The sequence below is a fragment of the Mucilaginibacter terrae genome, assembly GCF_031951985.1.
Classification (GTDB): Bacteria; Bacteroidota; Bacteroidia; order Sphingobacteriales; family Sphingobacteriaceae; genus Mucilaginibacter; species Mucilaginibacter terrae_A.
The window spans coordinates 5303530-5361200 of record NZ_JAVLVU010000001.1; the positions used below are offsets into that span (position 1 = coordinate 5303530).

Genomic DNA, 57671 nt, shown 5'->3' on the forward strand with positions numbered 1-57671 from the left:
AGTACCTCTTGAGTATGAATTTGTAGAAATGGGAAAATCTTATTTCGATGCAGGACACTCAACCGGTATGACCGAGGCCGCGAAAGCAACCATCGAAAATTTGGGCATCTTGTTTAAAGGCCCAATGGAAACCCCAAAAGGCAAGGGTGTAAAAAGTATAAACGTTACGGCCCGCAAAGTGTGGAATACTTATGCCAACCAGCGCGATTTTCGTACCCTTAACGGCGTACAAACCGTGTTTTCAAAAGCGGGTATCCAAATCAACATGACCATCATACGCGAAAACATTGAGGATACTTACGGTGGCATTGAGCACATGATCACAAATGATGTGGCTGTTGGTCGTCGTATCATCACCCGTCCGGGTTCGGCCCAGGTTATACGTTACGCGTTTGAAATGGCGCGCCGTAAAGGGTTGAAAAAACTGGCTTGCGGTCACAAGGCTAACATCATGAAATTGACCGATGGCTTGTTCCTCGAAACGTTTTACGAAATAGCTAAAGAATACCCGGAAATACAATCATCAGACATTATTGTGGATGATTTGTGTATGAAATTGGTGAGCCACCCCGAAATTTTTCAGGCCATCGTTTTAACCAACCTGCAGGGCGACATCGTGTCTGACCTTTGTGCCGGTTTGGTAGGTGGTTTAGGCTTTGCCCCATCGGCCAACATTGGCGATAACATCTCGATTTTTGAAGCCGTACACGGCACCGCACCCGATATTCAGGGCAAAAATATAGCTAACCCAACTGCATTATTGCTTTCGGGTATATCAATGCTGCGTTACCTGGGCTTAACCGGCCATGCCGCAACCATCGAGAATGCATTGCTTTATACTTTAGAAAAAGGCATCCACACGGGCGATTTTGGCGATCGTGCAACCAAATCGGCCAATACTACCGAATTTGCTGATTGCATTATAGCAAACCTTGGCAAGCACCCATCATCGGGCGGTGCACATGGGCAGCCTAACTTTGAGTGCAAAACCAACGCCGATTTTACACCGGAAAAAAACAAGATCACCGTTACCGATCCTAACATTACCGAAGAAATTTTAGGTGTTGATGTTTTTGTTGAATTTACCGGTCAGCCAGGTGAATTAGCCGAAATTGCCAAAAGCAAACTAAACGATAAATTTGAGCTTATCATGATCTCAAACCGTGGTACCCAAGTTTGGCCTACCGGTTCGGTTTATACCGAGTTGGTAAACCAGTTCCGTATACGTTACGAAAAACCGGAGGGTGTTGAGTTAACCCAGCGTGATATCTTTGACCTCGCAGCCGAAGTATCTGACGTGGTTAAAGTAGGCTCAGTTGAGTTCTTAATGAAGTTTGGCGATAAAATTGGTTACTCACTGGCTCAGGGTCAATAATCAAATAATTTTGCTGCAAGCATAAAAAAGCGGTTCAGGTAAAACTGAACCGCTTTTTTTTTGACTGAAATTTAATGCAATGTTATTTGGACTGGTATATTAAGCCATTAGGGGCAAGGTATGGGAAAATAACCGTTTCGCTAAAAGCCTCGCTTTTAATGTCCATGATACCTGGAAAGCCCTTCATTAAAGGCGACACTAATACATGAAAGCTTTTGGCATCTTTATTTACCGTGGTTTTTAAGTTCTCAAAACTTACGTAATTTTCTGCTTTTTGTACCAGTTGTTTGTAAGTGCCTTGATGATCGGCATAAAACTTTTCGAATTTGCTGTCTCTATAAAAATCTTCTAACAGCCCTGCATAACGCTTAAACTGAATTTTGCTGTTATCAATGCGATAGTTTTCTTTGAGTGCAAAACGGCCATTAACAAGCTTGAAAGCAAAGAGTCCATTCCTATATTTTTCAATTAATTTACGCGATGAACCTAAACCGGCGTTAAGTTGTAACACCGCTTTATGGTCTTTATATTTATTAAAGTAAGCGGTAAAGTCTTTGTAATAAGGTGTGCTCGTATCTATTAAACTGCTATCACGTTTGGCTGCATCAGTTAATGCAAGTAGCGCAAGCCCCAATTCATATGATTCGGGTGCCACGGCTTCTATTTTCCCGGTGTTGACAGTAATATATTTTTCGGTATAGCGTGGGGTTACATCGTAACTTTTACAGCTATTTAAAGTGAGTGTTGCAGCAAATAGTGCAATTGCACAAGTAAGATGAGTTTGGTGTTTCATTTATGTAAGCGTTTGTAGATAAAGTACTTAAATAAACACTGTAGTTGTTAATGTGTTTGCTCCGTTATTTTAATAATTACAGGTTTTATTTAAGAAATGCAATTCACTACGCTTAATTCACTTCAAAATAAAAAACCCCGGTTATTGTTAAAATAACCGGGGTTTTTTATTATTATTTTACTTTTATTAGTCGTTAATAGAGTTAGCAGCTACTTTAATATCTGATGCCGAAGCTAAAGCTTTATCGGTTGATTCGGCAAAGATCAAGCATTCGCTGAAACCGCGACCACTGATAGCCAGTGTGCTCGATTCGCCTTTCATTAAAGGGGACATGATAACCTGGTAGCTTTGAAATGGCTTAGTATAATTCTTGTTTTTACCCACGGTGCTCCAAGCCGATGTCATGCTCAGGCTTTGGCTTTGGGCGGCTTCCATTTTGCTGTAAAAACTTTTGTGGGCGGCGTAAAACTCACGGAATTTTGAATCTTCCATAAAGTCGTTAAGGGCGGCAGTATAGCGTCTGAAATCAACGCGGTTTAAATCGATACGGTAATCGGTTTTTACCACAATGCGGTTTTGCTTGTTAATCATGAAAGCAAATAATCCGTTACGGAAATGGGTAAATGTTTCCGGGCTTTCTTTTAAATCTTCATTAAGTGTTTCAACAGCCTTGTGGTTTTTAAATGCGGCAAAGTGCTTCACCACTTCATCGTAATAGGGGCTGTTTGTATTTACGTAATTTTTACCTGCATCAGTTAAAGCAAGTACAATGTACCCCAATTCAGTTACTTCCGGAATTTGGGCTCTAATTTGATTTTTGTTGGCTTTAATGTGTTTTGAGCTATAATGAGCTGTTACATCATTATAACTTTTGCAGCCGGTAGCTAATGTTACTGCACCCAGCATCACAGTTCCAATCAAAGGGGCTTTGTAAAATAGTTTCATATGTGTAGTATATTTATATGCCTGTAAACGGAATTGAAAAACAAATAGTTACGTTTTTTTTAATTAATTTATATAAAGATATATAACAGATTTGTTACTTATTAAAAAACAAGTAAAATAAATATTTATTAAATTAATGGTTAAATAACTTCAAAAGGAAATTAAGCTTTCTTGCTCGATTTTCTTTTGAAGTTCAATAATTGCCCCGATAAGTGCCTCAGGACGAGGAGGACAGCCTTGCACATACACATCAACCGGTATCACTCGGTCAACACCTTTTACCACATGATAGCCATGTTGCCAGTATGGGCCACCACAATTTGAGCATGATCCCATCGAGATAACATAACGCGGCTCGGGCATTTGTTCGTACAGGCGTTTAATGCGTTCGGCCATTTTAAAAGTAACAGTGCCGGCAATAATAATCACATCTGCCTGGCGGGCCGAAGGGCGCGGGAATACGCCCAGGCGGTCAACATCATAGGTTGATGCATACATGCCCATCATTTCAATAGCACAACAGGCAATGCCAAAACTTAAAGGCCATACAGATGATAGCCGTGCCCAGTTCATCAAATCGTTTAACTTGGTTACAACTACGCCGCCTTCTTCATTCATTCCCTGGGTCATTAGCCTGCTTTTTAAAAGTGGGTTTAAACATGGGCTTACGGGCCGTATTTGGAGTGACAGTGGCGTTAGCGGTAGCAGTTGTTGAAGGGACTGCTACAATTGAGGGCTCATGTTCAAGTTTAAATTCTTTGTGTTTAAACGCTGCCTGTTGCAGGTTTAGTGTATCGTAAACCGATTTTGGTATATTAACATTGCTAACCGGTACTTCGGGGTTAGGTTTTATCCATTCCAAATCACCTTTGCGCCATACGTAAACAAGTCCTAATATCAATATACCGGCAAATACAAACATTTCAATGAGTGTAAATATGCCCCAGCGTTTGTCAATAGCAATTAGATCGGCATTGGCATAAACCGTAGCCCACGGAAATATGAATACCATTTCTACATCAAACAGCAAAAATATAATAGCTATTACGTAAAAGCGGGTGTTAAACGGTATCCAGGCACTGCCTATGGGTTCTTCGCCGCATTCGTACGAAGTTAGTTTTTCGGCGTTAGGGTTATGTGGACGAAGTAACTTGTTCAAAAACAAGGTCATGCTCACCAAAACAAACCCAACAATAAGGAAGATAAATATCTTTCCAAATTCCGATATTTGCGAAACCTCGTTCATGTGTGCAAATCTAACAAAACAATCAAATTTTGATGCTATAATTATTGGCGGTGGTGCCTGTGGGCTCATGTGTGCCGTGCAAGCCGGATTTTTAGGCAAGCGTACCCTCATGCTGGAGCGTAATGATAGGGTGGGTGCTAAAATACTCATTAGCGGGGGCGGGCGTTGTAACTACACCAACCTGCATACCACGGCGCAACAGTTCATCTCGGCCAATCCGCATTTTAGCAAATCGGCCTTGTCACAGTGGACGGTAGACGATACCATCAACTTTTTTGAAACCTATGGCATCACGGGGCAGGAAAAAACGCTTGGTCAGTTGTTCCCTACCACCAACAAAGCCAAAGACATTGTGGAGGTATTTACCAACCTGTGTGCCGATTTAGATCAAACCATATGGTTGGAGACCGAAGTGAAAGCCGTTGAGCAAGCCCAAGGCGGTTTTGTAATAACCTACGAGCGGTATGGCAAAACCCAGCAAATAACTTCACCCAACGTGGTAATGGCCTCTGGCGGGTTGCCTGTACAAAAATTGGGGGCCAGTGATTTTGGCTTGCGTATAGCGCGCCAGTTTGGGTTAAACGTGGTTAAAACCGTACCCGCGCTGGTGCCTTTAACTATTACTGGTAAAGATCAGTCGTGGTATGAGCAGCTATCGGGTAATAGTATTTTTTGTCGTGTTTGGAACGAGAGGATCAGCTTTGAAGAGAACATCCTGTTTACCCATTGGGGACTTAGCGGACCGGCCATTTTGCAAATTTCATCATACTGGCAGGCAGGAGAGGTGTTTTATATGGATATGCTGCCCCAGCAAAACATTACCGACCTGATAACAGCCGAGCGCGCTACCAATCCTAAAAAATTATTGCTCAACTTACTTGCAGGTCTTTACACCCGTAAATTTGCCGAAGCTTTAAGCAGCATGCTGCCTGTTCAAAAAAATCTTGCCTCGTTAAGTAAAGCTGATCTGGAATTGATGGAGCAGTTAATTCATGAGTTTAAAGTGAAACCAGCGGGCGACAAAGGTTATGATAAAGCCGAGGTAATGCGCGGCGGCGTTGACACGGACGAATTATCATCTAAAACCCTGGAAGCTAAAAAAGTACCCGGCTTATATTTTGGCGGTGAGTGTGTTGATGTTACCGGTTGGTTAGGCGGTTATAACTTTCAGTGGGCCTGGGCTTCGGGCTTTGTAATTGCGCAACAATTCTAATCTTTTTTTAATCTCAGAGTTATTATTTCTTATAATGAAATTATATATTTGTAACCCCTTTGTTACAAATGAACTTGAGATTATCTAAGCCTTCCGCATATAAAATAGTAAGTGGCCTATATTTTTTGGTAGCTACATTTAGCTGGTTTTTTAAATATTTTAACAACCGTTACAACAACTATTCTATCTTTAAGTACGTATTTTATCATACCGTACAGCAAAAAAACCTCTACAACTATTACCCTGCCGAGTACGGCGATTGTAACCATTATGGCGTACTTTTTAGCGTAATAATTGCACCGTTTGCACTACTGCCCGATGGTTGGGGCTTTTTCTTTTTCAGCTTACTAAATGCTGCACTCATTGTTTGGGCTATTCGCCTGTTTCCTTTAGCCAATAAGCATAAAATGTTTATTATGCTGTTTAGTGTAATGGAGTTTGCCAATGCCGCGCATTACATACAGTTTAACGCGGTAATTACGGCTATCATAATTTTTAGCTTTTTGCTGGTTGAAGATGAAAAAGAAGAGTGGGCAACTTTATTTATAGTTTTAGGTACGCTTATTAAACTATACCCAATTGTTGGTTTAACCTTCTTTTTGTTCTCTAAACATAAGCTCAAATTTGTGCTGTGGGGAATATTCTGGCTTGCAGTCTTCTTTGCGGCTCCTATGCTTATTACCAGTAAGCAATTCGTTATTCAATCCTACTTCGATTGGTATGAATCTCTCCATGCTAAGAATCTCGAAAACTTAGGCTTAGAAAGCTCCCAAGATATATCAGTTATGGGAACTGTTCGCCATTTAACCCGTAATATTAACATCCCTAACTGGCCGTTTTTGTTGTTTGGTGTATTGGCTTTTGGTATCCCGTTATTACGTTTTGGGCAATATCAATTTATACGTTTCAGGTATCAGGTTCTGGCTTCGGCATTATTACTTATTGTACTATTCAGTACAGGTTCTGAGCATCCAACTTATATTATTGCCGTAGTGGGTGCTACCTTGTGGATTTTTATGCAAGAGAAACCTTTTACCCGTACCAATATTGTATTGTTGGTATTGTTGGTGTTAATTACCGGTTTAGGCCCAACTGATGCATTCCCCAAATACATCAGGCATGAGTTTATTAATAAGTATGTAATGAAAGCATGGCCATGTATTGCAGTATGGCTGATGATCACTTATGAGCTGATATTTAAAGATTTCTCAAACAGCGGCGCATTACATAAGGCAGATGCTCATGAAGCAATTAAAGAATCAGCACCATCAATAGCCTGAAATTACTGCTTAGCCCGTGCTTCGCGTAAAGCACGGTAATACTTTAGCAAACCGTCCATCTTGCTGATATTGAATTTGCCTTGTTGTATGGCATCAACAGCTTGTGGCTCGTCGGCCATAATATCGGTCATTACGTCAATAAAATTCATGGGGGTAACCTGACTCATACCGGCTACGTTTTCGCCAAAGTAATAAGTAGCACCGCGGTTGTAAGCGCCACCGCCGCCACCGCCACCTCCTCCGCCAAGGCTAATGCCTACACCGCCTCCGCCAAAGCCACCGGTGCCAATACCGCCTCCAATACTTGGTGATACCCTAAAGCCACCACCTCCGCTTCCGCTGCTGCCACCGTGGTAAACGTATAGTTTTAAAGGCTCATCTAACTCAACCTTTACAAAATCAATTTCGGCCTTGGGCCATGTTTCATATGATGGTGGGTGGGCAACTATAAAGCTGTCTTTACCCATCACATAATATTTAAGGTCGCGTGCGCTGAGTTTTATTTCGTTGGCCTTTGGGTTTTCTTTATAAATAATAAACCCCTCATTTTTAACAGGGCCTTTGCCGCTTTGGCCTTGTTGTATTAAGCCGGGTACTTTGTTGCCTTTTACATCGTAAAAATAGCCGGGCTGCCACTTTTGGGCAAAGGCGGTACAGGTAATTAAAGTTAATGCTGATAGAAGCAGGTATTTCATAATGAGTAAACGTATTAACTGTTTTTTATTGCGATGGGTTAATACATGTCGTCGGCCTTGCCGTCTTTAGTTTTTGGCCAAAATAATATTGTTTTAGGTATTACGCCGGTTTGATAGTATTCAACAAGGTCATCTATGCGGCCAAACCTGAATTTTTTATCTTTAATTTTTGCAACTACATCTGGTTTGTCGGCCATAAGCTGGCTCAAAACATCTATGTAGTTTTTACGTGTAATTTTCGTAATATTATCAGGGTCCGGGCCATAGTAATAATTTTTTAACACACCTCCGCTTACCATACCATTGGATGTAATTGCAGAATAAGCTATAGTAGATAGATACAACTTAGTTGGAGTATTAAGAACTACAGAAAGGAATGAAAAATCTTTTAAATCGATATGTTTAGAAACAACAAAGCTGTCTTTATCCATTACAAATCCTGAGATTTGTTTGGATAATAATTTTACTTTCTGGGCATCTTCCTTTTCTTTAAAGAAAATCCTGTCACCCTCAGTGCTGAATAATGATTTTTGAGGGGCAGACCATGAAATTAGTCCAGTGACTTTTTTACCTGTTAAATCATAGTAATATCCATCAATCCAGGTTTTGCCAAATAATGATTGTGCATGGCTTGTGAGTGTAACACCCAAAATACAAAGGGCAAGTAAAATTGTACGCATAAGATTTAGATATTTGAAAGCTAATATAACTGAAATAATAACATGATGACCGTTGATCTGCGCAGCGATACTGTAACCAAGCCAACCCCCGCCATGCTTGAAGCCATGTGGAACGCCAAAATAGGCGATGATGTGTTTGGCGAAGACGAAAGCATAAACGAACTGGAAGCCAAGGCCGCTGCAATGTTTGGCATGGAGGCCGGTTTGTTTTGCCCATCCGGCACCATGACCAATCAAATAGCCATTAAAAGCTTTACCCAGCCTTTAGATGAATTGATTGCCGACCAAACCGCTCACGTTTACCGTTATGAGGGTGGAGGCATTGCCTTTAACTCGGCGGTATCTACTCGTTTGCTCAACGGCGAGCGCGGTATATTAACGACCGAAATGATAGAGCCTGAGATTAATGCCGAAAACATACATTACCCCAATACCAGTTTGGTGGTTTTAGAAAACACCGTGAACAAAGGCGGCGGCAAATGCTATACCCTTGAGCAAATTGCCCCCATTGCTGCGCTATGTAAACAACGCGGACTAAAACTTCACCTGGACGGTGCCCGCATATTCAATGCCCTTGTACACACCGGCGATAATGCTGCCGATTATGGCAAGTATTTCGACGGTATTTCAGTTTGTTTATCAAAGGGATTAGGTACCCCGGTAGGCTCGGTTTTACTGGCTGATGCGGGTACCATTAAATACGCACGCCGCTTGCGCAAGGTTTTAGGCGGAGGTATGCGCCAGGCAGGTTTTTTGGCGGCCGCCGGTATTTATGCTTTAGATCATCATGTGGAGCGTTTAAAAATTGACCATAGCCATGCACACATTTTAGCCGATGAACTGCGGAAATGCCCGTGGGTAAGCAACATAGTTGATGTGGAAACTAATATCGTATTGTTTGATACTCCGGAACCTGCCGATGTTATAGTGAACAGGCTGGCCGAAAAGGGTGTGAAGTGTAATAGTACTGATGCAAACCGTGTGCGTTTTGTAACTCATCTGGACGTGCACGCTAAACAAATTGAGTATACGGTAAAGGTATTGAGTGGATTGTTATAATCAATTTGTCATTGCGAGGAACGAAGCAATCTCTGTGTAGGCAGGCGAGTATGCATAGTTCAGAGATTGCTTCGCTCCTCGCAATGACGCGCTTACATAGAAATGGTAATAGGAGCAGTTATAGCTAAAACTTATACATTATTAAAATGTTATAAGAAAAAAGCTCATGAACCGCCTCCTTAAAAAACTCGAAAAAATTGGCCGCGATCCTAAAATTACCGCTAAAGCCGCAGGGTTAAGATATGTATCTGATACATCTCCTGGTTACTCGCGTAAGCCATCGGGTAAGGGTTTCAGTTATATTGATGCTAATGGCAAGCCGGTTAAAGATAAAGAGCTGATACAGCGTTTCAATAAATTGGTTATACCGCCGGCCTACACCAGCGTATGGATATCGCCGCATGAAAACAGTCACCTGCAGTTTACCGGTACAGATGCTGCGGGGCGCAAGCAATACCGCTATCACGCCGATTGGAACAAGATACGCAATCAATCCAAATATCACCGTTTGCAGGCATTTGCTGCACACTTGCCAGCTATACGCAAACGCGTTGATGAAGACCTGCAACGCCGTAACCTCGATCATGATAAGGTGTTGGCACTGGTGGTGCGTTTAATGGAATTGACCAGCATCCGTATAGGTAATGAATCGTACAAAAAACTGTATGGCTCGTACGGTTTAACCACCATGATGAACAAGCATGTAAAGATCGACGGGACTAAAATAAACTTCGAGTTTAAAGGTAAAAAAGGGGTTTATCATAAAATTGCTTTGCAAAGCAGGAAACTCTCTAAACTGGTAAAGCAATGCCGCGATTTACCGGGCAAAGAACTGTTTCAGTACTTTGATGATGATGGAAAACGCTGCACCATTGACTCGGGCGATGTGAACGATTATCTTAAACAAATTACCGGCGAAGATTTTACGGCCAAAGATTTTCGAACCTGGGCGGGCAGTGTAAGTGCCTTATACGCATTTAAAGAGGCAGGCGAGTTTGAAAACCAAACCCAGTGCAAAAAGAATATTATTAGCGTGTTAGATAACGTAGCCTTAACGCTGGGCAATACCCGTACGGTTTGTAAAAAGTATTATGTGCATCCTACTGTAATTAAAAGCTACGAAGAGGGTACGCTTTTTAAGTACATCGAAGATTTGGATGAGGATAAAGATATAACCGCTTCCGAGCTGAATACTGCCGAGAAAGCGCTGCTCAATATCCTCGAACACGAAAAGCTGGCGGAGGCCAGCTGATCGTGCTTTTTGAAAACTAAATTAACTCAATCAATCAGTTTTTCTTAGGGGTATTTTTAACTGCCTTTTTGGTGGTAATCACAATTACGCCATTAGCGGCCTGCTGGCCATATAAAGCAACAGCCGATGCATCTTTAAGTACGGTTATGCTTTCTATCGTATTTGGGTTTATGTCATTAATAGGGGATAATAACTGCGATTTTCCATCAACCACCCATAAAGGTTCTTTGCCCGCTAATTGAGTGCCTATTATTTTTAAACCAGTGCTTTTTGTACCATAACCAATAACAGTAACTTCTTTAACACCTTTTTCCCTGGCGGTGGCAACCTCATCATGTATTTTAGCCTGAATTGCCCGGTCCAAACTGTCTCGTTCTTTTACAAGTTTGCTTACAGCAGGAGAGCTTTTATGGGCCGAGCCAGCCAAGGCAAGTATAGTACTTTCATTACCATACACCGGAACTTTCGTGTCTGATCCTGCAGGGGTATAATAACCTGTTGGTTTTAGGTTTGTATCTGGCCTGCCTCGTATAATTACTTCGTTTACAAACGCCTTGTTTTTATTAGTAGTACCAAGGTCGATAAGTTTTTGATTTAACTGTCTCTTAGCCTCACTGTCGGTATTTTTTAAACTAACAATTATAAGTCCTTTTCTTCCCGCCTCTCCGTATAGTTTTACCCCTGTTGAATCTTTAAAAATGTCTACACTTTCTATCTCATTAGGATTTATGCGGCTAAGGGGATTAATTCCTTTTAAGGGTACCCCATCAACTACGTACAGTACCGAGTCATTTAATGCGGATTTAACTGATATTTTTATTTTAGGTGTATCAATTAAATTTAGTGTGTTTGAACTGCTGATATCTGCTTTTTGCAGATTTATTTGCTCAGCAGGTTTTTTAGCCTGTACCGCATAGCTTTCATTAGACTCAGCTTTTGTTGAGGCCAAATTATCAGATACCAAATCTTTAATGGCCGCACCGGTAGCTGTTTGTACTTGATTTATCGTTTTTTTGATGAGGGCTGCCTTACTTGTTCCAAAAACCAATAACAGGGCAATCATAATAGGAGCAACAAACCCATAACGGGCAAGGCCAAACCTCGAAGATCTTTTTGAATTCATCATCATAATACGTTTTTTAATGGTTGATATATTAAAGTGGTTCACCATGGCATTGGGCGATGTGTTTAGGCTGGCATATAGTAAACTGTACTGGTAACTTTTGGCATCAATGCCTTGCTGAAGTATTTTGCGGTCGGTTATAAACTCCAGGTTTTCGGCTACGGCCTTTTTCATGAGCCACACACCCGGGTTAAACCAGTAAAACACGAGGGTTATCTCGGCCAGTAAAATATCCAATGTATGCCATTGTTTAACATGTATTTGCTCGTGGGCAATAATAGAGCGTAGTTCGCCCTCGGCATGGTGCTTGGGGTTTATATAAATACTTTGCCAAAATGAAAACGGGTTGGCATCTTCTTTAATAATACGCACCGGTTGATTATAGATTTGTGCAGGTTCAGATCGTTTATATATTCTTAACAGCGACCAAAACTGTGCTGCCAGCCTGCAAGCCATCACCACAACACCTATCCAAAATACCATTACTATCCATTGCCAGTAGTTGGTTTGGGCAGTGGGTTGGGTAATGTGCACAACACGGTCGCTAAAATCAATTACTACTGTTTGCAGGGGCTTTAATGGTGCTGATAGCTTTTCGTGGCGTTGCAGCAGGGTGTCAATATTCACCACCGGATACAGGGTCGAAAATATAATGGCCGTTACCAGGTACACGCGGTTTAGCGTATAAAAAGTAAGTTTGCGCAGTACGCCGTAATAGCCAAGGCAAAATAACAGCAGGGCGGCATTTACTTTAAGCAGGTATATGATTAAAACCGGCATAATAGTTAGTTTTTAGGTTTTTCAATTAGATTAATGATTTCCTGGAGTTCTTCGGCACTTATTTTTTTGTCTTTAGCAAAAAAGGTAACCAGTTCTTTATACGAGTTTTGAAAGTAATCGCTCACAAACCCTTTCATAAAGCGCTTTTTGTAATCTTCTTCCTTAATAATGGGAGAGTACTTAAAGCTGTTGCCCATTTTAATGCTTTGCACAAATGCTTTACGCTCCAGGTTCTTAACCGTAGATGCAAGGGTGGTGTAAGGCGGTTTGGGCTCGGGTATAGCCTCTAAAAAGTCTTTTATAAAACCTTCGCCGGTTTGCCATATGGCTTGCATTGCGTCTTCTTCTTGTTGTGATAATTTCTCCATCTTTCTACGATAACTTCGTAAATCTACGAATGTTTCGTAATAATCCAAAATTATTTGAAAATAATTTTTTAATGCATTAACTGTTGGAGTATGGTGAATTGCACGGTATTATTTGTGAATTGGAGATGTTTTAAGCAATTAAATTGTATAAGTAGTTGAAGTTTTACGGATTGTTGCGCCAAATTTTGCACATTAATATTTAGTAGAAATATACTTTTTAATAAATCAGAATAAAATTTGGATATTTTTTAAAATATTTTCAGCTTTTTTTATAAAAACATCAAAATTATATATCTTTACTACGTAATTAATTAATAAAAACTACTGTTAAATTTTGAAAAGCATATCCAGGCGCGATTTTTTAGGTCGCGGAGCTATGTTAACCGGTGCTGCTTACCCTGCCATGATGGCTTTGGGAATGTTAAAACCGGCTCCCGCGCATGCTTTTAGTTTAGAAGGTAGTGGCAACGGGAAGAAAGTAATTATACTGGGTGCTGGTTTAGCTGGAATGACCTGCGCCTATGAGTTAAGCAAACTGGGTTACCAGTGCACGATTTTAGAAGCCCGCGAACGTACAGGCGGGCGCTGCTGGAGCATCCGCAATGGAAGCAAGCACACAGAGAGCGATAACCCAACCGTAACAGCGGGTTTTGATGATGGATTGTATTTTAATGCAGGCCCATCGCGTATACCGCATCACCACCAGCTTACTATGCACTATTGCCGCGAGCTGGGCGTGCCGTTACAGGTTTATAATAACGTAAATGAGAGTACGTATTTTTTTGCAGAGGGTAAAGGCCCGCTATCAAACAAAAAGATACGCAACCGCGAGGTACATAACGATATACGCGGCTACATGACCGAAATGCTGGCCAAAAGCATGGATTATGGCAAGCTGGATACCGGGCTTACCAAAGAAGACGCGGAAAAGGTAATTGAATACTTAATGGCCGAAGGCGGCCTCGATGTAGATAAACTTTATAAAGCTTCGGCCCGGCGCGGTTACCTGGAATCACCGGGCGCAGGTAATCGCCCGGGCAAGATAGCTGACCCGAACAAATTGGCCGACCTTATCCATTCGGGCCTTATGGACCCCGACTTTTACAACGTTGCCGAATACACCTACGAGCTTCAAATGACCATGTTTCAGGCCGTAGGCGGTATGGATAACATTGCCAAAGCCTTAGAAAAAAAGGTAGCCGCGATGCTTAAAACAGGTGCCGAGGTTACCAATATTACAAACACTACCGATGGTGTTAAGATATTATATAAGGATGCCAAAGGCGAACAGGCCATAACCGGCGATATGTGTATATGCACGTTACCGTTACCGGTGCTGAGCAACATTAGTAATAATTTTGCGGGCGATGTAAGTCGGGCTATCGATTTTATAAGCTATAACCAAACCGGTAAAATAGGTTTACAGTTTAGGCGTAGGTTTTGGGAAGAAGATGAGAATATTTACGGTGGTATAACCCATACCAATAATGATCTCACACAAATTTTCTATCCGTCGAATGATTATTTGGGTAAAAAGGGAATACTGATAGGGTACTATAATTTTAACGAAAAAGCCGAAAAAGTAGGAGCACTGGACTATGCCGAGCGCGAAAAGCTGGCCCTGGAAAAAGGCCGTCTCATTCATCCGCAGTATGATAAGGAGTTTGAGAAGTCGTTTTCGGTAAGCTGGCATAAAACCAAGTACAATATGGGCGGCTGGGCGGTTTATTCTAACGCCACCCGTAAAGATCATTATCCGGCGCTAATAAAACCCGACCGTAATGTATACTTTGCCGGCGAGCATTTAACTTACCTCAACGCTTGGATGGCCGGCGCGTTCGAATCGGCACGGAGTGTGGTAGCCGCTTTGCATGGCCGGGTAACCGAGGCAAGGGTTGCATACCCCGATACTAATATTAAAGGATAAAAACGAGCATCACTAAACAATATTACCATGGCAAATTCAATCAACCGCAGAAACTGGATCAGGTCAAGTGCTTTAATGGCAGGCAGTGCCGCGTTTTTTTCTGGCGCGTTAAATAAGCTATCGGCTATGCCGGTAAAGGCTAAACAGGTGCTGTTTGGTAAAGAACACCTGACCGATGCGGATGTAATATTGCAAGGTCCGCCGGTAATGAAGGCCCGTCTTTCGGCTAATGAGAATCCTTTTGGGCCATCGCCTGCGGCAAAAAAAGCCATGACCGAGGCTATGGAAAGCTGCTACCAGTATCCGTTCATGAAAAGCCGTGAGTTGATAAATAAAATTGCTCAGTACGAAGGCATCCAGCAAAGCAACCTCCTGATGGATGCCGGCTCAAGTCCGCTATTGCATGCTGCTGCCATGTTTTACGGTAAAAATGGTGCCGAAATAATTACCGGCGACCCATCGTACAATGATTTAGCCGGTACTGCTGCAAACCTGGGCAGTAAAGTAATTAAAGTTCCCTTAACGGCCGATTACAAGCTCGACCTCGACGCCATGGAAGCCAAGGTTACCGCCAGCACCGGTTTGGTTTACATTTGCAACCCCAACAACCCAACCGCCACCATTGTTGATACGGCCAAGCTGAAAGGCTTTTGCGAACGCGTAAGCAAAAAAGCGGTGGTGTTTATTGACGAAGCTTATATTGATTACCTGCCCGACCCGCAGGCTGCCAGCATGATGAGTTTGGTTAAAGCAGGCCAGAATGTAATTGTTGCTCGTACATTTTCTAAACTATACGGCTTTGCCGGTTTGCGTTGCGGTTATGTAGTTGCCCAGCCCGATACCATTAAAAACCTGTCTGGCTATGCCACCGGCATGATGAGTTTGGCTGCTACCACCGTTGCTGCCGCTGCTGCCGCCTACCAGGAAAAAGAGTTTTTAACCGATGCCCTGAAAAAAACAATGGCCTCTAAGCAGTTCCTGTATGATCTGTTGAAGAAAGAAGGTTACACTTATATCCCATCATCAGCCAATTTTGTGATGTTTCCTATTAATATGGATGGACAACGTTTTTCGCAGGAAATGAACAACCGCGGCGTAAGCATACGTACCTGGAAGTTTAGCGGTAAAGACTGGTGCCGTGTAAGCATTGGCCGCATGGATGAAATGCAAGCCTTTGCCGATGCCTTTAAACAAATTTCGTAAACTATTTGAAACTATATATTAACTACTGACTCACTCACCCAAGCGTTGTTGCCCCTCAAAAGGCAATAACGCTTTTTTGATTGAAAACCACTTTATTAATTATGCGTAAAACCACTTTAACTTTCCTGTTGGCTTCATCGTTTTACTTAGCGCAGGCACAAACCAAAGTTAACCCTCGTCCGCTTACCATGGCCGAGTATGATAAGGCTAAAACCTTCACCGTGGCCGATCTGGATAAAGATACTTATGTTAAGTTTGAGAACATCTATATTCTTGATCGTTACGAAGCCCGCAAACCATACTTTATTACCGGCGATGATGGCCTCAAAAAACGCATCGATCTGTACAAACTCATAGCCAAAGAAGGTATGCAGGAAATAGGCCTCATGGTATTTTATACCAACGAAAAAGGCAAAGTTTACAAAACCCTTGTGCCCGATTTTACGGCCGATGGTAAAGTATGGGAAAAATACTTTCAGGATATTGACAACATTAACAAAGAAGAGAAAAACTTCATCCTCAAACTGTCGTACATTCTATCAAAAGAATTAGCCTTTAACCAGTACAAGCTTATTAACGGTGGTAAAGATTTAAAGGAAGAAGGAGCCACCTACGGCAATGATATTTGTTTCCCTGGTACAGAGAAAGTACAAATGGCCAACGGAACAACCAAACTGCTTCAGGACGTAAAACGTGGCGATGCCGTAATAACTATCGACCCAACCACCCATAAACCGGCCACTGTTACCGTAACCGAGCTTACCGTACACGAAGCAAAAAATTATGCCATTACTAACCTCACGCTGGTATCGGCCCAAACCAAAAAAACTTTGCTGGGCACCGAGGTGCAGTTAACCGGAAAATTGCTGCAAGCCACCCCAAATCACCCTATGCTTACCAAGCAAGGCAACGTTAAAATAGGAGAGGTGCAAGAAGGCGAAGAGGTGCTTTGCTTAAACGAGAAAACCGGCAAATACGAAGCCTACACCGTCTTGCACAAAACCGAAAAAGCAGGCGGCGTACAAAAAGTATACAACATGGTAGCCACCGGGCGGCAGCACGTTTTTAATGAACGGTGTGATGGTGATGCAAAAATAAGTGAGTGGTTGATTAGTGAGTAGTTGATTGGTTGGATAGTTATGTTGTTTTGACTAAACACTAACAATAGTGAGTTGTTAACTTGCTAAATTCGCAACCAATTAACTAATCAACTACTCACTAATCAACCAATCAACTACCCATGCCCTTCAGAACCACAGTAATAACCGGCGCAACATCAGGAATTGGTAAGGAGACAGCTTTGGCACTGGCCAAACTTGATCATGCTGTATATTTACTGGTGCGCGATGTGGCAAAGGGTGAGGAGCTTAAAAAGGAAATTATTGCCCAAACCAATAACCGCAGCATATTTGTGATGCATTGTGATTTGGCAGATATGCAAACCGTGGTTGATGCCGCCAATGAGTTGAAGGGAAAGCTATTTGCTATTAATGTTTTGATAAACAACGCAGGCGGCATAAATGCAGCCCGGCAGGAAAGTATGGACGGTAATGAGTTAACCTTTGCCATGAACCATCTCGGGCATTTTGTATTAACCATGAGCCTGATGCCGCTGTTGCAAAAAGGACAGGCGCGGGTAATTAATCTAAGCTCCGAAGCTCATAAAATTGCCCGGCCCGAGCTGCTTAATGATGTGCAGTTTGCTAAGGGATTTTCAAGTTCAAAGGCCTACGCGCTTGCCAAGCTTTGCAATATCTATTTTACCAAATCATTGGCCGAGCACTACGGGCAAAGCGGTATTACCTCGTATGCCGTACATCCCGGTGTGGTTAAAACCCAATTTTGGTCGAGTGTTGGTGGGCTAAACAAATTCCTGTCGTGGTTAATAAGTCCGTTTATGATTACAGCAGAACAGGGGGCACAAACTTCAATTTACTTGGCCGGTGCAACCAAGCTTAACCCAAAACTAAGCGGACAATACTTTAAAAAAGGTAAACCTACAAAGCCTACTTTGGCAGCTCAAAACACATCAGCTCGTAACAAGTTATGGCAAATCAGTGAGCGTTTAACCGAAAGGTTTCTGCAGGCAAATCAAATTTAATTGTTTTGAGCTTCAAGTAAATCGCGCAATTCTTCAATCAGGGCAATTTGTGCGGGGTTAATTTTAATACGCGCTTCTTCAACGGTAAACCAGTTGGCCCGGTCTATTTCAGGCACATCTATCCATTTGCCCGATTTGTAAGGATATTCCATTTTAAAAGTGTTGCTCACAATTTTCTCATGGTCAGCATTGCCCTCAACGGCCCAGGCATGTACCATTTTACCGCCTTTTTGCTTAATGGGTTTTAGCGGAACAAAAATACTTCCGTTTACAGGCAGGCCGGTTTCTTCTTCAAACTCGCGTTTGGCGGCGGTTAGCGGTTCTTCATCTTCCGCGTATTCTCCTTTGGGGATGCTCCACACACCATCATCTTTACGTACATAATATGGTCCGCCCGGATGCACCAGGAATACCTGTAATTCATTTTTGTTTAGGCGGTAGAGTAATAGTCCGGCGCTTTGCTTGGGCATGTTAAATGTAAATGATGTGTTAAGATTTGTTAAACGAATGTTTTATCGATCTATAAATGCTAAATTAGTTTAACCAATCTGCATCTCATGAAAACCGGCTTGTTTATTTTATTACTGTTTGTTTCAACTTCGGGGTTTGCGCAACGCATAACCGGCGTAGTTATAGACCGTTTAACCCGCCTGCCCGTTTATAATGCCAAGATTGAAACGCCTAAGGCAATAGCTTATGCCAATATGGAGGGCGTGTTTAGCTTATCGCCCGTTAAAAATGGTGATAGCTGTACAGTGAGTTACCAGGGTTATAAACTGAGCCGTATGGCCATCAGCTTTAAATCAATAAAAGATACTTTGCGTATATACCTCGATAAACCTTCGATATTGTTGAGTAATGTAAACGTATCAGGCAAGCGCGATTTTAAAACCGATTCGGTACGTAACCGGCAAATGTTTGCTAATATTTACAATTACAGGGGAGGAGGCTTAAAGGAAGCAATGATTGAAAAGGCATCTTTAGAGTATAAACCCAATAACTATATTGACGGTCCTAACAATACCCTCAATTTGGCCGGAATTAATGTTTTACAGGTGCTTAACTTGTTTAGTAAAGATAAATCTTCGAAACTGCAAAAGACCCTGATTGCCGATGAAGGAGAAAGCTATGTTGACCGCTATTTTACCCGCCGTAAAATTGCTGCATTAACTTCAATGAAAGGCGATTCGCTGCAAAACTTTATGGTGCGATACCGGCCCACAGTGTACCAGGTTAAAACCATGACCGATTATGAACTGGCCTTGTACATTAAAGCCAGCTATGCCGAGTACAAAAAACAGACTAAGTAAAGTAATCCTCAAACAACAAACGCTCCCGAAAAAGGAGCGTTTGTTGTTTAATACAATTGTTAATAAAGTTATGACGGAAATACCAGCAACGGCACATTTAAATCGTGCAATTCTGCCGTGTTATCTTTAGCGGTAAGCATGCTAAAATGATATTTATTATAGGTCATTACCAATAGATCAGTTTGCATGACATGCACTAACACGTCGGCTGCTTTTTTTACATTACGTTCTTTAATTTGATTGAACGAGAGGCTGATGTTATTAGGGTTAGGACCAACCACCTTACGATAGAGCTCTTTGGCGTATTCGGCTTCGGGCTCGGGTATACTGGCAACTGATATGTGCGCTATTGAAAGATTAGCTTGTACATTATGCGCCAGCTCCTTCAAAAAACCATTAATATTATTACGGCAGTAACGCAGATCGGCAATGTAGGCAAACTGTTTAAACAGGTTTAGCGGTGCATTACGGGGTATAAGCATTAGTGGGTAACAGCTTTTGGTAACCACCTGTGCCGATATAGTGTCAAGCGGTTCATAAATAGTATTTACCCCTTTAATTACCAATTGCACATCGTTTTTACCAGCCACCTCATGTATGGTGCGGTTATTAATATCCTCTTTACTTAAAAGATTAATTAACGGGTGCTCGGTCATGCTGCTTAAAACTTCCTGCTCGGTAGGTTTTACAAATTGTTGGGCACCATTTTTTTGTAGGTAAACTAACTGGCGGTTGGCATTCATGCTACTGGCATAATTGTCAATATTCCACACCAATAATTTGGCATTTAATGCAGTAGCCAGCATGGTGCCATAGGCTAGTGCATGTTCGGCTTCAGCCGAAAAATCATTAAGCAGTAGGATGTTTTTCATTGGGCCAGGTTTTATTATTTTTATTAAAGGCGATGGAAATAATGCGTGTAATAAGTTAGCTGATAAATGATGTGCATCATTACATGCATGCTATGCTTGCTTTACGTATGTAAGGTAACAACCGTATTTTAAAAAATGTTTACCTTAGTGTAATAAAAATTTAAAGTGTTGTGTGTTTTTACAAACCAATTATAATCTGATAAGTATATGGTTAACAACTATTAATAGGTTAAATAGTGTTTTAATAGTAATTAAGCAATTGTTTAATAAGTTAAATATTAACTATTGTGTTGCAATTTTATGTTTGACAAAGTTGTTTGAATACTTGAAGCATTAAAAGTATTCTGATCGTTTTGTTGGTTGATAAAAATCTAAATTCGCTAATAAATCAATAGGCTTAGTGTAATAAGTACGCATTGGTTCGTTTTTTAAAAAGCTACTATTGTTTAACTATGCCTGGTGCCCCAAAACCCAAATTGCATTGCGTAGAAACGTCAAAAATGGGTTAGCATAAATTTTATTAATCATCAGCGTAGCTAACACACAATCATTTATACTTGCACAAGTAAATGATAAGCAGTAACATATACCCGCAGTTGAACAAAACCCGCCTGGCACCCACGCCCAGCGGATATTTGCATTTGGGTAATGTGCTGTCATTTATTATTACGGCAACTCTCGCACAAAAATGCGGTGCCGGCATATTGTTGCGTATAGATGATATGGATCGCGAGCGGGTGCGCGACGAATACTTGCAGGATATTTTCGATACGCTTAACTTCCTGGAAATACCCTATACCGAAGGCCCCAAAGATGTACAGGATTTTAAAGATAGTTGGTCGCAACTGCACCGGATGGATGCATATAATGCCGCATTGGAGCAACTGAAGGAGCAAGGCGATGTTTTTGCCTGCCGGTGTTCGCGCGCGCAGTTACAACAGTATGCTGATGCCGGTTACCCTGGCACCTGTCTTCCGTTACATATAAGCCTGAACAATAAAAACATTAGCTGGCGATTGAATACGGCTAAAGATCAACTCACTTCAATTAATATTTTCCCTGGTTATATACAGCAAGAGGTTTTACCACCCGACATGCAAAACTTTGTGATACGTAAAAAGGATGGGTATCCCGCTTACCAATTAAGCAGTTTGTGTGATGATATACATTATGGAGTGGATTTAATAGTACGTGGACAGGATCTATGGGCATCAACCATTGCACAGCAGTACCTGGCAGGCAGGTTAGGGGCAGAGGGATTTAACAAAGCGGTCTTCTATCATCATCCTTTAATTAAAGATAGCAGCGGAGGAAAGCTGTCAAAATCAATGGGCTCCACATCGATTAAATTTATGCGGGAGCAGGGTTACAAACCTTCTGCCGTATTTAGCCAAATTGCTGCTCATATAGGCTTAAAAGGCAATTTTAATAACTGGCAGCAATTGGGAGATGCCTGTTTTGAAATTTATTCCACCACCTGATTTACCTGTTAATCATCAATTTGAAAAAAAATATAAAAAAAGTTTATTCTTCAGGCAACCTTCACCTCTTAAGCTACGTGTTGCTTATAAATGATGTATATTAACTGATATTAGGAACAGGCACCCTTACATTATATATGGGCGAAACGGAGTTAAACTCACTGATTAAGCTTTGTCTGAAAGAGGACAGGAAAGGTCAGAAAATGCTTTACAAGGCATTTTATGGTTTTGCCATGGGTATTAGTTTGCGTTATGCGGGCAACCGGTATGAGGCGGCCGAGATAATGAACCAGGCATTCCTGAAGGTATTTACCAACCTGCATAAGTTTGATCATGCCAAACCTTTTAAAGCCTGGCTGGGACGCATTACCATGAATACGGCTATTGATTACTATCGCAGTAATTTAAAAATGGCCTACATGGATGATTTAGAAAAGGCCGAGCATATAACCGATAACGAACTGCCCGACAAGCGCATAAATTACCAGGAACTGTTGGCCATGATTCAGCAATTGCCACAGGCCTACCGAACGGTGTTTAACCTTTATGCTATTGAAGGTTATACGCACGAGGAAATTGGCGAAATGCTGGGGATTAACGAGGGGACATCAAAATCAAATTTATTTAAGGCACGCGAGAAATTAAAGAAAATGATACTTAAAGCAGCAGAGATACCCGAAAACGGCACGAGTGGTACAAGCCAATCTCAAATAGTTGCTATAAGTACCGGTAACCTGCATTTAAGTTTCCTGAATAGCGGTATAAGAAGATGAAAGAGGGCGAGGAGAAAAATATTGACCGTAAATTCAGGGAAGGGCTTACAAATCCCGAAGACAACATTGTTTATAACGATGCGGACTGGGATGCTATGGAGGTACTTTTAAACGAGCAGAAGAAACGCAAAGGAATTATATACAGGTTGCCTTTTATGCTGGGTGCTGCTGCTGCAATACTCTTGCTGGCTTTAGCTTTGTTTTTCTTTTGGCCCGATGATAATAAGCATGGTAATTTAACAGGAGTTAAAAAGAGGCCTCAAACTGATAGCATAACATCTGTTAAAACCATAGATAAACTTCAACAAAAAGAGGAAATAGCAAAAGAGGAGCTGCCTGAAACTACTGTTGATGTTGATAGTGCACATACTAAAGTATCAAGAAACCAGCGGGAGCAATTAAGGGCGGTACAAACAAATAAAATCCGTACAGAAGCGATTGCTGCTACTGCTGGAGTAAAAAAGGTTAAGCGTTCTGCCAGTAATTTGACGTTTTTTGATGACATAAATAGCATTGATGATAGTAAGAATTTAACTGTTGTTTCGCCAAAATCTACAACTGGAAGTATTTCAGAGACAATAGCATCTGCTGAAACAGATAGTAATAAAATTAAAGCTTTATCTCAGCAAATATTAGCGGCTGTTAGCAATACACAAAACATTACCGTGCAAAAGACCGATACACCAGCGCAGGCCTTTGTAGTTCCGCATGTAAAAGAAAAAAAGAAACCATCAGAAGAAATTATCGGTGCAAAACATCCCATAGTGTTAAGTATCATTGCCGCCCCTGATTTTAACGGCGTAGGCAGCGCATTTAGTCGTACACAAATTGGCACCAATGCCGGGTTGCTGTTATCAGTAGGTATTACCCGTAAGCTTTTTATTACCACAGGCGCTGTTTATGCACGTAAGCCTTATATGGTGGGTATGGATAAATATAAAACCAGTTTTACATTTGGCACACAACCCAATGATGTAAGTGCCGATTGCCGGGTGTTGGATATACCGCTAAATATTGATTACCAGTTATACAACAAAGGGCGCAACCTGTTGAGCATTGGCACGGGCTTATCGTCGTACTTTATGCTGCGCGAGAATTATCACTTTAATTATAACCAATACTACGTTGGGCCGAGCGATTATAACATTAGGAACCAAAATAAACATATACTGGGCGTGGTAAATTTAAACGCCACTTATCAACGCCGCATTAATTCACAATTTGGCTTTAACGTGCAGCCTTACATGAAGCTGCCTATTACCAATATAGGATACGGACAAGTAAACTTAAAATCTACAGGGGTGGCCATTGGCGCAAGCTGGTACCTCAATACATCTGCCTCCAAAAAGTAGCACTATGAAATATATAGCAATTATTTTAATTGCGTGGTTAGGAACAAATCACGCAATACAGGGAACCTTTGTGTCAAAAAATGCCAAAGTGAGCATCTATTCCAAAGCTCCGTTAGAAGACATTGAAGCCACCTCGCAAAAAGGTACATCGGTGTTTAATGCCACTACCGGCGAACTGGCCTTTAGCGTGCCTATCCGCTCGTTAGTTTTCGAAAAATCGATGATGCAGGAGCATTTTAACGAGAACTACATGGAGAGCGATAAGTTCCCCAACGCCACATTTAAAGGTAAGATACAGCAACTGCCCGATCTAAGTAAAGATGGCACGTACCCGGTCAACGTGGCCGGTGTACTGGATGTGCATGGAGTAAAGCAAAACCGTACTATCCCTGGTAAAATAACGGTAAGCCAAGGCGCGGTGAGTATGTTGTCAGAATTCCAGGTGGCGTGTAAAGACCATAACATTGAGATACCTACGCTCGTGTTTAAAAAAATTGCCGAAAGCATCCGCGTGCAGGTTTCGGCTGCTTACACGCCTTATCAAAAGTAAATTCATATCACATCTATAAACAATCTCTCAAAATCACACTAAATGAAGAAGATTATTTTTATTGCCCTGTTGCTCACGGCGGGCTACGGCAATGTTAACGCACAAAAAACTAAAAAAGACACCACGGCGTCAGCCACCGATTCGTTGCTGAACTCATTGAGCGGGGATGATAAGGCTGAACCTGTAATTGCCACGTTCAAGGCCACCCGTCTCATTTTGAGTGAAACCTCGGAAACCATAAAAAAGAATAACCTCAATTTTATGGTGATACACCGCTTTGGCGATATAGGCGGTACCGACGGCGGCAGCAAAACCTTATGGGGGCTGGATAACTCGTCGGACATATTAATTGGTTTTGAGTATGGACTTACCAATAACCTCGATGTTGATTTTTACCGCAGCAAGTATGAGCAGTTGCTGGAGCTTGGGTTAAAGTATAACCTGGTTAAGCAAAAAAGCGATGATAGTATGCCTGTTGCCATTACCGTGTTGGCTAGGGCAGGACTAAAGCCTTACAAAGTAGAAACCAATGTATATGATGATTACGCTAACCGTTTAAGCTACTTCTACCAGGCTATTTTTGCGCGTAAGTTTTCATCAGCTTTTTCAATGCAGATCGCGCCATCATTTTTGCGCAATAACCTGCCGTTTCCGTACCTGGCAGGTAACGACAAGAATATCTTTTCACTATCGGCCGCTGGTCGCTTAAAATTCAGCAAGCGTATGGGTATTGTAGTTGATTATGCGCATCCGTTTTCTTCGTTCCGCCGCAATAGTAACAGCCCTAAGTTTTACAACCCGCTGGGCGTAGGTATCGAGATAGAAACCGGCGGCCACGTATTCACCATCAACTTTAGTAATTCGCAGGCTATATCGCCCATTAATTACCTGGCCGATACCGAATCGAATTGGACCAAAGGTCAATACCGCCTGGGCTTCACCATATCGCGTGTGTTCGATTTCAATTCTAAGCACAAAGGCACCAATAAGTATTAATCAAACCTCAAAAACTAAAACAATGGAAAGAAAAGAGTTTTTAGCCAAGTTTGGCATCACCATGGCTGCCGTTTGCGCAGGATGCAGCCTTTATTCATGCGGCAGCGACCCTAAAAATGATCCTTCTCCTAATAATTCAGGAGGCGGAACCACTAATCCACCGTCGGGCAGCGGTTTAATTACAGCCAACCTGGATACCGAGTTACGCAACGTGGGCGATTTTAAAACAGGCGGGGGAGTAATATTGGTAAGGTTGGCAGCCGGTTCAACAGCGGCGGCTTTTACGGCTGTACAAATTGCCTGCACACACCAGGGCACCTCCATTAATTATAATGCTACGCAAACACGCTTTGTTTGCCCTAACCATGGCAGCCAGTTTAGCACAACCGGAGCCGTGCTGTTAGGGCCGGCAACCACAGCTTTAAAGGCTTACAACGTTGCCATTGCAGGAAATACATTAACCGTATCAGCCTGATTGTGATTTTCACCAATTGTGAATAGTTCAGGTGTGCCTGTATCAGGCAAAAAAATAGGTTAATGCAAAAGGCCGGCTATGTGTGAAGCCGGCCTTTAATATTTTTTTACACTTTAGAATTTTCAACAACAATTATTTGATGCTTGCAAACACTTGCGCAGCAGCCGGGGCCTCAGGTAAGTGTTGTAACTCGGTAACGGTTTTACCGATCCACATGGTGTTGGCAATATTGTAACCGGTGCTGTGGTATTGTATAACACCATTTTGGTCGATAACGATGCTGGTAGGGTGGCTCATGATGCCTAAGCTCTCGCTTAGCTTTGCACCTTTTTCCAGGTGAACATAGTTTAAAGGGTTAGTTTGCAGGTATTCTTCCACCACTTTTTTATCATCCATAGGTACCGAGATAAACACTACGTTCGAAGCACCTTTGTAGGCAGCAGCCAGTTCATTCATATCGGCAATGCTTTGGCGGCATTGTACGTTGTTTACATACCAAAAGCTCATTACTACAATTTTACCTTTCATGCGTTTGTTGTCCCAGCTTTCACCTTTAAAATCTTTTTCTTTAAAGTTTTTGTCGAAGTTTTGGCCGGTAGTAAAGAAAGGGCTATCCATTGGTTTAGGCATTTGGGCAATTTTAGCATCGCGCTCGGCTTTGCTAACGGTGGTTAAACGTAAGGCACCTTTACCGTTAGGTAACACAACCACTTTAACAGCGTAGCGGCCGGTATTAACCATGGTAGTCCAGGCAGTATAATCAATACGTTTGCCGGTCGAGTCGGTGATTACCGAACGCTCATCCAAACGGGGTAATTTGTAAACTTTTTGAGGACCTGAGGTATTAACTTGTGCATTAACGGTGAAACTTAAGATAGTTAATAATGCGATTGCCAAAGTGTAAATTAAAGTTTTCATTTTGTTGTTGTTTTATACTAAAGCATAGGCAAAGGCTATTCCTAAGGCCTGAAATTTCGCTAAACAACAATTGAATTTGTTTCAACATTAATAAAAACTGTGTTTTAGATCTGCAATGGCAGTTTTAACTGATGGATTATTTTCATCACGACAAATATTAATCAGAGCGCAAAAAATGTCGTGGTGGGTAAATTTCCCCAAATGGGGAAAATGATTATTGAAACGTGTAACCGGGTTTCCTCAATATAAATCGTTGCACAATGCATAATAGCGCTTTTGACACAGTTCCTCCATTTTAAAATATCCGTATTTTGTTTAACCGTCTAACAAAAGGTTTGAGCAGCACTTCTTAATAATTAACTTGTAAGGTCAATTGTTTACCTATGCTTAATATTGTCACAATATTGTCAGGTTAGTTTTGCAACTATAATATTTACAGATGCAAGCTGATATTTCCCCATGCACCTCAGATTATTCATCATTGTATTGATCCTCATTAATTGCCTTCCCGGCTTTTCGCAATCGCCGCCCCTTGTAAATGGTTTTGCCCACAACGATTACTGGCATGATCGCCCGCTGTTTGATGCCCTCGACAATGGCTTTGTAAACATGGAGGCCGATATTTATCTGCGCAGCAATGGATTGGTGGTATCACACTTGCCACCAATATTTGGCAAAAGCCGCACGCTCGAAAATCTGTATTTAAAACCCCTGCAAAATTGTATAAATGGCGATGGAGCAGGTCGTGACTGCCCGTCGTACCCCATTATGCTCATGATCGATATTAAATCGGGAGCCGAAAAAACGTATAAAGAATTAGAAAAGCTGCTGAAGAAATACCGGTCTATGTTATCTGCAGTTGAAGATGGCCAGTTTGTTCAGCGCGAAATTACCGTTGTAATAACCGGGCATAAACCTTACGAACTGCTCCGCAAGCAAACCAACCGCCTGGCTTTTATTGATGAAGATCTTACCCGCGTACATAAAGACACACTGGCCATAAACCTGTACCAAACCGCAAGTTGTAAATATTCATCGCTGGTTAAATGGAATGGGCGCGGCGATTTTCCAGAGCACGAAAAGCAGCGCTTGTGCCATTATGTAATGCTGGCGCACCGTTTTGGCAAAAAAGTAAGGCTATGGGCATCGCCCGAAGACCCGGTGGTGTGGAACGAGCTGCTGCAATGTGGAGTTGACCTTATTAATACTGATAAACTTGCCGAGCTTAAACAATTCCTTAACACACGTAACATGTTAGTAACCAGCGTGAAATAATAGTTTGTTAAGTAAAGTCCACTACTTATTAATTTCTAAATACTGAGTTAAAGTTTGCTTCACTTCACTTTAATTATATCATAATGCTTAGTTAGCATTAGGTAAAGGTTGCCCATCTACTTTTATAATCATGATAATGACTTATAGTGATGTGGTGCTGATACAATACGAGATCTTTAATTCTACTCCGCGATTTAACTCTGCTCCAAAAGTTGCCTGTAACCAAACTAACGTTAGCAATAAGCAACTTAACCATGCTGTAAGTCTGCAATCAAACCTAAGAGAATCAATTGCACAGGTAGCCTTGGTCAACACCAAAGCAAACCATATTATTTAGCCATCAGGAGGAGTATACATGCAAAAAATACTGTTCATGACGGGTTCAATGAACCAAACCATGCAAATGCATAGCATTGCCTCGCATTTGCCCGAATATGATTGCTGGTTTAGCCAATTATTCACCGATTCGCCGCTGATGAACGGCTTGCTTACCAAAACCAAACTGTTAGATGGAACTATTCTCGCTGGTCAGTTTCGGAATAACTCTGAAAAGTATTTGCGCGAGCACGGTTTACAAATTGATTACGGCGCAAAACTCAATAGTTACGACCTGATCGTCTTTTGCTCAGATATGATCATTCCCGGGCTTGCGCTCCATACCAAAACCATTTGGGTGCAGGAGGGCATGATTGATAAGTTCACTATTAAAAGCCTTTTGGTTAAAAAACTCAAGCTGCCATCTTATTTCTGTGGAGATACTTCACTTAATGGATCGGGTGATGTATGCGATATATACTGTGCTGCATCAGAAGGCTATAAGCAATACATCTCATCAAAAGGTACCGATGGACGTAAAATAGTGGTTACCGGTATTCCTAATTACGATAACCTGGCAACTAATCTTAAAAACGATTTTCCGCATCATAACTACGTTATGGTAGCCACTACCGATATGCGCGAAACCTATCGTTACGAAAACCGTCCGGCTTTTATTAAAAAGGCTGTGGAGATAGCGGCAGGCCGTCAGTTGTTATTCAAGCTTCATCCCAATGAAAACGAGGAACGCGCCCGTGCCGAGATAAAACGCTATGCACCCAAAGGGGCAATGGTATTTAGCAAAGGAAATACTAACCATATGATAGCCAATTGCTGCGAGTTAATTACCCAGTACTCTACAGTAGTGTATACGGGTATTGCATTAGGCAAAAAGGTGCACTCGTGGTTTGATATAGATGAGCTGAAAAGGCTTACCCCGGTACAAAACGAAGGTGCATCGGCATGGAATATAGCGCAGCTATGCCGCGCTTACGTACAGCACAAAGGTAGCAAGCAAAGTTTTAACCCGCATACTGTGCTTACCAATATTAACAAGGCCGTAATGGCCAATGAGGAGGTTTACGCATGACAAAGAAAGCAAGCAGAGTGGTAATCGTAGTGCAGGCACGTATGGCATCAACCCGCCTGCCGGGCAAGGTAATGATGACCATTATGGGTAAAAGCCTGCTGGCGCTGATGATAGAACGCCTGAATATGATACGCCACTGGGCAACCGTAGTGGTGGCCACATCTCAAAACACGGAAGACGACATCATTGAGAATGAGGCCGGTGAGTTAGACATACCCTGCTACCGCGGCAGCGAGCATAACCTGCTCGACCGCCATTACCAGGCTGCCAAGCGTTTTGAGGCCGATGTGGTGCTCAAAATACCATCTGATTGTCCGCTGATTGACCCGCAGGCTATTGACCAGGCATTGGAGTTCTTTTTTGCCAATGCCAATAAATACGATTATGTGAGCAACCTGCACCCGGCCACTTACCCCGATGGTAACGACGTGGAAATTATGACCATGGCTTGCCTGCAAAAAACATGGAAAGAAGCCTCACGCCCGATGGAGCTGGAGCATACCACACCTTACATATGGGAAAACCCGGATTTGTTTCGCATAGCTAATGTGAGCTGGGCAACCGGTTTGGACTATTCCATGTCGCACCGTTTTACTATCGATTACCAGGAAGATTTCGACTTTATTAAAAGCGTGTTTGAGGAGCTATATCCAACCAATGATGATTTTACGTGTGAAGATATAATCGATCTGCTTAACCGCAAGCCCGAGATCTATAACATTAACTCGATGCATGCCGGTGTGAACTGGTACCGTCATCATTTAAATGAGTTAAAAACCATTCAACCGGGGCAAACACGCCTGGCCTCTGCTTAAAACACAACTAAACCCCAACACATCTGCCGTGCAAAACACCATAGAAAAAGAATTACAGGAAATGGCCCTAAAGGTACGTGAGCACATTGTGCGCATGTCTACCGGTGGCGGCTGTTTCACCGGCGCGTCGCTTTCGGCCGTCGATTTAATTGTATACCTGTACAGCGAGTTTTTAAACGTGAACGCGCTTAACCTGTATAGCCCCGAGCGTGATTACCTCTTCCTGTCAAAAGGCCACGATGTGCCGGCCTTGTACGGCACCCTTGCCGAATTAGGGCTGCTGCAAAAAGACCGCCTGAAAAATCACCTCTCATTAGATGATTATATCTACTGGCATCCAAACACCCGTATTCCGGGTATTGAGTTCCATTCCGGCTCGCTGGGGCACCTGCCTTCGATTGCAGTTGGGGTAGCTATGGATATTAAAATTAGTGGCGGCGATAATAAAGTAGTTTGCATACTGGGCGATGGCGAGCTTAACGAGGGCACCTGCTGGGAAGCCATGCTGGTAGCCAATGCTTACAAATTGGATAACCTCATTTTTGTGGTAGACCGTAACCAGTTTCAGGCCAATGCACGCACCGAAGAGCTGATACCTTTAGAGCCACTTGCCGATAAGTTTGAAGCATTTGGAGCTTCGGTTAAACGCATTAACGGGCATGATTTTAACGCTTTAAGCGAAACTTTTAATGCGTATCCGTTTGAGCAGGGCAAGGTGAATGTGATTATTGCCGATACCGTTAGAGGTAAAGGCCTGCCAAGCATACAGGAGCGTGCCGACCGCTGGTTCTGCAATTTTTCGGCGCACGAGGTTGAGCAGTTACTGCTCGAACTGCATGGCAATCACTACACCCAATTAACCTCCGAAACCTTAGTGGTTCGGTAACCTGTACAAATTATGAGCTACGAAGAACTTTTAACCCAAACCGCCCTGGCCGATGAGCAGGTGATAGTAATGACGGCCGAAAACCGTGCCCTGGTACGCAACCTACCCGGTATTTTAGGCAAACGTTTTATTGATACCGGCATTACCGAACAAACCATGATAGGCGCTGCCGCAGGCTTAGCTTTGCGCGGTCGCACTCCCATAGTACATGCATTGGCCGCGTTTTTAACCATGCGTGCCTTTGAGTTTGTACGTACCGATTTGGGTATTGCAGGCTTGCCGGCTAAACTGAGTGGATTTATTCCGGGCTTATTGTCAGATGCTAATGGTCCAACACATCAAGCTATTGAAGATGTATCCATTATGCGTGGCATACCCAATATGACCGTGTTTGCACCAGCTGATGAAGACGATTTGGTGAAGATGTTACCCGATGTTTGGCAATCGCCAGATCCTGCATATATCCGTATTAATACACGTAAAACCACTTACAATCACGCTACGTTTGAAATGGGCAAAGCCGAGGTGATTTGCACCGGAATTGATGTAACTATACTGACCTATGGCCTGCTTTTCGAACAAGCTTTAATAGCTGTCGATATGCTTAAAGCCGAAGGCCTGTCGGTTGGATTGGTGAACATGCGTAGCCTTAAACCGGTTGACGAGGAAGCCATTCTCACCGTTGCTGCCAGCAGCCAGTTATTAGTAACCCTCGAAGACCATTTTGTAACCGGTGGTTTATACACCATTGTTGCCGAGGTATTGCTCAAGCATCAAACCACAGCCAAAGTGCTGCCAATGGCCTTGAACGAAAAATGGTTCAGGCCGGCCTTACTGCCCGATGTTTTGCAGCACGAAGGCTTTACCGGCAAGCAGATCGCCGAAACCATTCTTGGTTACCAAACCGCTCATCAACAACCCGAAATTTTGAAACCTCAATTTGCTGAATAACAGCTTGCTTCAATATGTCAAATAAAGTATCATTTAACAGCAATTACCCCGACATTACCCAGTCGGACAAACTATATCAACGTGCCCTTAACGTTCAAAAGCCGGTTACCCAAACGTTGGCAAAAGGCCCGGGGCAGTTTACAGTAGGCGTAGCGCCAAAGTACCTGGTAAAAGGCAAGGGCTCACACGTGTGGGATGTGGATGGTAACGAATTCATCGACTTTAATGCTGCTATCGGCCCTTTATCTTTAGGATATGCTTACCCGGCGGTTGACGAGGCTATTAAAGCACAACTGAATGATGGTATCACCTTTTCGCTGATGCACCCGCTGGAGGTTGAACTATCTGAATTAATTCAGGAAGTGATACCTAATGCCGAGGCCGTTAAAATTGCTAAAACCGGTGCCGATGTATGTTCGGCAGCTATCCGCGTAGCCCGTGCATTTACTGGTCGCGATAAGGTGTTTTGCTGTGGCTACCACGGGTGGCACGATTGGTACATTGGTATTACCAGCCGTAACGCGGGCATCCCCGAAGCCATTCAGGACATGACCTATACTTTTGAGTATAACGACATAGCCTCTATTAAAGCAGCTTTAGACGAAACCGTTGCCGCTGTAATTTTAGAGCCCTTCATATTTGAGGCACCTGCGCCGGGCTTTTTACAGGAGCTTGCGGAGCTATGTAAAGAAAACGGCACCTTGCTCATTTTCGATGAAATGTGGACCGGTTTCCGCATAGCCGTAGGCGGTGCTCAGGAATATTTCAATGTAAAAGCCGATTTGGCCGTGTTTTCAAAAGCATGTGCCAACGGTATGCCCATAGCCCTGTTAACCGGCCGTGCCGATGTTATGGAGCTGTTCAACTCGCAGGTATTCAGTTATACCACCTTTGGCGGCGAGGCTTTATCGCTGGCGGCTTGCGTGGCTACAATTAACGAGCTTATCGACAAAAACGTTCCGCAATATCTCGACGAAAAAGGTGCTTTGTTAAAAGACGGTTACAATCAACTGGCCATTGAGTTGGGTATGGACCAATACACCCGTTGCATTGGCTTTAACTGCCGTACCATGGTAACCTTTACGCCGGAGGCCGGTAACGCTTTAGAGGTAAAAACCCTCATGCAGCAGGAAATGATTAAACGTGGTGTGCTTTGGGCCGGTTTCCATAATATGTGCTACAGCCACACTAATGAGGATATTACGTATACCCTTAAGGCTTACCGCGATGTGCTGCCGATAGTTAAAGAAGCCATTTTAAGCGGCGACGTAAAAGGCTATTTGAAAGGGGAAGTTTTGGAAGCCGTATTCCGTAAGGTAAGTAATTACAATATCAAACCTAAAACTACTGCTGCGCTGTAAATGACAGATTTGTTTTCATTACATGGAAAAACGGCCATTGTAACCGGCGCGCTGGGGCTAATTGGCCGTAAACATTGCGAGGCTTTAGCCAACGCAGGAGCCAACGTTATTGTTGCTGACCGTGACGAATGCGCCGTTGAGCAATTTGCCAGGCACCTGGGCAACAGCCATTTGGGCATCGTTATCGATGTTACCAGCAAAGAATCGGTTACGGTTGCTTGCGAGGCCATTTTGCATCAGTATGATACCATTGATATACTGGTAAACAATGCCGCCATTAACGATATGTTCGAAAACCCGGCTATGGCCAAAGAGCTGTCGGCGTTTGAGAATTACCCGTTGGATGCCTTTCAAAAATCGTTGGATGTAAACATCACAGGCGTGTTTTTGTGCTCGCAGGTATTTGGTTCGGTAATGGCCGAGCAGGGGAGCGGCAGCATTATCAATGTGGCATCTACCTACGGCATGGTTGGCCCCGATCAAAGCATTTACCGTAACGAGTGCGGCGAGCAAACCTTTTATAAATCGGCCGCTTACCCGGTAACGAAGGGCGCGGTTATAAATTTTACCCGCTTTTTGGCCGCTTACTGGGGCAATAAAGGTGTACGTGTAAATACGCTGTCGCCGGGTGGTGTGGAGAATAATCAAAGCGAAAATTTTATCCAGAAATATGCTGCCAAAACACCGTTGGGCCGCATGGCGCAGGCCAATGATTATCAAGGTGCTTTAGTGTACCTGGCCAGTGATGCCTCTGCTTACATGACGGGAGCCAACCTGGTGGTTGACGGCGGTTGGACAGCTATATAATTCCTAAACAAACAACATGAACGAAATTTTAAAGCAAAAAGCAAACGACATTAAATTGTTGCTTACCGATTGTGACGGCGTATTAACTGATGCCGGGGTTTATTACGGTGATATTGGCGAATTACTGAAAAAGTTCAGCATGCGCGATGGTATGGGTGTGGAACGCTTACGTAAATATGCAGGCATCGAAACCGGAATCATCACCGGCGAACTTTCTGCATCGGTAACTAAACGTGCTGACAAGCTGGGTATTGCCGAATTGCATTTAGGCGCAAAAAACAAGCCTGCTGTATTTAACGAGATCATTAACCGTTTGGGTTTACAGCCGCACGAGGTTGCCTACATTGGTGATGATTATAACGATTTGGAAGTAATGAAACTGGCAGCTATAACTGCTTGCCCGGCTGATGCGCTACCGCAAGTTAAAGCACAGGTTAATATGGTTTGCGAGCTTAAAGGCGGCGAAGGCTGTTTCCGTGAGTTTGCTGAATGGCTTATAGAAGCTAAGAACGAAGCGTCGATGTACCCGGTTGGACAAGGCTATATTATCTTGACCAATGGCCGTAAAATTGGCAAAGGCGAGCCTGCTTATATAATTGCCGAGATAGGTATTAACCACAATGGTTCGTTAGAAACAGCTAAACAACTGATAGACGAGGCCGTAGCTGCTAAAGCCGATGCGGTTAAATTCCAGAAACGTACCCCCGAAATTTGCGTGCCTAAAGACCAATGGGAAATTATGCGCGATACCCCATGGGGCCGCATCTCCTACATCGACTATAAACGTAAAACCGAGTTTGGTATAGCCGAATACGCCGCTATTGATCAGTACTGTAAAAAACTGGGTATCGATTGGTTCGTGTCTCCGTGGGATACCAATGCGGTTGATTTTATGGAGCATTTCGATACCGTGATCTATAAACTGGCTTCGGCTTCGTTAACTGATCTGGCTTTAATTCAGCGTATCCTCGAAACCGGTAAACCGCTGATGTTGTCAACAGGTATGTCTACCGTTAAAGAGATCGAAACTACAATGGCTTACATCCGTAATTTTGATGAGAATTACCCGCTGTGCATCGCCCATTCAACATCAGCATATCCATGCCCGCCCCAAGAGTTGAATTTGAAAATGATCGAAACTTTAGCGGCTAAATATCCGGGTATACCGGTTGGCTATTCGGGTCACGAAACAGGTTTGGCTACCACCGTTGCGGCTGTGGCCATGGGAGCAACCTTTGTGGAGCGCCACTTTACCTTAGACCGCGCCATGTGGGGATCGGATCATGCTGCTTCGGTTGAGCCGGGAGGTTTTCAGCGTTTGGTGAAAGACATTCGCGATGTGGAAACTGGTGCCGGCGACGGTGTTAAGAAAGTATACGATTCGGAAATTGGTCCGATGAAACGCCTGCGCGTAAATATTAGCGATGAGTATAAAGAAAAACCTGTTGCTTAAACCATGCCACAGGATAAGCTGCTTACCATAACCACTACCATACTCGTTTGCTGGGTAATACTTATTATTGCCTGGGAACGTATTGCACCCTACCGCAAAGGTTTACCTTTTTTTAGGGAAGGCTTTTGGGTTGATTTGGTTTGGTATACGCTTATCCAAAGCTACTTTTTAAAGATCATTATTTTTGATTATATCATAGCGCCTGTACAGCGCAATTTTAATTGGGCCGACTGGCAGTTTGTAAAAGACTGGCCGTTAGCTGTACAGGTGCTATTCTTCGTCATCACACACGACCTCTACATCTACCTGTTTCACCGTTTTCAGCACAGCAACAAGGTTTTCTGGCGCATTCATGAGGCGCACCACTCGGGCAAGGAAGTTGATTTTTTGGCCGGATCACGCTCCCACGTGCTCGAAATTATCATCAACCAAACCATTGAGTTTGCGCCCATTATTTTGTTAGGGGCCAATCCTGCCGTAATACCCATCAAGGCACTCATCGATGCCATGTTTGGTATGTTTATTCATGCCAACATCAGGGTGAATTTGGGTAAGCTTAAATACATCATTAACACCCCCGAGCTGCACCTTTGGCACCACGCCAATTACCAGGAAGTGTTTCATGCTAATTTCTCCACCAAGTTTTCCTTTTGGGATTACCTGTTAGGTACCGCTTACGATCCCGGCCATGCGCCCGGCAATAAGCCCGAAAACTGGGGCTTAGGTTATGCTTATCCTAAAGACTATTTTTTGCAGCATGCCTTTTCGGGTAAAACGCTTTGATGAGCAGGGGCTGCTAAAACACAAATGGTTTAGCAAATATTATAACCTGCGGTCCGAGTTAATGAAAAGGATAAGCAAAGCATTTATCAAACAAAAGAGAATGGTAAACCAACCGGTAGATCAACCTCAAGAAGAAACTGTTTACCAATAATGGCCTGGATATATTTAGTTATAGCGGCCTTGTTTGAAACCGCCTGGACGTATGCCGTTAAGTATTTAAAATTCAGTGATTTTAAATACTTAACCTTTACTAATTTTTACAGCGTAGAGGGGCTTGAAATTATGGCTCCGCTGGCGGCATACATTGTATTCGGAATTGCTAATGTATACTTCTTTTCACTTGCGCTAAAGCATGTTTCAACAGCCACCGCATTTGCCGTATGGACGGCCGTTACGCTGGTATTCCTCAAAATTTCCGAAATTGTGTTCCTCCAACAATCCATCTCCTGGACGGAAGCATTTTTTATGCTCATGATCATGGCCGGAATTATTGGGTTGAAGTATAATACAGTTGGGTAGTGAGCAGTGAATAGTCAATAGTGATTATTATGCTTCTTGTACCTAATACATTCACTATTTGCCCTTGACCATTCACTAACTTAAACCTTCGCGTCTTGCAACTGTAGTTTTTTGTCGATAGTTAGCAGGTCGGTTAAATCGGCTTCTAAAATATCGGCAATGCTGAGCAACCGGTTAAGAGTAATGTTGCTGTAACCCAATTCAATTTTGCTATACGCATTTTGCGAAATATCGAGTTTTGCAGCAAGGTAGTCTTGTGTATAATTTCTAAACTCCCGTACTTTTCTAATGTTTGCGGCAACCGCTTTGGTCCGTGCATCGCACAAGGCTTTCATAATAGCTAAAGGCTAAACAATTGGTTATTAAATAAAAACAAGTAAGCGGCTAACTTAATAATTGGTATCCATTATATAGTAGCTATAACGGGCTGTTGTAAATATTGTGTTAAATAAAATATTCCGGGTAGTTTTATACAAAAAAGCCCTCCCGTGTTTACGGAAGGGCTTTTAACAAAATATTCGTGTTATTCACATCTGTAGATGTGGTAATTCCCAGTATTAGATCAGGCTAACGCTGCGGTTAACAAACTCCGTTAACTCAGCACCGGTTAATAAACCTTGCGATAGCAGGGCCAAATCAAATGCCTGTTTAGCCAGTTGTGATTGTGCTGCTTCGTCACCGGTTTCTAAAATACGGTTAATGAGTTTGTGGTTGCCATTTACCACCACTTTGTAGCTATCGGGCATGTTGCCGTAAAAGCCCATGCCGCCACCCATTTGTGCCATTTCTTTCATGCGGCGCATAAACTCGTCCATGGTTACGGTTACGGGTAGCTCTTCAGGGTTTAAGCTCTCCAACTCCACTTTAAAGCCGGGTTTGGTAATGGCTTTTTCAAATACAGCTTTTACCTGGGTAACCTGCTCGTCGGTTAGTACAGTTGCAGGGGCATCGTCTTTCTTAATCAATTTATCGGCAACGTCGGCATCCACACGTTTAAGCGAAGTTTTCTCCAGCTTTTGCTCCAGGTGACCTACAAAGTGATTGTCGATAGGAGAGTTCATCACCAGTACATCATACCCCTTCTTAGTGGCCGATTGTATGAACGAATCTTGTTTTTCAGGCTCGTTAGTGTATATGTATACCAACTGACCATCTTTATCAGTTTGTACGGCTTCTACTTTCTCTTTGTATTCAGTTAACGTGTAGTTTTCTTTAACGGTGTTGGTTAACAAAACAAAGTCTTTAGCTTTTTCGGCAAACTTTTCATCGCTTACGTAGCCATATTTAACAAACAGGCCAATATCACTCCATTTTTCTTCGTAAGCTTTACGGTCGGCTTTAAATATTTCGCTCAGTTTATCAGCCACCTTTTTGGTAATGTAAGTGTTGATCTTCTTCACATTGCTATCGGCCTGCAAAAAGCTGCGCGATACGTTCAACGGAATATCGGGCGAATCGATAACGCCGTGTAGCAACATCAAAAATTCAGGTACAATGTCTTTAACCTCATCGGTAATAAACACCTGGCGCGAAAATAATTTGATCTTATTGCGTTGAAAATCAAAGTCGTTTTTCACCTTAGGGAAGTACAAAACGCCGGTTAAGTTAAACGGATAATCAACATTAAGGTGAATCCAGAATAATGGATCTTCAGAGAACGGGTATAGCTCTTTATAGAATTGCAGGTAATCTTCGTCTTTTAATTCTGAAGGAGATTTGGTCCAGATAGGGGTAGTTTCATTGATAATATTATCACTCACTACCTGCATGTATTTAGGCTTGCCTTCTTCATCTTCACCATCAGGAACCGAATCGGTACGCTCGCCAAATTTAATAGGCACCGGCAGGAATTTGGCATACTTATCCAAAATTCCCTGTAATTTTTGTTTGTCTACAAACTCTTCCGAGTCTTTATTAACGTACAAAATTATATCGGTACCGCGTGTGGTACGGCTGCCTTCGCTAATTTCAAATTCGGTGCTGCCATCGCAGGTCCAACGGGCAGGTTCGGCACCTTCCTGGTAGCTCAGGGTATTAATTTCAACCTTGTCGGCCACCATAAAGGCAGAGTAGAAGCCCAAACCAAAACGACCGATGATCTCGTTGGCATCTTTAGCTTCTTTGAATTTCTCCATAAACTCAGTAGCACCCGAAAATGCTATCTGGTTAATGTATTTCTTAATTTCATCGGCAGTCATACCCAGGCCATTGTCGCTAATGGTGATGGTTTTGGCAGCTTCGTCAAAGGCAACTTCAACCTGCAATTCGCCCAGTTCGCCGTTGTATTGACCTAATGATGATAAGCGTTTAATTTTCTGCGTAGCATCAACGGCGTTTGATACCAGCTCGCGCAAAAAGATCTCGTTATCAGAGTATAAAAATTTCTTAATGATCGGGAAAATGTTTTCGGTGTGAATCGAAATCGTTCCTTTTTCTTGCATATGTTTAATTTTTATGGATTATTTGAATTTGTACCAGGATTATATCAATGCACGTTCCAATTGCCGGCGGCTTGTCAAATTGGCAGCTATGGGTGATAAAGGGCGTATATTAGATTGTCATTTAAACAAAAAATGTCATTTCGAGGTACGAGAAATCTTTTCGGGTTGATAAGCTAATCGCTTTTAAAAGACTGTTCCTAAACTCTAAACGAGATGGGCATAGTTTGATTATTTAACCAACAGCTTTCCTTGTTTATAATCGCGCGGGAACGCATGCGAAAATTGCTTCATTTGCTTGCGCGACATATTATGGGTTATGGAATAGCTTTCTTTTGAGGCAAGGAACCGTGTGAGTATGGGATAATTAAATCGTTTGCCTACGTTTACCAGTTTTCCTTTTTTGTAGTTATATAAATCGAATACCCAATATGCATGGTTTTGATAGGATAGGTAGCTTTGTCCAATGATCTCGAATTTGCCGTCGCCGTTGAAATCTCTTTCCGTGTTGGCAAAAAAGTCCATAAATGAAATGTTTTGGAAACGGTTTTTGCCATGATTAAAGAGAAATATCTTATGTTCTAATGAACCGGCTAAACCGCTACCGTTGTTATAAATAATTATCTTAAAATCGGGAAAACCGTTATTGTCAATGTTGGCAATGTAAAGTTGTGTGTCGTAAAGTGCAATGTCGTTTATATCAACACCTTCTTTGAGTTTTAAAATAGCCTTGTTTTTGAAATAAAGAACAACGTTCGTGCTATCTTCTAAACGGATTTCAAGTAACTCGACACGATAGTTTTGGTATTTAGCTGTCCAAATATTATCATTGTTTTTTCGGCCTGGTATTTTGTTGAATTTGGCAGTTTGATATTTGATAGGCGGATGTTTTTCGAAAGGATACTGCGCAAAGCAACTTAGCGAATAGATGAGCAGGAAGGTGCCGATAATGTATTTCATGATTTTAGGTTAGGTGTAAGCGTACAAGCTTATGTTTGATATCGATTAGGCCAAGTGGATCTTCCTGCATTTCTTAAAAAAACATGTCATTGCGAGGAGCGATAGCGACGTGGCAATCTCCTCGCGTTTAACCTTGCGTAAGGAGATTGCCACTCCGCCTAAGGCGGATCGCAATGACATTTTGGAGAAGTAAATCAAATCCGAAATCGAAACACCCAACCTCCGGAATTAAAATATAGCCGGATACTTGCCCGGATTGCTATCGTGCATAATGTTGTACACTGCTTCTATAATATCATCAACCGATGGCTTGGTAAAGTAATCACCATCAGACCCATAAGGTGGGCGGTGTTCTTTAGCGCACAGCGTTTTGGGTGCCGAATCGAGGAACGAATAGCCGCCCTGATCTTCGAGCACATTTTGTAATATATAAGCCGAACCTCCACCCGGAATATCTTCATCAACCACCAGTAGTTTGTTGGTTTTTTGAAGCGATTTAACGCAATCCTTATCCAGATCGAAAGGGTAGAGGGTTTGCGGGTCGATGATCTCTACACTGATGCCCATGGCTTGCAATTCTACTGCGGCTTCTTCCACAATACGCAAGGTTGAGCCGTAAGAAATTACGGTAACATCGGTGCCCTGGCGTATTAAATCTACCTTACCCAGCGGCACAGTAAACTCGCCAATGTTCGATGGCATTTTTTCTTTCAGACGGTAACCATTCAGGCTTTCAATTACCATTGCCGGTTCATCGCCTTGCAATAGGGTATTATACATGCCGGCAGCCTGGGTCATATTACGCGGAACACAAATGTGTATACCACGCAAAGCATTCAGCAAAGCCCCCATAGGCGACCCTGAATGCCATATGCCCTCTAAACGGTGACCACGGGTACGTACTATCAACGGTGCTTTTTGGCCGCCTTTGGTGCGGTAGCTCAGGCTGGCAATATCATCGCTGAGTACGGTAATAGCCCAGATCCAGTAGTCTAAATACTGAATTTCGGCAATGGGTTTAAGGCCACGCATGGCCAACCCCATGCCTTGCCCAATAATACTCGATTCGCGGATGCCGGTATCGGTAATCCGCAGATCGCCAAATTTTGCTTGTAAACCGGCAAAACCCTGGTTCACGTCGCCAATGGCACCTACGTCTTCGCCAAAGGCTACAATGCGTTCGTCGCGCTCAAAGGCTGCATCAAAGGCTGCATTTAATATTTCGCGGCCATCCAGCATTTTGGCATCAGCAGCATATTTAGCCGCAATAACAGGCACATTAAGCGGCGATAAAGGCGTATCGCTGAATAGTTTGGAGTTATAGCGCTCATTATTAGCTTTAGTTTCTTCAGCCAGCCAATCAAGGAGTGCCTTACGCTCAGGATGATGTTCTTTAGCGGTTAAGCGCAGTGCTTTACGTACCGCGCCAACTATATCCTTACGACCGGGATCAACACAAGCACGCAAGGTTGTGGCCACTTTGCTCAGTTCTTTTACCGATGAATGGCGGGCCAGTTGCTCTATTAAAGCTGCGCCTTCTTCCAGTTCGGCTTTAATTTCTGATGACAGCTCGTTCCAGGCTTCACGCTGGCTATTGCGTACATGCTTTTTGGCGGTTTCTTCCAGCTCTTCTAATTCTGCTTCGGTAATCATTGCCGAGTTAAGCATCCATTTGCGCATTTGCAGCAAACAATCGTGCTCGGCCTCCCAGGCCAAACGCTCTGCCGGTTTGTAACGCTCGTGCGAACCTGATGTGGAGTGGCCTTGCGGCTGCGTAATTTCGGTAACGTGTATTAATACGGGCACATGCTCGGTACGGCACATTTCAATAGCTACGGTGTAGGTTTCGCACAGGGCAACATAATCCCAGCCGCGTACCTTAAATATTTCGTAACCGTTGGTGCCCGCTTCGCGCTGAAAACCGCGCAGGGCTTCAGATATATCTTCTTTAGTGGTTTGTAAACTGGCCGGTACCGAAATAGCATAGGCATCGTCCCAAACCGAAATTGCCATAGGTACCTGCAGTACACCGGCCGCGTTAAAGGTCTCTAAAAATATACCCTCGCTGGTGGCGCCGTTGCCAATGCTGCCAAAGGCAACCTCGTTGCCATTTACCGAAAACTGCTTTAAGCCTTCCAATTCTTTGTTTTGGCGATATAGTTTTGAGGCATAAGCCAGGCCCAACAGGCGGGGCATATGACCGCCGGTGGTTGATATATCGGCCGAGCAGTTCAGGCTATCGGCCTGGTTAACCATGCTGCCATCGGGGTTGGCAAAGCGGGTGGCATAGTGGCAATTCATTTGCCTGCCGCCCGATGCCGGGTCTTTTTCAATATCGGGGTGGGCGTAAAGCTGGGCAAAAAATTCTTTAAGCGTGCTCATGCCGGTGGCAAACATAAAGGTTTGGTCGCGGTAATAACCGGCGCGCCAGTCGCCTTTTTTAAAGGCCTTAGCCATAGCCAGTTGAGCCACTTCCTTGCCATCTCCAAATATTCCAAACTTGGCCTTACCGGTGAGCACTTCGCGGCGACCAAGTATACTGGCCTGCCTGCTCTCGTAACCTATACGATAATCGTTTATAACAATTTTGCTGAAATCGTTAAAACTCAATTCGTGCTCTGTAAAGTTGCCGGTTGCCGGTAGTGTGCTTTCGGGCATATAAAATTTCTTTAGGGCGTAAAAATAACAAATTCTGTATTGAAAATGGCTTACTCTGCATTTATCATATAAACACAAAGTAAGCATGGTTTTTTATTATTAACTTTAAACTATTAAATTATATTTGTGTCATAACTACAACCATTATGAAAAAGCTGATCATACTTTTTGCGGTAATACTGGGTTTCGGTGTTGCTGCGCATGCACAAGATAGCCAAAAGGCTGAGTTTAAATTTAACGAGGAAAAACACGATTTTGGTAAAATACCAAAGGGCACACCTGCTACTACGGTATTTGAATTTACCAACGTAGGCACCGAGCCTTTAATATTAACCGAGGTTAGGCCAACCTGCGGCTGTACCATTGCCGATTATACCAAAACACCGGTACAAAAAGGCCAAAAAGGTACCATTAAAATCACCTACAATGCTGCCGTTGCATCACCGTTTAGCAAAACTATTGTAGTTACTTCTAACGCTAAAACCCCGGTTAAAAACCTGATCATTTTAGGTGAGGTGGTTGAAAGCCCGGCTTCGCATACCAAATAAGATTTTTTGAATTGTATATAGGAAAGGCTGTCTCGTAAGAGATGGCCTTTTTTTTACCCCACCCCGGCCCTCCCCCGGAGGGAAAATAATACCGTCATTGCGAGGTACGAAGCAATCTCTGCGGATGCAAAGCGAATATGCTTGGTAAATAGAATGCTTCGTGTAGTTCAAAGACGCGTTTAGGGTAGTTTGCGTTAAGGATAGTAGCGGATACCGGCCTGTGCGTAATGCCTGCAGGCGTATGAGCGGATAGCCTGACCCAACGGGGAACGCCCATATTACTGCTAACTTTAATATATTTTTTTATTTCTGCTGTCGTGAAAATTATCCATTCTACACCAAATAATGTTTTGTAATTTTGCATCATGCCAAAAATCTCTAACAAGGGCCAGGTTATACCTGCTTCACCAATACGTAAATTAACCCCGTTTGCCGAACAGGCCAAACTGGATGGCAAAAAGGTTTATCATTTAAACATTGGTCAGCCTGATATTGAAACGCCCGAAGGCATGCTGAATGCCGTTAAAAATATCGACTTTAAGGTGTGGGCCTATACCGCATCAGAAGGAACCTTATCATACCGTAAAAAGCTTACCGAATATTATAATAAGCTAAATTACGGCATCGATCCGTCGAACATTATTGTAACCACCGGCGGTTCGGAAGCGATTACCATAGCCATGATGACCTGCCTTAACCCGGGCGACGAGGTAATTATTCCTGAGCCATTTTACGCCAACTACAATAGCTTTGCCGTACAGAGCGATATTGTGGTAAAGCCCATCCTGTCGTACATTGACAATGGTTTTGCCCTGCCAGCCATTAGCGAGTTTGAAAAGCTGATTACTAACCGCACCAAGGCCATCATCATTTGTAACCCTAATAACCCTACCGGCTACCTGTACTCTAAAGAAGAAATGCAGGCGCTGAAAGAACTGGTGTTGAAGTATGATCTGTACCTTTTCTCTGACGAGGCGTACCGCGAGTTTTGCTACGATGGGCGCGAGTTTATTTCGCCTATGCATTTGGAGGGTATTGACGATAACGTAATTATTATGGACACCGTAAGCAAGCGTTACAGTGCATGCGGTGCCCGTTTAGGTTGCCTCATTACCAAAAACAAGGAAGTATTGCAGGCTGCCCTTAAATTTGCACAAGCCCGTTTAAGCCCCGGTTTGGTAGAGCAAATTGCCGGCGAAGCTGCCGTTGATACCCCCGATAGCTACTTTGAAACCGTAAACAAAGAATACACCCACCGCCGCGATATATTGGTAAACGCCCTTAACCAAATGGACGGCGTATTTTGCCCTAACCCTGGCGGCGCGTTTTATGTGGTAGCTAAACTACCTATAGACAATGCCGACAAGTTTTGCCAGTGGATACTCGAAAGCTTTAGCCACAACAATGCAACCGTAATGATGGCCCCTGCAACAGGCTTTTACAGCACCAAAGGCGCAGGCGTAAATGAGGTACGCATGGCCTACGTGCTCAACACCACCGACCTGCAAAACGCTATGACCTGTTTGGAGGAAGCTTTGAAAGTTTATCCCGGCACAGTAGAACAGGAGCAGGTTGCTGCGAGTGTGCAATCGTAATATTTCAGAATATTGATATATAAAAGCCGTTGCTTGCGTGTGCAGGCAACGGCTTTTTTGTGCCCGCTACTACAAATACAGATTTTACCTGTATTTGTATGGCCACAAAACAAATAGTATCTAAAAGTATTTAAGCTAATAATGTTAGTAATTTTAAGGTGATGTGTAAAAGTATTTGTATTGTAAAGTGTTGATTGTTTGTACCTTTAATGTGATGCCGAAAAAAATGGTATTTTAATATTAAATATAAGTGTTGTGGAATTAGAAGTTGAAGTTCGTAAAATTGTTCAAGAACCAAAGATGTCTTTAACCATGATGGGAAGATTGGTTGTAGCAACAGAGAAAGGTAAGCTTGGTATTATCAAGAAAAGTAAATATCCATCTGATTTTGTACCGGGGTATTATGAGTTAGCCAGAAAATGTTTGTGTGAGACATTTTCTGGAAATATTAAAGGCTATTACGATTTATATTTTGATGAATTTAAGCGAAAGGCCAAAGAGTATAAAAAGATAGCCAGTACTTACCCCAAGGAGAAAGTGATGTACAAAAATCACTTTTATTCTGCTGAAGGTTTGGACGGGATTGTCGCAATGTCTGCTTTGTTAACCCCGTTACTTGAAAGATATACTTATTACGATAACCTTGCGCAAAAAAAGGCCGCTATTATACTTAACAATGTTCGAATTGGCGCAATGGCTGATATGCTGTTACATGACGAATATGGGGTAGACCATGTTGGGTTTCTTAAATTCAGTTTTTCAAAAACAAAATTTCATGAAAAGGAGGCAGCTGTAAAGCTTCATGTTCTGAAAAATTATTATGAAGCTAAAAATATAAATGTGAAACCTAAAGATTGCATTTTGATAGATGTACCAGCGCGACGAATTTATACATTGAAAGATGTGCCCAATATGAAAGAAACACTGCAAAAAGACACTTTATTAATTCGGGATAATTGGGATGTTATTTAATTCCGCTCTTCGATGCAGCAAGTCTGCCATATTCGTAGGTTCCACCTGTGTTTGTAAGTTGATAACTTCTAATATTAGCACCACAAACTAATCTTGCGCTGGCATGAGCCTTATTTTTTTACTCCAAAAATCTAAAATTGCGAAGAAGAATATATAATTTTTTTGGGAGCCGAATAGTTAGACCTCGAACAGACAATACTAACGATGAAGATTATTATGAAAGAAATGAAAGTCGTTTGCAGTTTTGGGTTAACGTTGCCTTAAGTATACTAACGCTTGCGACGCTTTTTGTAACCTACTATTATTCTCGGAAGAATTTGATTTTAAGTACAAAACAATACGAATCCGCAGTTTCTCAGTTTAATTATCAAAGAAAAAGTGATTCTTTAAAAAATATTGCAGATTCACTAAAAGATGTTTTACAAAGAAATAAATATACAGCAGACAGTATTAATGTTACCATAAAAGACTCATTTCAAAAAATTCAATCACTGCATCAGGAAGAACTCAATGAGCAACAGATTGAAATTAATAGGCAACAACTCAAAGCTATTACAAGCCAATCTCGAACGGCGGAACAAACATTTAAAGAGCAACAACTGCAATACAAGGAACAACTATATGAAAAGCGCCCTGTATTTACTATTACAGATGTTATAATAGATTCGACAAGGAGAATGATTCCCAAAATATCATTTCAATTTAGAAACGTTGGGTTTAGAACCGCTCATGTTGATAGTACTGTTTTTGCATTTTTTAATCCAATTAAGCTCTGCTTTAGTTCAACCCCTAATCCATCAAACTTTGATGTTATCCCGAATGGTATGACGTTAACTACCAGCGAGGTTAATATTTATATTGACTGTTTAAAAAGCCCACTAACTCAATATTATTTATTGATATATTACACAGATACTTCTACGGGGATAGTTCAAAAAGAGCCTATATTTTTTACTTATATAAAAAAACCTAATGAACCTGTTTCAACAAAAAAGATTATACCGAGGGATAGGACTGCATTTGAGCAACGATTGAGAAAAGGAAAGATTTTTGTTCCGGGCTTTTGATATTCCTTGCAGGAGCATCAGCTAATCCCCTCGCTCCCGCAAGCGTCCCGCTTGTGGTAATAGCTCACCTAAGCTCAATCGAAAAATCTTTGCATCAAACCACAAGCGGGACGCTTGCGGCAGCATTTAGGAGCATTCAAATTAACCCAATGCCGACGGCAGATAGTTGGAAAGATGCCTTAAATCAATTATTTAATCTTTATCAGGCAGCGGAATAGTTACCTCCACCTGGGTACCCTCGTTGGGTGGAGAGGTTATCTCTACCCGGCCATTAAGCAGCTTTATTTTGCTGCGTATGGAGGCCAGGCCTATGCCGGGTTTGTGTTTGGGGGTATCGTTAATACCCCGGCCGTTATCTTTAACTTTGATGAGTATTTGGGTGGGGCTTATTTTGAGTTCGGTGTAGGCATGTGTGGCTCCGGAGTGCTTTACTACGTTCATTAACAACTCCTGCATGGTGCGATATATAGCCAGTTCAAGATACTTTTCTAACCGGTGCTCCAATCCGGTTAACTTGTACCTAAAATGAATGCCATCTTCTAATTGACGGCACATATCGGCAATGGCTGTTTTTAAACCAAATTCTTCCAGTGTGGCGGGCATCAACTCGTGCGATATACGGCGGCTTTCCTGTATTACATCAGTTAATAAATGATTTGTGTAGTTCTTGGTTTCCTCAAAATCGGCCCAGGGCATGTCTTTAATTAACCCTGCCAAGCTAATTTTTATTCCGTAAAGTACCTGCCCAAGTCCGTTATGTATGCTTTCTGCTATGCGCCTGCGCTCTTCTTCAACCGTATTGAGTGATACCCTGAACACTTCCTGTTGCTGTTCGGCTTCCAGTTTGCGCAGTTTTTCTTCAGCTTTCTTCAACCCGGTTATGTTTGCGGTATTGGTAGCTACACCATCATCAAGCTTAACCACCGATTGATAGAACCAGCCATCAAACTGCTCATGCACATAATGCTTTTCATATTGTTGTGGTATGCCCGTTTCGGTTACCTTAACAAAGTTTTCAAAAATCCCCTCGGTTTCAACTCCCGGATTATTTTGTAAAAGCCGTTTACCAATTACATCACCGTAAGCCTGTTCGGCAGCATGATTGTTGAGTATCCATACAAAATCAATGATTTCGCCTTGCTCATTTCTCAAAGCTTTAAATACCTGTATCATTTCAGGATTACTGTTAAGCGTTGCCTGCAGTAATTCCTGGTTTAAATTCAATTCTATTGTACGCTCTCGCACCTCTGCCTCCAATCGTTTGCGATAATCTGCTTCATTTTTACGCAGGGCCGCTTCGGCCTGGCTGCGCTCTTTTAACTCCGTGTCTCTCGAAATTATAATTGAAGCTGCATGAGCAAAAACCTCGGCCATTTCTAATTCGCTTGGGGTGGGGGTACGCGGCTCTGCAAAATAGATGGCAAGTGTACCCATAACCGGGCCATCGGTGGTGCGTATTGGGAATGACCAGCAAGCCCGAAACTCATGTTTACGCGGAATTTGAATGAAAGGCTTCCAAAGTAAATCCTCTTCCACATCGGCCGTTATAACGGGTTTGCCAGTGTGCATAGCCAGGCCGCAGGCGGGCATGTCGCGACCAATTTTAAAGCCGCTCATGTCATCAGCGTAAGCACTGGTCATGCCGGTGATCAGATGCAAGCCTGCACCTTTTTGTGGTTCCATGTAAAAGGCAGCCCGGGCCTTATTATGGGTATGCTGAATAATGGTATCAACTAACGGTTGCAACGATGCCGATAGCGGCTCGCCGTTCATGGCGGCACTAAAAGCCATTTGCTGGCCTTTAAGCCACCTTTCGCTAACATGTAATGAATCAATAGCTTTTGCCCTTTCAACGGCTGCCCACGTGCGTTCGGCCGTTTCTTTCAGCAAATTCATTTCATGCTGTTTCCAACGCCTTGGTTTTATATTATGTACGGCCAATGTGCTCACCCATACTCCGTTTTTAACCAGCGGCATAGCCATGTAGGCGTTAAAACCAGCGTTTGCAATTACGGCTCGTTCGTCATCGGTAATATTAGGGTCGGTATTTATGTTGTGCGATACCTGCAACTTACCCGTGCGGTACCCGTCTACCAGCATTTTGCCAAAATCCATGTATTTAAACTTACCGATCATGGGCTGTAATAAATTACCCCATCCCTGGTTTATTACTACAAAATCGCCCATGGTTTCGCTGTAATGTGCCTGGTTGGCACCCAGTTCTTCGCCCAGTAAGCGGGTGGCTATGGCCTGAATTTTGTTTGGATCGGCTACGTCTCTCAATGCATCGCTCAGTTTAAGTAAATAGGCATGATATTGTTCCTGCTGTTTACGCCCGGTTATGTCATCAAATACAACTGCAATTTGCCTGCTGTCTTCATCGCCAACCCGCGCTGCGTAGGCCAAATACCACCGGTTGGTAGCCTTATGATAGTTTTCCTTGCGGAGTGGTTTGCCGGTACGGGCAACCTGGTCGTAATCATCAAGCCAATAACGCTCAATGCCGCCGGTTAGTTGGTTTACGGTTTGGCCTACCACATTACGCAAACCGGTTTGCTTTTCAAAAACATGGTTTACCTCTATAAAAAGATAATCTACAGCCACACCGTTTTCATCATAAAGCATTTCAATAATGCAAAATCCTTCGTCAATACTTTCAAACAGGGTACGATACTTGTCTTTCGACTTACGCAGGTTATCTTCTACTATGCCTTTTTCAACCGCTGCCCAGGTGCGCTCGGCTACTTCCTCTACAAGTGATATTTCCCATGATGTCCACCCGCGCGGTTTATTGTCATGTATAGTAAATGTGGCCACAAATCGTCCGTCTTTTACCAACGGTACGGATATGACCGATGGCGATTCAACAGCTATAAAAGCCGCCCGTTGCTTTGGGGTTAAACCCGCATCGGTATGAGCATTAGTTAATACATAGGTGCTTCCGCTGCGCAACAGTGCTATATTATTTTCCCCGAAGGGTGCCAGTAGGAAGCGTTTGGGCATGGAACTGCCTGTTTTTACATATTCGCCCCAAACTTCGCCAATTTCCTCACCCGGCTCACCCTGGTTAAGCGTATACTCAGCTTTGGAGGCGCAAAGTGCTTCAACCAGCATTTTACAAGCTATTTTAGCTATTTCGGCCGGGTTGGCAAGGGGGCGCAAAGCATCGCTAAACTCCAGCAAAAAAATCTGCTTTTGTAAGGCTTCGGCAACGGGTGTAATAACATGGGGTTGCGGCAAATTATTTTTCATAGGTACAGCAAACGCCACAAGGAGCAATGTAATAGCATCAATTAAAAAACGTAAACCAATTATATACCGAAGAGATAGACGGGATTTTTATAAAGGAAAACGCTAATTTTAAACATTGCAAGAATAAATTTGTTTCGAAAACAAATAATCTACTTAATACTTAAACTCTATTTAGTATTAAGATTTTAATTTTTAAGAATGAATGCGATCATCCAGAAGCCCGACTTCCGTAAAGTTAACATCTTATTAGCCGAAGATCATCACATTGTGCGCAACGGAATACGGTCGTTGCTCGAAAAACAATCATTCATACATATTGTAGGAGAGGCTGAAAACGGGGCAGAGGCATTGCAGCTTATTAATGATGGCTTACGGCCTGATATTCTCATTACCGATATTAACATGCCGGGTATGGGTGGCGTTGAACTTATTGAAAACTTGAAGGTTGCATGGCCTAAAACCCGCGTTGTGGTTTTAAGTATGCTGGATAACGATAAGTTTATTACGCGTGCGTTTAATGCCGGGGCATCGGCTTATTTGTTAAAAAATGTATCGCCCGAGGAGCTGATGTTTGCTATAAAACTTGTACAGGCCGGGCAGGAGTATATTTGTGCCGAACTGGGCATGAAGCTGGTTAAACGGTTAGGAACAGCACCTGAGTTACTGCAGCCTGATGAAGAACTTGACCTGGACCTATCAGAACGTGACATTGAAGTTTTGCAATTGATTGCCGAAGGTTATACCAACCAGCAAATAGGCGATAAGCTGTTTACCGGCAAACGCACGGTAGAAGGCTACCGCCAAAATCTTATGAATAAAACCGGCTCGCGTAACACTGCAGCACTCATCAGGTTTGCGCTATTGCATGGAATTATCCGTTAAATTAAACGCCATAATTCATCTAATAATTATTAAAATTTCATAGAAATTTAATATTCCGTATTAATCAATAATTTCCCGCCGTATAAATACTGTAGTTGTACAAACGCTTAAGTGTAGCTTTGAAACAAGTTAAACCTCGGGCATGGTGTGCAATTCCCGCATATTCACTTTTTTCAACTTAATAGTGAATGGTTCATAAGCCAGGCTTTGGCCATTCTATTTTTATGAAGATAAAATAAAGGAGGGTTTGCTGTGAGCAAGAGAATATTGATTATTGATAATGACCCCGATACGCCCGAAGTAATGAAAGAAGCTTTGAGCTATGAAGGGTTTACAGTTCATACCGAATTGTTTACAGATAATATAATGGCTTTAATTAAACTGCACAACCCTGATATAGTACTGTTAGACTATATTTTAAATGGCATTAACGGGGGAGAGCTTTGCAGTCTTGTAAAAAAAGATAGTAATACGGCTCACATACCCATGGTTATACTTTCGGCCTATTCCAGTGTCATTAATTCGTTAGGTTACTTTGGCTGCAACGCATTTGTTGCCATATCCTTTGACCTGAACAATTTGGTTGGAAAAAATTAACGAACTAACTGCAATAGAAACATTAAACTAAAATATAACATTCAGCTGCCTGCAATTTATGAGTAATGATGGAATTAATAAAGTACTCCTGGCCGGACAAATAACCGCCGAACCCCGTTGGCATGATGAAGGTAACGAGCGCATGTTGTGCTTTACCCTCACCACCAAAGAAATAATTTTTAGCCAAAAAGAAGATATAGAACATCTTGAAAACCACCGTATTAAAATACCCGAAAAAAGCCACGCGCTAAAGCGCTTTACTTTTAAAAAAGATGACATTGTGTTTGTACAGGGCAAACTGCATACCCGCTCTTTTATAGATGCCGAAAATATAAAACGCTACAAAACCGAGGTAATTGCCAACCAGGTAGACAGGCATGCACCCGAGATACCAACCGCAGCTCAAATGCGCACCGTTGATTTCGGTTAGCAATAATTTTTGCAGGATAATGTTTTGGGTAAGCTTGGAAGGAATTAGCAATCTTAAAAAAGTGCGTGATTAATTTTTGCCGAAAAGGTACTGACAGGATTGTGCGGGTGTTCAATGTGTTCAACCCCTTCAATGTGCGCAATACGTTTCATGAAATACTTTATGAAACACCGGGGTAAAATCGGGCAATTTCGAGGTTTTCAGAAGCAAAAATGGGGTAGGGAACAGATAAACAAAAAAGGGGTTATTCACCCCTTTTTAATCCAAATTTTTCGATCTTGCTATACAAGTGACTGCGTTGAATATCAATGTCATCGGCTGTTTTTGATACATTCCAGTTATTTTTTTCGAGCTTAAATTTTATGTATTCGCGCTCGGCATAGTCTTTATACTCCTGGAAGTTTTTAAACTGGTCGTAATCAGTTTGCTGTGCTGCTGCTGCCGTTAAGGCACCACCACTACCAATAGTTGCTGCCGTTACCGGTGCCGACGGGTTGGCAAAAGCTTTCACATCAGCATCAGTTATGATCTTGTCGCTCAAGATGATAAGGCGCTCAATCATGTTACGTAGCTCGCGTATATTACCCGTCCACGGCAGGGCTTTAAGGGCTTCTAAACCAGCCTCGCTAATGCGTTTGGTAGGCATGCCGTACTCGTTGCAAATTTCTTCTAAGAAGCTGGTAGCCAGTAACGGTATATCATCGCGGCGGTCTACAAGGGGCGGTACGTGAATTAAAATAACGCTCAGGCGGTGGTACAAGTCCATCCTGAAATTGCCATTTTCAATTTCTTTTAAAAGGTCTTTGTTTGTAGCAGCTACCACACGTACATCAACCTCAATTTCCTTTTCGCCACCTACGCGGGTAATGCGGTTTTCTTGCAAGGCACGCAATACTTTAGCCTGCGCCGAATGGCTCATATCGCCAATCTCATCCAAAAACAAGGTGCCTCCGTTGGCCGATTCAAACTTACCTATACGCTGCTTTACTGCCGACGTAAACGAGCCCTTTTCGTGGCCAAATAACTCACTTTCAATTAATTCAGAAGGTATAGCCGCACAGTTTACCTCAATAATAGGGGCGTTTGAACGGTTCGATTTTTCGTGCAACCAGCGTGCAACCAACTCCTTACCGCTACCATTTGCACCTGTTACCAGCACACGGGCCTCGGTAGGGGCAACACGGTCGATGGTTTCCTTAATCTTTAATATACCCTGCGATTCGCCTAAAATAGGGCGTACCTTTGATACTTTGCGTTTTAATACCTTGGCTTCGGTTACCAAACTACCGCGGTCAAGCGCGTTGCGTACGGTAATGAGCAAGCGATTCAAATCAGGTGGTTTCGAAATAAAATCAAAAGCTCCTTTTTTGCTGGCCTCAACAGCGGTTTCCACCGTGCCATGGCCCGATATCATGATGAAGGGAAGATCGGGCTTAATTGCCAAACCATCGGTAAGTACCTCCAAGCCATCCATGCGATTCATTTTTATATCGCACAGCACCAAATCATAATCATTTTTTTCTATAAGTTGCAGTCCATCAACGCCATTGTCAATGTCTTCAACCACGTAATCTTCGTATTCCAGTATTTCGCGCAGGGTGTTACGAATCGCGCGTTCGTCGTCAATAATTAAAATTTTCGCCATGTTTTTCTTTCCAAAGGGAGGTAGTACTTCCGGTGCTAATATAGCATTTTGTATAGTAAAACAAACACTCGCCAAATTGTTTCAAAAAAAGTTAACCCCTCCTGCAAAATAGCAAAAGGGGTTAAAATACAGCAACAAAACTGTAAGCCGGGTTCTGTGCTGCCTGGCGGCAGTTTCTATCATTAATCTCGTCCTGTTATTGCTAACAGGCTTTATCAACCTACCCATCACGGATACGGGCCGAAGCCTGTACAAAGCGAGCCACCCTGATATTCCGTGACCTATTTGGTCTTTCAACTCCTGAGGTTTACCGCAAGTATAGTCGCCTATACAAGCCGTGAGCTCTTACCTCACGTTTTCACCCTTACCGGCGGTGCCGGCGGTATATTCTCTGTGGCACTGGCTGTCGCCCGCTGCGAGGCGCCTTCCCGTTAGGAAGCAGGATGCTCTGCGTTGCCCGGACTTTCCTCCGCCCAATTACTCGGGCAGCGATAGAACGTTTTGCGGGAGTAAAATTAGTTATTATGTTATTAAGTTAATGAGTTATTTGGTTTTAAAGTTAATTTGATAGTCAGGTAATATGTAACCTAATAACTCAATAACTATTTACCAATAACTAATACTTGGGCGTTGCCTCCGGCCCGGGCTATCCGCTGCAAGTCCTCGCTCCGCTATGCTGCGTTCCGGGCTTTACGCTTCTATCCCTAACGCAAACTACAGTTTGTTTTGACAACAATTTTGAATTTACAGGATTTATGAGGCATATGATAACCTATTAATGTTAGTTAATCGACGCGCTGAATAGGCAAAAACATGTTAAAAATTCTTAACGAAATCAACTAATCAACAACTTAACCTTTAACTACATCACGCCTTCTTAAAACTCTTCATTGCTATAAATACACTAATGAGCATTAAAATAGCGCCTAACAAATACGGTGCACCGGGGAAATGGATAGAAGATGTTTTAGGATTGGTGAAATGCGCAAATACCGAACTCATTAAAAGCGGACCAATAACCGTGGCTATACTTACTAATCCGTTTAGGCCACCCTGTAGTTCGCCTTGTTCATTGGCCGAAACGTGGGCCGTAATAAAACCTTGCAACGCAGGACCCGATATACCACCCAGGCAATACGGAATCATATAAACGTACATTAGCCATCCTTGGTTAACAAATGCTATTAGCACCAAGCCTATGGCGTAAAACAGTAACCCGGCAACAATGCTTTTTTCCTGACCCAGTTTGGGGATGATGATACGGATCAATCCGCCCTGTATACCAATGAGCAGCACACCAATAAATATACCCAGGCTGCTAATGGCGCTTTTGCTCCAGTCAAATTTTTCTACCAGGAAAAAGGCTAACACACTTTCCACTGCTTTTGAAGCAATATAAACCAGGAAGAATGCACTGATTAAGCCCGATACACCGGGATAGGTGCCAAGCCTGCGTAATGTACTAACTGGGTTAGCCCGTTTCCAATTAAATGGACGGCGGTGTTCGGGTGATAATGATTCGGGCAGAACGAAATAGCCATACAGGGCATTGAGTAAAGCCATGCCCGCTGCAGCCATAAAGGGTATTTTAAGACCAACCTCACCCAGGTAGCCGCCTAACGCAATCCCTAATATAAAGCCCAGGCCTGTTGCTGCACCAATAATACCAAAGTTTGCTGCGCGGTTGTCGCCGGTGCTAACATCGGCAATATATGCTGTTGCGGTGGTGCTGCTCGCACCTGCAATGCCTGCAATTATACGCCCTATAAACAGCCAGAAAACGGTAGGGGCAAAAGCCATAAAAGCATAATCGATACCAAATCCTACCATCGAAATAAGTAAAACCGGTCTGCGTCCATACCTGTCGCTCAGGTTGCCCAGCACCGATGAAAACAGGAACTGCATGAGCGCATATACAAAGGTGAGGTAGCCATTTATTTGCGATGCCTGGCTAACGTTGTAATGCCCCAGGGTTTCGAGTAACTCGGGTAATACCGGGATGATAACACCAAGGCCAAGCGTATCAATAAGTATGGTTATAAATATAAAACCAAGTGCCGCAGGGCGTTTGGTTGGGGTAGCTTCGGTCATGGTATCAAACTATCTCCTTTAAAAAGAGATTTAATGAAAATTGTTTGGTGTAACTTTCTCTTCAGTGCTGTTAAGTACAATACGGGCTTTTCTAAAACTACGTACTGCCAGTATGGTGCTCAGCAGCATGAGTACCGCACCCATTAAAAAGGGTGCACCCGGAAATGAAACCGGGGCATTTTTACCGGTAAAGTAGGCAAACAAGGTGGTCATTAAAGGCGGACCAACAATGGAGGTTACGCTCATTAAACTGGTTAAACCGCCCTGTAGTTCGCCTTGTTCGTTTGGCGGTATCTGGTTGCTAATTAAACCCTGTAATGCCGGGCCTGCAATACCGCCAAGGCAATAAGGTACCAATATGGCAAACATCATCCAGCTTTGGTTGGCAAACGCAAACAGGAACAACCCCAGGCTATATAGCAATAAGCCTATGGCAATACTTTTTTTTTGCCCCAATTTGGGTATGGTTATGCGTATGAGTAAACCCTGCACCAAACCCGATAGTAAGCCTACAAAACCTAATGAATAACCTACCAGGGATTCGTTCCATTTAAAGCGTTCCATGGTGAAGAATGTCCAGGTGCTTTGTACGGCGTGGGCAGCAATGTAAATAAGTATTAATGAAGCTATTAAACCGCTTATAGCCGGGTATTTTTTTAATTGCATTAAAGAGCCTATAGGGTTTGCACGCTTCCATTCAAACTCACGGCGGTTCTCTATAGATAAAGATTCGGGTAATACAAAATAACCATAGGCGGCGTTTAGCAAGGCCAATCCGGCGGCGGCTAAAAATGGTAGTTTAGTACTGTACTGGCCTAATACGCCACCTAATACAGGACCTATAATAAAACCTAAACCAAAGGCTGCGCCAATGATACCAAAGTTTTGTGCCCGTTTTTCGGGTGTGCTTACATCGGCAATATAGGCCGATGCCGTGGTAAAGCTGGCACCTGTAATACCGGCAATTAACCTTCCTACAAACAGCCACCAAATGCTTGGCGCAAAAGCCAGAAAGGTATAATCAATACCAAAGCCTAATAACGAACCCAGTAAAACCGGCCTGCGTCCATATTTATCACTCAGATTACCCAGCACAGGTGCAAATAAAAACTGCATAACCGAGTAAGCAAAAGTAAGCCAGCCCCCATAACGGGCGGCATCGCTCAGGTTGCCATGAATCAGGTTCTCTATAAGTTTAGGGAACACCGGTATAACTATACCAAAGCCCGTAATATCAATTAAAAGAGTAATGAAAATAAAGCCTAAGGCTGCCTCGCGTTTAGGTTGTACGGGTTGGTCCATGGCCGCAAAAGTAAAAACTTTTTTGCAGATGATGGTTTGAATGAGCTAATTAGAAGTATTGGAGTCAACAAAAACAGGACTTCCTGTTAAGAAAGCCCTGCGCAATTATCCTGTAAATATACTACAAAAACAGGTTAACCTGAGTGTCAAACCTACCTGTTGTTTATCAGTAAAGCAGCGAGTACCGATGAACAGGCACAATGCATCGACCA

Annotated in this window: 53 protein-coding genes and 1 other RNA gene (1 of these 54 running past the window's edge); 34 read left to right on the forward strand and 20 right to left on the reverse strand. The window is 42.8% G+C overall.

Annotated elements, in window-relative coordinates:
• Positions 1 to 1375, forward strand: partial view of an isocitrate/isopropylmalate family dehydrogenase gene (locus tag QE417_RS22725; protein ID WP_311954143.1) — the 3' portion only. 86 nt of this gene lie to the left of the window's left edge; the window shows 1375 of its 1461 coding nt (coding positions 87-1461); the start codon falls outside the window, past its left edge; it ends in the stop codon at positions 1373 to 1375.
• A gap of 82 nt (positions 1376 to 1457) precedes the next feature.
• Here QE417_RS22725 and QE417_RS22730 read toward each other — a convergent pair whose 3' ends face one another.
• The 4 genes from QE417_RS22730 to QE417_RS22745 form a co-directional block, all read right to left on the reverse strand.
• Entirely contained in the window at positions 1458 to 2168 is a 711-nt protein-coding gene (locus QE417_RS22730) for a DUF4932 domain-containing protein (RefSeq protein ID WP_311954145.1), read from the reverse strand.
• 186 nt (positions 2169 to 2354) lie between these two features.
• Complete coding sequence (locus QE417_RS22735; RefSeq protein WP_311954148.1) at positions 2355 to 3113, reverse strand: DUF4932 domain-containing protein; 759 nt, start codon at positions 3111 to 3113, stop codon at positions 2355 to 2357.
• 150 nt (positions 3114 to 3263) lie between these two features.
• Positions 3264 to 3743, reverse strand: coding sequence for an NADH-quinone oxidoreductase subunit B (locus QE417_RS22740; protein WP_311954150.1), 480 nt, complete (start codon positions 3741 to 3743; stop codon positions 3264 to 3266).
• Positions 3724 to 4359, reverse strand: a complete 636-nt coding sequence (locus tag QE417_RS22745; protein WP_311954152.1) for an NADH-quinone oxidoreductase subunit A — start codon at positions 4357 to 4359, stop codon at positions 3724 to 3726. Before QE417_RS22745 ends, QE417_RS22740 begins: the two co-directional genes overlap by 20 nt.
• Here QE417_RS22745 and QE417_RS22750 point away from each other — a divergent pair.
• Together QE417_RS22750 and QE417_RS22755 are read left to right on the forward strand one after the other, a co-directional pair.
• The gene (locus tag QE417_RS22750) at positions 4358 to 5572 is read left to right on the forward strand and encodes an NAD(P)/FAD-dependent oxidoreductase (protein WP_311954156.1); all 1215 of its coding nucleotides are present in this window, start codon (positions 4358 to 4360) and stop codon (positions 5570 to 5572) included. The two genes, QE417_RS22745 and QE417_RS22750, sit on opposite strands and share 2 nt — an antisense overlap.
• A gap of 68 nt (positions 5573 to 5640) precedes the next feature.
• On the forward strand, positions 5641 to 6852 hold the full coding sequence (locus QE417_RS22755; RefSeq protein WP_311954158.1) for a glycosyltransferase family 87 protein: 1212 nt from the start codon (positions 5641 to 5643) through the stop codon (positions 6850 to 6852).
• Between the two features lie 2 nt (positions 6853 to 6854).
• Here QE417_RS22755 and QE417_RS22760 read toward each other — a convergent pair whose 3' ends face one another.
• Both QE417_RS22760 and QE417_RS22765 read right to left on the reverse strand, forming a co-directional pair.
• Positions 6855 to 7547, reverse strand: coding sequence for a hypothetical protein (locus QE417_RS22760; RefSeq protein WP_311954159.1), 693 nt, complete (start codon positions 7545 to 7547; stop codon positions 6855 to 6857).
• Positions 7548 to 7585: 38 nt separating this feature from the next.
• Positions 7586 to 8227: a hypothetical protein gene (locus QE417_RS22765; protein ID WP_311954162.1), complete on the reverse strand. Its 642-nt coding sequence runs from the start codon at positions 8225 to 8227 to the stop codon at positions 7586 to 7588.
• A gap of 42 nt (positions 8228 to 8269) precedes the next feature.
• On the opposite strand from QE417_RS22765, the gene QE417_RS22770 reads away from it, so the two are divergent.
• Together QE417_RS22770 and QE417_RS22775 are read left to right on the forward strand one after the other, a co-directional pair.
• Positions 8270 to 9286, forward strand: coding sequence for a threonine aldolase family protein (locus QE417_RS22770; RefSeq protein ID WP_311954165.1), 1017 nt, complete (start codon positions 8270 to 8272; stop codon positions 9284 to 9286).
• A 166-nt stretch (positions 9287 to 9452) separates the two neighbouring features.
• Positions 9453 to 10538: a DNA topoisomerase IB gene (locus tag QE417_RS22775; RefSeq protein WP_311954168.1), complete on the forward strand. Its 1086-nt coding sequence runs from the start codon at positions 9453 to 9455 to the stop codon at positions 10536 to 10538.
• 34 nt (positions 10539 to 10572) lie between these two features.
• Here QE417_RS22775 and QE417_RS22780 read toward each other — a convergent pair whose 3' ends face one another.
• Together QE417_RS22780 and QE417_RS22785 are read right to left on the reverse strand one after the other, a co-directional pair.
• Positions 10573 to 12441, reverse strand: a complete 1869-nt coding sequence (locus tag QE417_RS22780) for a TonB-dependent receptor plug domain-containing protein (protein WP_311954171.1) — start codon at positions 12439 to 12441, stop codon at positions 10573 to 10575.
• Between the two features lie 5 nt (positions 12442 to 12446).
• Positions 12447 to 12809 (reverse strand): BlaI/MecI/CopY family transcriptional regulator, encoded by a 363-nt coding sequence (locus QE417_RS22785; RefSeq protein ID WP_311954173.1) that lies wholly within the window; start codon positions 12807 to 12809, stop codon positions 12447 to 12449.
• A 334-nt stretch (positions 12810 to 13143) separates the two neighbouring features.
• Here QE417_RS22785 and QE417_RS22790 point away from each other — a divergent pair, with 334 nt between their 5' ends.
• From QE417_RS22790 to QE417_RS22805, 4 genes are all read left to right on the forward strand, one after another.
• The gene (locus QE417_RS22790; RefSeq protein WP_311954176.1) at positions 13144 to 14736 is read left to right on the forward strand and encodes a flavin monoamine oxidase family protein; all 1593 of its coding nucleotides are present in this window, start codon (positions 13144 to 13146) and stop codon (positions 14734 to 14736) included.
• A gap of 27 nt (positions 14737 to 14763) precedes the next feature.
• Entirely contained in the window at positions 14764 to 15939 is a 1176-nt protein-coding gene (locus QE417_RS22795) for a pyridoxal phosphate-dependent aminotransferase (protein ID WP_311954179.1), read from the forward strand.
• A gap of 101 nt (positions 15940 to 16040) precedes the next feature.
• Complete coding sequence (locus QE417_RS22800) at positions 16041 to 17060, forward strand: Hint domain-containing protein (RefSeq protein ID WP_311954182.1); 1020 nt, start codon at positions 16041 to 16043, stop codon at positions 17058 to 17060.
• A gap of 119 nt (positions 17061 to 17179) precedes the next feature.
• Positions 17180 to 18040, forward strand: a complete 861-nt coding sequence (locus QE417_RS22805; RefSeq protein ID WP_311954185.1) for an SDR family NAD(P)-dependent oxidoreductase — start codon at positions 17180 to 17182, stop codon at positions 18038 to 18040.
• Here the strand turns inward: QE417_RS22805 and QE417_RS22810 are convergent.
• Positions 18037 to 18510 (reverse strand): NUDIX domain-containing protein, encoded by a 474-nt coding sequence (locus QE417_RS22810; protein ID WP_311954187.1) that lies wholly within the window; start codon positions 18508 to 18510, stop codon positions 18037 to 18039. The genes QE417_RS22805 and QE417_RS22810 overlap by 4 nt on opposite strands.
• A gap of 87 nt (positions 18511 to 18597) precedes the next feature.
• Here QE417_RS22810 and QE417_RS22815 point away from each other — a divergent pair, with 87 nt between their 5' ends.
• Positions 18598 to 19350, forward strand: a complete 753-nt coding sequence (locus QE417_RS22815) for a hypothetical protein (RefSeq protein WP_311954189.1) — start codon at positions 18598 to 18600, stop codon at positions 19348 to 19350.
• 68 nt (positions 19351 to 19418) lie between these two features.
• Here QE417_RS22815 and QE417_RS22820 read toward each other — a convergent pair whose 3' ends face one another.
• Entirely contained in the window at positions 19419 to 20222 is an 804-nt protein-coding gene (locus QE417_RS22820) for a hypothetical protein (RefSeq protein WP_311954190.1), read from the reverse strand.
• Between the two features lie 569 nt (positions 20223 to 20791).
• Here QE417_RS22820 and QE417_RS22825 point away from each other — a divergent pair.
• The 6 genes from QE417_RS22825 (at position 20792) to QE417_RS22850 (ending at position 25849) form a co-directional block, all read left to right on the forward strand.
• On the forward strand, positions 20792 to 21703 hold the full coding sequence (locus QE417_RS22825) for a glutamate--tRNA ligase family protein (RefSeq protein ID WP_311954192.1): 912 nt from the start codon (positions 20792 to 20794) through the stop codon (positions 21701 to 21703).
• A gap of 137 nt (positions 21704 to 21840) precedes the next feature.
• Positions 21841 to 22476, forward strand: a complete 636-nt coding sequence (locus tag QE417_RS22830) for an RNA polymerase sigma factor (protein ID WP_311954193.1) — start codon at positions 21841 to 21843, stop codon at positions 22474 to 22476.
• Positions 22473 to 23828 (forward strand): hypothetical protein, encoded by a 1356-nt coding sequence (locus QE417_RS22835; RefSeq protein ID WP_311954195.1) that lies wholly within the window; start codon positions 22473 to 22475, stop codon positions 23826 to 23828. Before QE417_RS22830 ends, QE417_RS22835 begins: the two co-directional genes overlap by 4 nt.
• A gap of 4 nt (positions 23829 to 23832) precedes the next feature.
• Positions 23833 to 24378 (forward strand): YceI family protein, encoded by a 546-nt coding sequence (locus QE417_RS22840; RefSeq protein WP_311954197.1) that lies wholly within the window; start codon positions 23833 to 23835, stop codon positions 24376 to 24378.
• Between the two features lie 42 nt (positions 24379 to 24420).
• On the forward strand, positions 24421 to 25374 hold the full coding sequence (locus QE417_RS22845) for a DUF5777 family beta-barrel protein (RefSeq protein WP_311954199.1): 954 nt from the start codon (positions 24421 to 24423) through the stop codon (positions 25372 to 25374).
• Between the two features lie 22 nt (positions 25375 to 25396).
• A complete protein-coding gene (locus QE417_RS22850; protein WP_311954200.1) occupies positions 25397 to 25849 on the forward strand; it encodes a QcrA and Rieske domain-containing protein in 453 nt (150 codons plus the stop codon).
• A gap of 132 nt (positions 25850 to 25981) precedes the next feature.
• Here the strand turns inward: QE417_RS22850 and QE417_RS22855 are convergent, their stop codons facing one another.
• Positions 25982 to 26767: a TlpA family protein disulfide reductase gene (locus tag QE417_RS22855; RefSeq protein ID WP_311954202.1), complete on the reverse strand. Its 786-nt coding sequence runs from the start codon at positions 26765 to 26767 to the stop codon at positions 25982 to 25984.
• 459 nt (positions 26768 to 27226) lie between these two features.
• Between QE417_RS22855 and QE417_RS22860 the strand changes: the two genes are divergently transcribed.
• The 11 genes from QE417_RS22860 (at position 27227) to QE417_RS22910 (ending at position 37022) form a co-directional block, all read left to right on the forward strand.
• Positions 27227 to 28042: a phosphatidylinositol-specific phospholipase C/glycerophosphodiester phosphodiesterase family protein gene (locus QE417_RS22860; RefSeq protein WP_311954204.1), complete on the forward strand. Its 816-nt coding sequence runs from the start codon at positions 27227 to 27229 to the stop codon at positions 28040 to 28042.
• A gap of 130 nt (positions 28043 to 28172) precedes the next feature.
• Positions 28173 to 28379, forward strand: coding sequence for a hypothetical protein (locus QE417_RS22865; RefSeq protein ID WP_311954207.1), 207 nt, complete (start codon positions 28173 to 28175; stop codon positions 28377 to 28379).
• Between the two features lie 18 nt (positions 28380 to 28397).
• Entirely contained in the window at positions 28398 to 29447 is a 1050-nt protein-coding gene (locus tag QE417_RS22870; protein WP_311954210.1) for a hypothetical protein, read from the forward strand.
• Entirely contained in the window at positions 29444 to 30262 is an 819-nt protein-coding gene (locus QE417_RS22875; protein WP_311954212.1) for a glycosyltransferase family protein, read from the forward strand. Before QE417_RS22870 ends, QE417_RS22875 begins: the two co-directional genes overlap by 4 nt.
• A gap of 28 nt (positions 30263 to 30290) precedes the next feature.
• Positions 30291 to 31148 (forward strand): transketolase, encoded by an 858-nt coding sequence (locus tag QE417_RS22880; RefSeq protein ID WP_311954214.1) that lies wholly within the window; start codon positions 30291 to 30293, stop codon positions 31146 to 31148.
• Between the two features lie 12 nt (positions 31149 to 31160).
• Positions 31161 to 32099 (forward strand): transketolase family protein, encoded by a 939-nt coding sequence (locus tag QE417_RS22885; protein WP_311954215.1) that lies wholly within the window; start codon positions 31161 to 31163, stop codon positions 32097 to 32099.
• A gap of 14 nt (positions 32100 to 32113) precedes the next feature.
• Positions 32114 to 33460 carry an aminotransferase class III-fold pyridoxal phosphate-dependent enzyme gene (locus QE417_RS22890; protein WP_311954218.1) on the forward strand — a complete coding sequence of 449 codons (1347 nt, stop codon included), beginning with the start codon at positions 32114 to 32116 and terminating at the stop codon, positions 33458 to 33460.
• Positions 33461 to 34267, forward strand: coding sequence for an SDR family oxidoreductase (locus QE417_RS22895; protein WP_311954221.1), 807 nt, complete (start codon positions 33461 to 33463; stop codon positions 34265 to 34267). It begins immediately after the preceding gene.
• A gap of 16 nt (positions 34268 to 34283) precedes the next feature.
• The gene (locus tag QE417_RS22900; protein WP_311954222.1) at positions 34284 to 35720 is read left to right on the forward strand and encodes an N-acetylneuraminate synthase family protein; all 1437 of its coding nucleotides are present in this window, start codon (positions 34284 to 34286) and stop codon (positions 35718 to 35720) included.
• A 3-nt stretch (positions 35721 to 35723) separates the two neighbouring features.
• Entirely contained in the window at positions 35724 to 36503 is a 780-nt protein-coding gene (locus QE417_RS22905; protein ID WP_311954225.1) for a sterol desaturase family protein, read from the forward strand.
• Between the two features lie 150 nt (positions 36504 to 36653).
• Positions 36654 to 37022 (forward strand): DMT family transporter, encoded by a 369-nt coding sequence (locus QE417_RS22910; RefSeq protein ID WP_311954227.1) that lies wholly within the window; start codon positions 36654 to 36656, stop codon positions 37020 to 37022.
• An 80-nt stretch (positions 37023 to 37102) separates the two neighbouring features.
• Here QE417_RS22910 and QE417_RS22915 read toward each other — a convergent pair whose 3' ends face one another.
• The 4 genes from QE417_RS22915 to QE417_RS22930 all read right to left on the reverse strand — a co-directional run bounded on the left by QE417_RS22915 (position 37103) and on the right by QE417_RS22930 (position 43078).
• Positions 37103 to 37357 carry a helix-turn-helix domain-containing protein gene (locus QE417_RS22915; protein WP_311954229.1) on the reverse strand — a complete coding sequence of 85 codons (255 nt, stop codon included), beginning with the start codon at positions 37355 to 37357 and terminating at the stop codon, positions 37103 to 37105.
• Positions 37358 to 37579: 222 nt separating this feature from the next.
• Positions 37580 to 39463 (reverse strand): molecular chaperone HtpG, encoded by a 1884-nt coding sequence (htpG, locus tag QE417_RS22920; RefSeq protein ID WP_311954232.1) that lies wholly within the window; start codon positions 39461 to 39463, stop codon positions 37580 to 37582.
• 228 nt (positions 39464 to 39691) lie between these two features.
• Complete coding sequence (locus tag QE417_RS22925; protein WP_311954235.1) at positions 39692 to 40420, reverse strand: hypothetical protein; 729 nt, start codon at positions 40418 to 40420, stop codon at positions 39692 to 39694.
• A gap of 228 nt (positions 40421 to 40648) precedes the next feature.
• A complete protein-coding gene (locus tag QE417_RS22930) occupies positions 40649 to 43078 on the reverse strand; it encodes an alpha-ketoacid dehydrogenase subunit alpha/beta (RefSeq protein ID WP_311954238.1) in 2430 nt (809 codons plus the stop codon).
• Between the two features lie 146 nt (positions 43079 to 43224).
• On the opposite strand from QE417_RS22930, the gene QE417_RS22935 reads away from it, so the two are divergent.
• The 4 genes from QE417_RS22935 to QE417_RS22950 all read left to right on the forward strand — a co-directional run bounded on the left by QE417_RS22935 (position 43225) and on the right by QE417_RS22950 (position 47260).
• The gene (locus QE417_RS22935) at positions 43225 to 43626 is read left to right on the forward strand and encodes a DUF1573 domain-containing protein (protein ID WP_311954241.1); all 402 of its coding nucleotides are present in this window, start codon (positions 43225 to 43227) and stop codon (positions 43624 to 43626) included.
• Positions 43627 to 43991: 365 nt separating this feature from the next.
• Positions 43992 to 45221, forward strand: coding sequence for a pyridoxal phosphate-dependent aminotransferase (locus tag QE417_RS22940; protein ID WP_311954244.1), 1230 nt, complete (start codon positions 43992 to 43994; stop codon positions 45219 to 45221).
• A 255-nt stretch (positions 45222 to 45476) separates the two neighbouring features.
• Positions 45477 to 46193, forward strand: coding sequence for a hypothetical protein (locus QE417_RS22945; RefSeq protein WP_311954245.1), 717 nt, complete (start codon positions 45477 to 45479; stop codon positions 46191 to 46193).
• A gap of 137 nt (positions 46194 to 46330) precedes the next feature.
• Positions 46331 to 47260, forward strand: coding sequence for a hypothetical protein (locus tag QE417_RS22950; protein ID WP_311954247.1), 930 nt, complete (start codon positions 46331 to 46333; stop codon positions 47258 to 47260).
• 192 nt (positions 47261 to 47452) lie between these two features.
• Here QE417_RS22950 and QE417_RS22955 read toward each other — a convergent pair whose 3' ends face one another.
• Complete coding sequence (locus QE417_RS22955) at positions 47453 to 50512, reverse strand: GAF domain-containing protein (protein ID WP_311954250.1); 3060 nt, start codon at positions 50510 to 50512, stop codon at positions 47453 to 47455.
• Positions 50513 to 50710: 198 nt separating this feature from the next.
• Between QE417_RS22955 and QE417_RS22960 the strand changes: the two genes are divergently transcribed.
• The 3 genes from QE417_RS22960 (at position 50711) to QE417_RS22970 (ending at position 52421) form a co-directional block, all read left to right on the forward strand.
• A complete protein-coding gene (locus tag QE417_RS22960; protein WP_311954252.1) occupies positions 50711 to 51394 on the forward strand; it encodes a response regulator transcription factor in 684 nt (227 codons plus the stop codon).
• A 252-nt stretch (positions 51395 to 51646) separates the two neighbouring features.
• Positions 51647 to 51991, forward strand: coding sequence for a response regulator (locus QE417_RS22965; protein ID WP_311954254.1), 345 nt, complete (start codon positions 51647 to 51649; stop codon positions 51989 to 51991).
• Positions 51992 to 52049: 58 nt separating this feature from the next.
• Positions 52050 to 52421 (forward strand): single-stranded DNA-binding protein, encoded by a 372-nt coding sequence (locus QE417_RS22970; protein WP_311954257.1) that lies wholly within the window; start codon positions 52050 to 52052, stop codon positions 52419 to 52421.
• Positions 52422 to 52665: 244 nt separating this feature from the next.
• On the opposite strand, the gene QE417_RS22975 is transcribed toward QE417_RS22970, so the two are convergent.
• From QE417_RS22975 to QE417_RS22990, 4 genes are all read right to left on the reverse strand, one after another.
• Positions 52666 to 54066 carry a sigma-54-dependent transcriptional regulator gene (locus tag QE417_RS22975; protein ID WP_311954260.1) on the reverse strand — a complete coding sequence of 467 codons (1401 nt, stop codon included), beginning with the start codon at positions 54064 to 54066 and terminating at the stop codon, positions 52666 to 52668.
• A 127-nt stretch (positions 54067 to 54193) separates the two neighbouring features.
• Positions 54194 to 54574, reverse strand: an RNA gene (gene rnpB, locus QE417_RS22980) — RNase P RNA component class A.
• Between the two features lie 359 nt (positions 54575 to 54933).
• Positions 54934 to 56157, reverse strand: a complete 1224-nt coding sequence (locus QE417_RS22985; RefSeq protein WP_311954264.1) for a TCR/Tet family MFS transporter — start codon at positions 56155 to 56157, stop codon at positions 54934 to 54936.
• A gap of 30 nt (positions 56158 to 56187) precedes the next feature.
• A complete protein-coding gene (locus QE417_RS22990) occupies positions 56188 to 57459 on the reverse strand; it encodes a TCR/Tet family MFS transporter (protein WP_311954266.1) in 1272 nt (423 codons plus the stop codon).
• Positions 57460 to 57671: the final 212 nt, after the last annotated feature.

Coding starts and splice junctions, on each gene's coding strand:
- QE417_RS22730 (WP_311954145.1), bottom strand. CDS start 2,168: ATGAAACACCAAACTCATCTTACTTGTGCAATTGCACTATTTGCTGCA.
- QE417_RS22735 (WP_311954148.1), bottom strand. CDS start 3,113: ATGAAACTATTTTACAAAGCCCCTTTGATTGGAACTGTGATGCTGGGT.
- QE417_RS22885 (WP_311954215.1), top strand. CDS start 31,161: ATGAGCTACGAAGAACTTTTAACCCAAACCGCCCTGGCCGATGAGCAG.
- QE417_RS22815 (WP_311954189.1), top strand. CDS start 18,598: ATGAAAACCGGCTTGTTTATTTTATTACTGTTTGTTTCAACTTCGGGG.
- QE417_RS22930 (WP_311954238.1), bottom strand. CDS start 43,078: ATGCCCGAAAGCACACTACCGGCAACCGGCAACTTTACAGAGCACGAA.
- QE417_RS22895 (WP_311954221.1), top strand. CDS start 33,461: ATGACAGATTTGTTTTCATTACATGGAAAAACGGCCATTGTAACCGGC.
- QE417_RS22795 (WP_311954179.1), top strand. CDS start 14,764: ATGGCAAATTCAATCAACCGCAGAAACTGGATCAGGTCAAGTGCTTTA.
- QE417_RS22750 (WP_311954156.1), top strand. CDS start 4,358: ATGTGTGCAAATCTAACAAAACAATCAAATTTTGATGCTATAATTATT.
- QE417_RS22830 (WP_311954193.1), top strand. CDS start 21,841: ATGGGCGAAACGGAGTTAAACTCACTGATTAAGCTTTGTCTGAAAGAG.
- QE417_RS22805 (WP_311954185.1), top strand. CDS start 17,180: ATGCCCTTCAGAACCACAGTAATAACCGGCGCAACATCAGGAATTGGT.
- QE417_RS22955 (WP_311954250.1), bottom strand. CDS start 50,512: ATGAAAAATAATTTGCCGCAACCCCATGTTATTACACCCGTTGCCGAA.
- QE417_RS22960 (WP_311954252.1), top strand. CDS start 50,711: ATGAATGCGATCATCCAGAAGCCCGACTTCCGTAAAGTTAACATCTTA.
- QE417_RS22890 (WP_311954218.1), top strand. CDS start 32,114: ATGTCAAATAAAGTATCATTTAACAGCAATTACCCCGACATTACCCAG.
- QE417_RS22845 (WP_311954199.1), top strand. CDS start 24,421: ATGAAGAAGATTATTTTTATTGCCCTGTTGCTCACGGCGGGCTACGGC.
- QE417_RS22870 (WP_311954210.1), top strand. CDS start 28,398: ATGCAAAAAATACTGTTCATGACGGGTTCAATGAACCAAACCATGCAA.
- QE417_RS22785 (WP_311954173.1), bottom strand. CDS start 12,809: ATGGAGAAATTATCACAACAAGAAGAAGACGCAATGCAAGCCATATGG.
- QE417_RS22775 (WP_311954168.1), top strand. CDS start 9,453: ATGAACCGCCTCCTTAAAAAACTCGAAAAAATTGGCCGCGATCCTAAA.
- QE417_RS22940 (WP_311954244.1), top strand. CDS start 43,992: ATGCCAAAAATCTCTAACAAGGGCCAGGTTATACCTGCTTCACCAATA.
- QE417_RS22800 (WP_311954182.1), top strand. CDS start 16,041: ATGCGTAAAACCACTTTAACTTTCCTGTTGGCTTCATCGTTTTACTTA.
- QE417_RS22780 (WP_311954171.1), bottom strand. CDS start 12,441: ATGCCGGTTTTAATCATATACCTGCTTAAAGTAAATGCCGCCCTGCTG.
- QE417_RS22855 (WP_311954202.1), bottom strand. CDS start 26,767: ATGAAAACTTTAATTTACACTTTGGCAATCGCATTATTAACTATCTTA.
- QE417_RS22755 (WP_311954158.1), top strand. CDS start 5,641: ATGAACTTGAGATTATCTAAGCCTTCCGCATATAAAATAGTAAGTGGC.
- QE417_RS22925 (WP_311954235.1), bottom strand. CDS start 40,420: ATGAAATACATTATCGGCACCTTCCTGCTCATCTATTCGCTAAGTTGC.
- QE417_RS22820 (WP_311954190.1), bottom strand. CDS start 20,222: ATGAAAAACATCCTACTGCTTAATGATTTTTCGGCTGAAGCCGAACAT.
- QE417_RS22900 (WP_311954222.1), top strand. CDS start 34,284: ATGAACGAAATTTTAAAGCAAAAAGCAAACGACATTAAATTGTTGCTT.
- htpG (WP_311954232.1), bottom strand. CDS start 39,463: ATGCAAGAAAAAGGAACGATTTCGATTCACACCGAAAACATTTTCCCG.
- QE417_RS22745 (WP_311954152.1), bottom strand. CDS start 4,359: ATGAACGAGGTTTCGCAAATATCGGAATTTGGAAAGATATTTATCTTC.
- QE417_RS22990 (WP_311954266.1), bottom strand. CDS start 57,459: ATGGACCAACCCGTACAACCTAAACGCGAGGCAGCCTTAGGCTTTATT.
- QE417_RS22975 (WP_311954260.1), bottom strand. CDS start 54,066: ATGGCGAAAATTTTAATTATTGACGACGAACGCGCGATTCGTAACACC.
- QE417_RS22935 (WP_311954241.1), top strand. CDS start 43,225: ATGAAAAAGCTGATCATACTTTTTGCGGTAATACTGGGTTTCGGTGTT.
- QE417_RS22910 (WP_311954227.1), top strand. CDS start 36,654: ATGGCCTGGATATATTTAGTTATAGCGGCCTTGTTTGAAACCGCCTGG.
- QE417_RS22865 (WP_311954207.1), top strand. CDS start 28,173: ATGATAATGACTTATAGTGATGTGGTGCTGATACAATACGAGATCTTT.
- QE417_RS22840 (WP_311954197.1), top strand. CDS start 23,833: ATGAAATATATAGCAATTATTTTAATTGCGTGGTTAGGAACAAATCAC.
- QE417_RS22740 (WP_311954150.1), bottom strand. CDS start 3,743: ATGACCCAGGGAATGAATGAAGAAGGCGGCGTAGTTGTAACCAAGTTA.
- QE417_RS22765 (WP_311954162.1), bottom strand. CDS start 8,227: ATGCGTACAATTTTACTTGCCCTTTGTATTTTGGGTGTTACACTCACA.
- QE417_RS22905 (WP_311954225.1), top strand. CDS start 35,724: ATGCCACAGGATAAGCTGCTTACCATAACCACTACCATACTCGTTTGC.
- QE417_RS22850 (WP_311954200.1), top strand. CDS start 25,397: ATGGAAAGAAAAGAGTTTTTAGCCAAGTTTGGCATCACCATGGCTGCC.
- QE417_RS22915 (WP_311954229.1), bottom strand. CDS start 37,357: ATGAAAGCCTTGTGCGATGCACGGACCAAAGCGGTTGCCGCAAACATT.
- QE417_RS22760 (WP_311954159.1), bottom strand. CDS start 7,547: ATGAAATACCTGCTTCTATCAGCATTAACTTTAATTACCTGTACCGCC.
- QE417_RS22985 (WP_311954264.1), bottom strand. CDS start 56,157: ATGACCGAAGCTACCCCAACCAAACGCCCTGCGGCACTTGGTTTTATA.
- QE417_RS22970 (WP_311954257.1), top strand. CDS start 52,050: ATGAGTAATGATGGAATTAATAAAGTACTCCTGGCCGGACAAATAACC.
- QE417_RS22825 (WP_311954192.1), top strand. CDS start 20,792: ATGATAAGCAGTAACATATACCCGCAGTTGAACAAAACCCGCCTGGCA.
- QE417_RS22835 (WP_311954195.1), top strand. CDS start 22,473: ATGAAAGAGGGCGAGGAGAAAAATATTGACCGTAAATTCAGGGAAGGG.
- QE417_RS22860 (WP_311954204.1), top strand. CDS start 27,227: ATGCACCTCAGATTATTCATCATTGTATTGATCCTCATTAATTGCCTT.
- QE417_RS22810 (WP_311954187.1), bottom strand. CDS start 18,510: ATGCCCAAGCAAAGCGCCGGACTATTACTCTACCGCCTAAACAAAAAT.
- QE417_RS22875 (WP_311954212.1), top strand. CDS start 29,444: ATGACAAAGAAAGCAAGCAGAGTGGTAATCGTAGTGCAGGCACGTATG.
- QE417_RS22770 (WP_311954165.1), top strand. CDS start 8,270: ATGATGACCGTTGATCTGCGCAGCGATACTGTAACCAAGCCAACCCCC.